This is a genomic window from Embleya sp. NPDC055664 (genome assembly GCF_053618075.1).
Map to the genome: position 1 here is coordinate 95,059 of NZ_JBSHGZ010000027.1, position 51,493 is coordinate 146,551.

The 51,493-nt window shown below is 70.5% G+C and carries 50 protein-coding genes and 1 pseudogene; 27 read left to right on the forward strand and 24 right to left on the reverse strand.

Translation table 11 applies throughout. From position 1 onward, the window contains the following. Nucleotides 1-151: 151 nt before the first annotated feature. The 4 genes from ACWGR4_RS33465 to ACWGR4_RS33480 are packed head-to-tail and all read left to right on the forward strand — an operon-like array spanning nt 152 to nt 3,811. The gene (locus tag ACWGR4_RS33465) at nt 152-748 is read left to right on the forward strand and encodes a MauE/DoxX family redox-associated membrane protein (protein ID WP_452134289.1); all 597 of its coding nucleotides are present in this window, start codon (nt 152-154) and stop codon (nt 746-748) included. 14 nt (nt 749-762) lie between these two features. Then, nucleotides 763-1,305 carry a TlpA family protein disulfide reductase gene (locus ACWGR4_RS33470; protein WP_452133726.1) on the forward strand — a complete coding sequence of 181 codons (543 nt, stop codon included), beginning with the start codon at nt 763-765 and terminating at the stop codon, nt 1,303-1,305. Further along, the gene (locus ACWGR4_RS33475) at nt 1,302-3,215 is read left to right on the forward strand and encodes an ABC transporter ATP-binding protein (RefSeq protein ID WP_452133727.1); all 1,914 of its coding nucleotides are present in this window, start codon (nt 1,302-1,304) and stop codon (nt 3,213-3,215) included. The genes ACWGR4_RS33470 and ACWGR4_RS33475 overlap by 4 nt, the downstream gene beginning before the upstream one ends. Further along, the gene (locus tag ACWGR4_RS33480) at nt 3,215-3,811 is read left to right on the forward strand and encodes a S26 family signal peptidase (RefSeq protein WP_452133736.1); all 597 of its coding nucleotides are present in this window, start codon (nt 3,215-3,217) and stop codon (nt 3,809-3,811) included. The genes ACWGR4_RS33475 and ACWGR4_RS33480 overlap by 1 nt, the downstream gene beginning before the upstream one ends. Before the next feature lie 439 nt (nt 3,812-4,250). On the opposite strand, the gene ACWGR4_RS33485 is transcribed toward ACWGR4_RS33480, so the two are convergent. Together ACWGR4_RS33485 and ACWGR4_RS33490 are read right to left on the reverse strand one after the other, a co-directional pair. Then, the gene (locus tag ACWGR4_RS33485) at nt 4,251-4,736 is read right to left on the reverse strand and encodes a carboxymuconolactone decarboxylase family protein (protein WP_452133728.1); all 486 of its coding nucleotides are present in this window, start codon (nt 4,734-4,736) and stop codon (nt 4,251-4,253) included. A gap of 81 nt (nt 4,737-4,817) precedes the next feature. Beyond that, the gene (locus tag ACWGR4_RS33490; protein ID WP_452133729.1) at nt 4,818-5,300 is read right to left on the reverse strand and encodes a carboxymuconolactone decarboxylase family protein; all 483 of its coding nucleotides are present in this window, start codon (nt 5,298-5,300) and stop codon (nt 4,818-4,820) included. A 169-nt stretch (nt 5,301-5,469) separates the two neighbouring features. Between ACWGR4_RS33490 and ACWGR4_RS33495 the strand changes: the two genes are divergently transcribed. Both ACWGR4_RS33495 and ACWGR4_RS33500 read left to right on the forward strand, forming a co-directional pair. After that, nucleotides 5,470-6,408 carry an RNA polymerase sigma-70 factor gene (locus tag ACWGR4_RS33495; RefSeq protein WP_452133730.1) on the forward strand — a complete coding sequence of 313 codons (939 nt, stop codon included), beginning with the start codon at nt 5,470-5,472 and terminating at the stop codon, nt 6,406-6,408. Between the two features lie 210 nt (nt 6,409-6,618). Further along, the gene (locus tag ACWGR4_RS33500) at nt 6,619-7,095 is read left to right on the forward strand and encodes a hypothetical protein (protein WP_452133731.1); all 477 of its coding nucleotides are present in this window, start codon (nt 6,619-6,621) and stop codon (nt 7,093-7,095) included. A 246-nt stretch (nt 7,096-7,341) separates the two neighbouring features. On the opposite strand, the gene ACWGR4_RS33505 is transcribed toward ACWGR4_RS33500, so the two are convergent. Both ACWGR4_RS33505 and ACWGR4_RS33510 read right to left on the reverse strand, forming a co-directional pair. Continuing rightward, nucleotides 7,342-7,488, reverse strand: coding sequence for a hypothetical protein (locus ACWGR4_RS33505; protein ID WP_452133732.1), 147 nt, complete (start codon nt 7,486-7,488; stop codon nt 7,342-7,344). A 281-nt stretch (nt 7,489-7,769) separates the two neighbouring features. Continuing rightward, on the reverse strand, nt 7,770-8,372 hold the full coding sequence (locus tag ACWGR4_RS33510) for a GOLPH3/VPS74 family protein (protein WP_380004734.1): 603 nt from the start codon (nt 8,370-8,372) through the stop codon (nt 7,770-7,772). 96 nt (nt 8,373-8,468) lie between these two features. On the opposite strand from ACWGR4_RS33510, the gene ACWGR4_RS33515 reads away from it, so the two are divergent. The 4 genes from ACWGR4_RS33515 to ACWGR4_RS33530 all read left to right on the forward strand — a co-directional run bounded on the left by ACWGR4_RS33515 (nt 8,469) and on the right by ACWGR4_RS33530 (nt 12,134). Continuing rightward, nucleotides 8,469-8,762 (forward strand): hypothetical protein, encoded by a 294-nt coding sequence (locus tag ACWGR4_RS33515; RefSeq protein ID WP_452133733.1) that lies wholly within the window; start codon nt 8,469-8,471, stop codon nt 8,760-8,762. A gap of 624 nt (nt 8,763-9,386) precedes the next feature. Continuing rightward, a complete protein-coding gene (locus tag ACWGR4_RS33520; RefSeq protein ID WP_452133734.1) occupies nt 9,387-10,469 on the forward strand; it encodes an MBL fold metallo-hydrolase in 1,083 nt (360 codons plus the stop codon). Between the two features lie 49 nt (nt 10,470-10,518). Continuing rightward, entirely contained in the window at nt 10,519-11,316 is a 798-nt protein-coding gene (locus ACWGR4_RS33525) for an alpha/beta hydrolase (RefSeq protein WP_452133735.1), read from the forward strand. A gap of 29 nt (nt 11,317-11,345) precedes the next feature. Continuing rightward, nucleotides 11,346-12,134, forward strand: a complete 789-nt coding sequence (locus ACWGR4_RS33530) for an SDR family NAD(P)-dependent oxidoreductase (RefSeq protein ID WP_380004741.1) — start codon at nt 11,346-11,348, stop codon at nt 12,132-12,134. A gap of 157 nt (nt 12,135-12,291) precedes the next feature. Here the strand turns inward: ACWGR4_RS33530 and ACWGR4_RS33535 are convergent, their stop codons facing one another. Then, complete coding sequence (locus tag ACWGR4_RS33535) at nt 12,292-12,624, reverse strand: hypothetical protein (RefSeq protein ID WP_452131335.1); 333 nt, start codon at nt 12,622-12,624, stop codon at nt 12,292-12,294. Further along, nucleotides 12,624-12,920, reverse strand: a complete 297-nt coding sequence (locus ACWGR4_RS33540) for a hypothetical protein (RefSeq protein WP_452131336.1) — start codon at nt 12,918-12,920, stop codon at nt 12,624-12,626. The genes ACWGR4_RS33535 and ACWGR4_RS33540 overlap by 1 nt, the downstream gene beginning before the upstream one ends. Nucleotides 12,921-13,917: 997 nt before the next feature. On the opposite strand from ACWGR4_RS33540, the gene ACWGR4_RS33545 reads away from it, so the two are divergent. Further along, entirely contained in the window at nt 13,918-15,138 is a 1,221-nt protein-coding gene (locus ACWGR4_RS33545; RefSeq protein WP_452131337.1) for a hypothetical protein, read from the forward strand. 473 nt (nt 15,139-15,611) lie between these two features. On the opposite strand, the gene ACWGR4_RS33550 is transcribed toward ACWGR4_RS33545, so the two are convergent. Further along, the gene (locus tag ACWGR4_RS33550; RefSeq protein WP_452131338.1) at nt 15,612-16,706 is read right to left on the reverse strand and encodes a hypothetical protein; all 1,095 of its coding nucleotides are present in this window, start codon (nt 16,704-16,706) and stop codon (nt 15,612-15,614) included. Nucleotides 16,707-18,767: 2,061 nt separating this feature from the next. Here ACWGR4_RS33550 and ACWGR4_RS33555 point away from each other — a divergent pair. Next, on the forward strand, nt 18,768-19,610 hold the full coding sequence (locus tag ACWGR4_RS33555; protein WP_452131339.1) for a hypothetical protein: 843 nt from the start codon (nt 18,768-18,770) through the stop codon (nt 19,608-19,610). 60 nt (nt 19,611-19,670) lie between these two features. Here ACWGR4_RS33555 and ACWGR4_RS33560 read toward each other — a convergent pair whose 3' ends face one another. After that, a complete protein-coding gene (locus ACWGR4_RS33560; protein WP_452131340.1) occupies nt 19,671-20,030 on the reverse strand; it encodes a hypothetical protein in 360 nt (119 codons plus the stop codon). A gap of 60 nt (nt 20,031-20,090) precedes the next feature. Here ACWGR4_RS33560 and ACWGR4_RS33565 point away from each other — a divergent pair, with 60 nt between their 5' ends. Together ACWGR4_RS33565 and ACWGR4_RS33570 are read left to right on the forward strand one after the other, a co-directional pair. Next, the gene (locus ACWGR4_RS33565; RefSeq protein WP_452131341.1) at nt 20,091-20,657 is read left to right on the forward strand and encodes a hypothetical protein; all 567 of its coding nucleotides are present in this window, start codon (nt 20,091-20,093) and stop codon (nt 20,655-20,657) included. 61 nt (nt 20,658-20,718) lie between these two features. Beyond that, the gene (locus tag ACWGR4_RS33570) at nt 20,719-21,441 is read left to right on the forward strand and encodes a GNAT family N-acetyltransferase (RefSeq protein WP_452131342.1); all 723 of its coding nucleotides are present in this window, start codon (nt 20,719-20,721) and stop codon (nt 21,439-21,441) included. On the opposite strand, the gene ACWGR4_RS33575 is transcribed toward ACWGR4_RS33570, so the two are convergent. Continuing rightward, on the reverse strand, nt 21,422-21,787 hold the full coding sequence (locus ACWGR4_RS33575; RefSeq protein ID WP_452131343.1) for a hypothetical protein: 366 nt from the start codon (nt 21,785-21,787) through the stop codon (nt 21,422-21,424). The genes ACWGR4_RS33570 and ACWGR4_RS33575 overlap by 20 nt on opposite strands. 161 nt (nt 21,788-21,948) lie before the next feature. On the opposite strand from ACWGR4_RS33575, the gene ACWGR4_RS33580 reads away from it, so the two are divergent. Next, entirely contained in the window at nt 21,949-22,149 is a 201-nt protein-coding gene (locus tag ACWGR4_RS33580) for a hypothetical protein (protein ID WP_380004769.1), read from the forward strand. Nucleotides 22,150-22,305: 156 nt separating this feature from the next. Here the strand turns inward: ACWGR4_RS33580 and ACWGR4_RS33585 are convergent, their stop codons facing one another. Then, nucleotides 22,306-22,482 carry a hypothetical protein gene (locus ACWGR4_RS33585; RefSeq protein WP_452131344.1) on the reverse strand — a complete coding sequence of 59 codons (177 nt, stop codon included), beginning with the start codon at nt 22,480-22,482 and terminating at the stop codon, nt 22,306-22,308. Nucleotides 22,483-23,687: 1,205 nt separating this feature from the next. Here ACWGR4_RS33585 and ACWGR4_RS33590 point away from each other — a divergent pair. Next, a complete protein-coding gene (locus ACWGR4_RS33590; RefSeq protein ID WP_452131345.1) occupies nt 23,688-24,467 on the forward strand; it encodes a DUF6585 family protein in 780 nt (259 codons plus the stop codon). Between the two features lie 273 nt (nt 24,468-24,740). On the opposite strand, the gene ACWGR4_RS33595 is transcribed toward ACWGR4_RS33590, so the two are convergent. The 3 genes from ACWGR4_RS33595 to ACWGR4_RS33605 form a co-directional block, all read right to left on the reverse strand. Beyond that, on the reverse strand, nt 24,741-25,364 hold the full coding sequence (locus ACWGR4_RS33595) for a hypothetical protein (RefSeq protein ID WP_452131346.1): 624 nt from the start codon (nt 25,362-25,364) through the stop codon (nt 24,741-24,743). An 877-nt stretch (nt 25,365-26,241) separates the two neighbouring features. Next, nucleotides 26,242-26,685, reverse strand: coding sequence for a nuclear transport factor 2 family protein (locus ACWGR4_RS33600; protein WP_452131347.1), 444 nt, complete (start codon nt 26,683-26,685; stop codon nt 26,242-26,244). A gap of 242 nt (nt 26,686-26,927) precedes the next feature. Beyond that, entirely contained in the window at nt 26,928-27,962 is a 1,035-nt protein-coding gene (locus ACWGR4_RS33605) for an NUDIX hydrolase (RefSeq protein ID WP_452131348.1), read from the reverse strand. A 333-nt stretch (nt 27,963-28,295) separates the two neighbouring features. On the opposite strand from ACWGR4_RS33605, the gene ACWGR4_RS33610 reads away from it, so the two are divergent. The 4 genes from ACWGR4_RS33610 (at nt 28,296) to ACWGR4_RS33625 (ending at nt 32,317) form a co-directional block, all read left to right on the forward strand. Further along, nucleotides 28,296-29,534 carry an alpha/beta hydrolase gene (locus ACWGR4_RS33610; protein ID WP_452131349.1) on the forward strand — a complete coding sequence of 413 codons (1,239 nt, stop codon included), beginning with the start codon at nt 28,296-28,298 and terminating at the stop codon, nt 29,532-29,534. Nucleotides 29,535-30,154: 620 nt separating this feature from the next. After that, complete coding sequence (locus tag ACWGR4_RS33615; protein ID WP_380005020.1) at nt 30,155-30,673, forward strand: TetR-like C-terminal domain-containing protein; 519 nt, start codon at nt 30,155-30,157, stop codon at nt 30,671-30,673. Nucleotides 30,674-31,274: 601 nt separating this feature from the next. Next, complete coding sequence (locus ACWGR4_RS33620) at nt 31,275-31,673, forward strand: nuclear transport factor 2 family protein (RefSeq protein WP_452131350.1); 399 nt, start codon at nt 31,275-31,277, stop codon at nt 31,671-31,673. A gap of 470 nt (nt 31,674-32,143) precedes the next feature. Beyond that, a complete protein-coding gene (locus tag ACWGR4_RS33625) occupies nt 32,144-32,317 on the forward strand; it encodes a hypothetical protein (RefSeq protein WP_452131351.1) in 174 nt (57 codons plus the stop codon). Nucleotides 32,318-32,561: 244 nt separating this feature from the next. Here ACWGR4_RS33625 and ACWGR4_RS33630 read toward each other — a convergent pair whose 3' ends face one another. From ACWGR4_RS33630 to ACWGR4_RS33645, 4 genes are all read right to left on the reverse strand, one after another. Next, nucleotides 32,562-32,963, reverse strand: coding sequence for an ATP-binding protein (locus tag ACWGR4_RS33630; protein WP_380004781.1), 402 nt, complete (start codon nt 32,961-32,963; stop codon nt 32,562-32,564). 500 nt (nt 32,964-33,463) lie between these two features. Further along, nucleotides 33,464-35,107 carry a GMC oxidoreductase gene (locus ACWGR4_RS33635; RefSeq protein WP_452131352.1) on the reverse strand — a complete coding sequence of 548 codons (1,644 nt, stop codon included), beginning with the start codon at nt 35,105-35,107 and terminating at the stop codon, nt 33,464-33,466. Nucleotides 35,108-35,637: 530 nt separating this feature from the next. Beyond that, entirely contained in the window at nt 35,638-36,342 is a 705-nt protein-coding gene (locus ACWGR4_RS33640) for a response regulator (RefSeq protein WP_452131353.1), read from the reverse strand. After that, entirely contained in the window at nt 36,339-37,613 is a 1,275-nt protein-coding gene (locus ACWGR4_RS33645; protein WP_452131354.1) for a sensor histidine kinase, read from the reverse strand. Before ACWGR4_RS33645 ends, ACWGR4_RS33640 begins: the two co-directional genes overlap by 4 nt. 132 nt (nt 37,614-37,745) lie before the next feature. Between ACWGR4_RS33645 and ACWGR4_RS33650 the strand changes: the two genes are divergently transcribed. Further along, the gene (locus tag ACWGR4_RS33650; RefSeq protein WP_380004787.1) at nt 37,746-38,312 is read left to right on the forward strand and encodes a class I SAM-dependent methyltransferase; all 567 of its coding nucleotides are present in this window, start codon (nt 37,746-37,748) and stop codon (nt 38,310-38,312) included. 405 nt (nt 38,313-38,717) lie between these two features. Here the strand turns inward: ACWGR4_RS33650 and ACWGR4_RS33655 are convergent, their stop codons facing one another. The 7 genes from ACWGR4_RS33655 to ACWGR4_RS33685 all read right to left on the reverse strand — a co-directional run bounded on the left by ACWGR4_RS33655 (nt 38,718) and on the right by ACWGR4_RS33685 (nt 44,598). Beyond that, entirely contained in the window at nt 38,718-39,020 is a 303-nt protein-coding gene (locus ACWGR4_RS33655) for a 4a-hydroxytetrahydrobiopterin dehydratase (RefSeq protein ID WP_452131355.1), read from the reverse strand. 76 nt (nt 39,021-39,096) lie between these two features. Then, nucleotides 39,097-39,984, reverse strand: coding sequence for a phenylalanine 4-monooxygenase (locus tag ACWGR4_RS33660; protein ID WP_452131356.1), 888 nt, complete (start codon nt 39,982-39,984; stop codon nt 39,097-39,099). A gap of 328 nt (nt 39,985-40,312) precedes the next feature. Next, nucleotides 40,313-40,507 (reverse strand): hypothetical protein, encoded by a 195-nt coding sequence (locus ACWGR4_RS33665; protein WP_452131357.1) that lies wholly within the window; start codon nt 40,505-40,507, stop codon nt 40,313-40,315. Nucleotides 40,508-40,710: 203 nt separating this feature from the next. Next, nucleotides 40,711-41,979, reverse strand: coding sequence for a helix-turn-helix domain-containing protein (locus tag ACWGR4_RS33670; RefSeq protein ID WP_452131358.1), 1,269 nt, complete (start codon nt 41,977-41,979; stop codon nt 40,711-40,713). A gap of 359 nt (nt 41,980-42,338) precedes the next feature. Then, a complete protein-coding gene (gene hisC, locus ACWGR4_RS33675) occupies nt 42,339-43,439 on the reverse strand; it encodes a histidinol-phosphate transaminase (protein WP_380004798.1) in 1,101 nt (366 codons plus the stop codon). Between the two features lie 230 nt (nt 43,440-43,669). Further along, entirely contained in the window at nt 43,670-44,008 is a 339-nt protein-coding gene (locus ACWGR4_RS33680; protein WP_452131364.1) for a peptidoglycan-binding domain-containing protein, read from the reverse strand. 350 nt (nt 44,009-44,358) lie between these two features. Beyond that, nucleotides 44,359-44,598 (reverse strand): hypothetical protein, encoded by a 240-nt coding sequence (locus tag ACWGR4_RS33685; RefSeq protein WP_452131359.1) that lies wholly within the window; start codon nt 44,596-44,598, stop codon nt 44,359-44,361. 300 nt (nt 44,599-44,898) lie between these two features. Between ACWGR4_RS33685 and ACWGR4_RS33690 the strand changes: the two genes are divergently transcribed. From ACWGR4_RS33690 to ACWGR4_RS33715, 6 genes and pseudogenes are all read left to right on the forward strand, one after another. Continuing rightward, the gene (locus tag ACWGR4_RS33690; RefSeq protein WP_452131360.1) at nt 44,899-45,552 is read left to right on the forward strand and encodes a hypothetical protein; all 654 of its coding nucleotides are present in this window, start codon (nt 44,899-44,901) and stop codon (nt 45,550-45,552) included. A 577-nt stretch (nt 45,553-46,129) separates the two neighbouring features. Beyond that, a complete protein-coding gene (locus ACWGR4_RS33695) occupies nt 46,130-47,185 on the forward strand; it encodes an AraC-like ligand-binding domain-containing protein (protein ID WP_452131361.1) in 1,056 nt (351 codons plus the stop codon). Between the two features lie 347 nt (nt 47,186-47,532). After that, a complete protein-coding gene (locus ACWGR4_RS33700) occupies nt 47,533-47,979 on the forward strand; it encodes a hypothetical protein (RefSeq protein WP_380004819.1) in 447 nt (148 codons plus the stop codon). Nucleotides 47,980-48,083: 104 nt separating this feature from the next. Further along, on the forward strand, nt 48,084-49,061 hold the full coding sequence (locus tag ACWGR4_RS33705; RefSeq protein WP_452131362.1) for a hypothetical protein: 978 nt from the start codon (nt 48,084-48,086) through the stop codon (nt 49,059-49,061). A 19-nt stretch (nt 49,062-49,080) separates the two neighbouring features. After that, nucleotides 49,081-49,422, forward strand: a pseudogene (locus tag ACWGR4_RS33710) (NF041680 family putative transposase); the annotation flags it as partial. Nucleotides 49,423-49,567: 145 nt separating this feature from the next. Further along, a complete protein-coding gene (locus tag ACWGR4_RS33715; RefSeq protein WP_452131363.1) occupies nt 49,568-51,403 on the forward strand; it encodes a C40 family peptidase in 1,836 nt (611 codons plus the stop codon). Nucleotides 51,404-51,493: the final 90 nt, after the last annotated feature.

Below are 51,493 nucleotides of genomic sequence, written 5' to 3' on the forward strand. Positions count from 1 at the left end.
GGCGGCGCTCTCGGCCCCGGGGGTTCGGCAAACTGATTGGGCCGGGCGTCCGCCCCGCCGCCACCCCGCGGGGGGGGGGGGTTTGCCCCCCCCCACGGCTTCGTCCCGATACCCCGTGTGTCCGTCCGGAGGCGGTTCGATGGTCTACCTGGTGGTGGGAGCTCGTGCACTGCTGGGGGTGGTGTTCCTGGTGTCGCTCGCCGGCAAAATCAGCGGACGCGCCGCGTTCGTCGCCTTCGTCGCCTCCGTCCGGTCCCTGGGAGTGCTGTCCGCCCGCCTCGCCGACCCGGTGGCCCGAACGGTGGTCGCCGGCGAAGCGGCCGTGTGTGTTCTGTTGGTCCTCCCTTCGCGCAACGCCTCGACCGGCGGCTTCCTGGTCGCCGGTGCCCTGCTGGCGGCCTTCACCGCGGGCATCGCGGCGGCGCTGCGCCGGGGAAACACCGCCCCTTGCCGTTGCTTCGGCGCCGGCACCTCGCCACTGGGCACCGCGCACATCGTGCGCAACGTCGTGCTCTGCGCCGTCGCGGGCGCCGCGGTGCCCGCCGTACCGTCCGTACCGGCAGGCCGGCCCGGCGGCGTGGCGGTCGCCGTGTTCGCCGGGCTGTGCGCCGGGGTCGTGGTCACCCGACTCGACCATCTTCTCGACCTCTTCCGTCCGTTGCCCGCCTCCGCACGGGCCGCCGCGACCGCGCGCCGCGGATCGCCGGCCCGACCGGGACGCGCGGTCGATCCGCGCGATCACTCATGAGCCAAGGAGCCGTCATGCCCGTCCTGATCGCCGTGGTGACCCTCGTCGGCGCCCTGTGCGCGCTGAACCTGGTCTTCACCCTCGGAGTCGTCAAACGCCTGCGCGAACACACGGAAATCCTCGCTACCGTGCAGGGAGACCCGGTCCGCCTCGAAGTGGGCGCGGAGGTCGGAGAGTTCGACACCTCGACCACAGCCGGGAAGCCGTTGATCCGCGACCTGCTGCCGGGGCCGATCCTGTTCGGGTTCTTCTCCCCGACCTGCGAGCCCTGTCGGGACAAACTCCCTCGCTTCGTCGAGTACGCGCGCCGCGAACCCGGCGGTCGCTCCTCGGTGATCGCGACCGTGGTCGGCGACGCGGAGGCGGCGGCGAGGTTCGCGGCCGAACTGGGTCCGGTGGCGCAGGTGGTCGTCGAGGACTCCGGCGGCGCGTTGGGCACCGCGCTCGGGATCCGGGCCTTCCCGAGCGTGCTGCGGGCCGAACGCGACGCCGCCGGGCGGCTCGTCGTCGTGGACGACGACGTTGAGCTCGTCCGGCTGACCAGCCTGACCGGGTGACCGGGACCCCGTTCCGCTCTCCCGAACCGGGACGGGCGGGCAAGCCCATCACGAGGAAGCCGAGGGCCTCCCGCCTGGCGGGTGCCGCGCGCCTGCCTCGCCACGCGGCGGCGGCACTCGCGCTGGCGGCCCGGGCGGCACCGGCCGTCTTCGCCGGCCATGTGCTGCTGACGCTCGCGATGGGCGCGCTCCCGGTGGCGGCGGCCTGGCTGACCAAGCTCGCCTTGGACGGTCTGACCGACGGCGCCACCTCGAAGGCCGCGCTCGTCGGCCTGGCGGCCGGACTCGCGGGCGTCGGGGTGACGATCGCGGTGACCACGCACACGAACCAATACCTGCGCGCGCAACTGGAGCGCGCGGTGGGCCAGGCGACGCAGGATCGGTTGTTCACCGCGGTCAACGCGTTCGTGGGCCTGGGCCGGTTCGAGAGCCCCGCCTTCCTCGACCGGCTGCGGTTGGCGCAGCAGGCGAGCGCCGTCGGCCCCGGCCAGGTACTCAGCGGAATGCTGGGACTGGCCCAGGCCGCACTCACCGTCACCGGGTTCCTGGGTTCCCTATTCGTGCTCAGTGCGACCATGACCGGGTTGGTGCTGGTGGCCGGGGTGCCTGCGCTGGTCGCCGAACTGATCCTGTCCCGCCGGCGGGCCCGCCTGCAATGGGACCTCGGGCCCACGGAACGACGGGAGATCTTCTACAGCCAACTGTTGTCGACCGTCGAAGCCGCCAAGGAGGTGCGGCTGTTCGGCATCGGTACCCTCCTGCGGGGTCGGATGCTCGCCGACCGCCGCACCGCCGACGCGGCCCGGGCGAAGCTGGAGCGACGGGACACGGTTGTCCAGTCCGGGTTGGCGTTGCTCGCCGCGGTGGTGTCCGGCGGCGGGGTGATGTGGGCCGTCGTTGCGGCGCAGTCCGGTCGGCTCTCGGTGGGCGACATCGCGATCTTCATCGCGGCGGTGTCGGGTGTCCAGGCCGCACTGGCCACGGTCGCGGGCTGTGTCGCGGGTTCGCACGAGGCGCTGATGTTGTTCGAGCACTACCTGGACGTGGTCCACTGCGAGCCGGACCTCCCGGTCGCCACGCCCGCTGTCGCACTCCCCGAACTGCGCGAAGGCATCGAGTTCCGGGACGTGTGGTTCCGCTACTCGGACGAACACCCGTGGGTGCTGCGTGGGGTCAGCTTCCGGCTGCGGCACGGAACGGAACTGGCGCTCGTGGGCCTGAACGGTTCGGGCAAGTCCTCCCTGGTCAAGCTGCTGTGCCGGTTCTACGACCCGACCCGCGGTGCGATCCTCTGGGACGGCGTCGACCTGCGCGACGTCGACCCGGTCCGGCTGCGCGACCGGATCGGGGCGGCGTTCCAGGACTACATGGCGTACGACATGACCGCGGCCGAGAACGTCGGACTGGGCGATGTGGCCGGCTTCGACGACGTCGATCGTATCCGCAGGGCGGCGCGGCGCGCAGGCATCCACGACCGACTGTCGACGCTGCCCGGGGGATACGACACGCTTCTGTCCCGCCGATTCGCCGGTACGTCCACGGACGGCGACCCGGCCGCCGGCGTCGTGCTCTCCGGCGGCCAGTGGCAACGGCTGGCGCTGGCCCGCGCGTTCATGCGCGACGAGCGGGACCTGATGATCCTCGACGAGCCGGCCTCCGGGCTCGACGCCGAGGCCGAGGCGGAGATCCACGAGGCATTGCGCACCCACCGGCGCGGCCGGACCAGCCTGCTGATCTCGCACCGGCTCGGTTCGGTCCGGGATGCCGCGACGATCGTGGTGCTGGCGGCGGGACGGGTCGTCGAACGCGGCGACCACGCGACCCTGTTGGCGGCGGACGGCGAGTACGCGCGCCTGTTCGCGCTTCAGGCGTCCGGCTACGCGCCGATCGAAGAGGCGGGCCGGCGGTGATGCGCCTTCGGTATCGGCTCGCGGCGTGCGGCGGCGTGCTCGGGCTGGCGGCCGTGGCCGCGGTGCGGTATGCGGTGGTCCGGGTCACCGTGCGCGGCGACAGCATGGCGCCGGTGTACCGGGACGGCGCCCGCGTACTCGTCCACCGCGGCGGACGGGTCGCGGTGGGGCGGGTGGTGGTGCTGGAGCGCCCCGTGCCGGGCGTGCTCTGGCCGCTGCCTCCGGTGACCCGTACCGCGTCCGCCCGCACGGTGGGGGCGCGGCGGTGGATCATCAAGCGCGTGGCGGCGGTCCCGGGTGACCCGGCCCCGTTCGACCGCGTCCCCATGCTGGATCACACGCCGGGCTGTCGAGTTCCGGCCGGCCGGCTCGTGCTTCTCGGTGACAACCCACTGAACAGCTACGACTCCCGCCAGGCGGGCTACTTCCCGATGGAACGTGTGCTGGGCACGGTGGTCGCGCAGCGATCGCTCACGGCCCCGCGGACCGGGTGGCGAGGCGGACGAGGAGGGCCGACCGATGCGGCGGACGGAGGGGCGCCGTCCGCCGGAGGGTCGGACGGCCACGGCGCGGACGAGCCGGTCGACATCCCCTGAGAACGACCGGGCCGCCCTGCCCACTTCGCGGATCCCAGGGCAGCCCTCAAGTCCCTCGGGAGGGTCTTCATCGCTCGCCGGGTAGGTCGGACGTCCGAGGGCCCCGGGCCGACGGCGCGATGTACCGCGTGAAATCCGGCGAGGCCGCCATTCCGTACCCGGCACGGAGGCCGACGCGGCCACGGCCTCCGTCGACGGTCGCCGCCCGGGCGAGCAGGCATGCCCTGGTGGCCGTTTCGCACCCGCGTAGCCCCGGCCCACCGACGCCGGGGACGACGGCTCGACGTCGGATTCCTCGTGTCCTGGCCGGTCGAGCGACGTTTCGAGCCGGCGCCCCGCATCCGGCGGTGGACGGAGGGCCTGCGCTTGTTCGGGGCCACGGCCCGCCCAGCGCCGGCGGCAGCGACGTGCGGGCGCCGGGCGGCAGTGGACGCGCCGGTCAGTTGGCCATGTCGGCGAACTGACCGGGCCGGTAGGAACCTCCGGGGTTGCGGATGATCACGTTGAGCCGGTTGTTGGCGTTGATCATGGCGATCAGGGAGACGAGTGCGGCGATCTGGTCGTCGGTGTAGTGCTCGCGTACGCGGCTCCAGGTCTCGTCCGACACGCCGGGGTGGGCGTCGGCGATCCGGGTGCCCTGCTCGGTCAGTTCCAGCGCCGCGCGTTCGGCGTCGGTGAAGACCGTGGACTCGCGCCAGGCGGCGACCAGGTTGACGCGGACCGCACTCTCTCCGGCGGCCGCGGCGTCCTTGGTGTGGTAGTCGACGCAGAAGCCGCAGCCGTTGATCTGGCTGGCGCGCAGCATCACCAGGTCCTGGGTGGTCCGGGGAAGCGGCGAGTCGACGATCGCCAGGGCGACGTTGTAGATCCGCTTGGCGATCTTGGCGCCGAGGTCGTTGGCCATCAGGTCGAATCGGGGTTCCATCGTTGTGTCCTCACTTGTGGGTTCGGGTCTCGCGCGGGGCCTGCGCGCGAGGTATTGCGGATCGGGGACGCCGACCGTCGGCTAACCGAGGCCGACGGGCTCGTAGTCTCCGCCGGGCCGGCGGACGATGACCGACATGCGGTTGGTCGCGTTCATGAGGGCGACGAGCATCACCAGATCGGCCGATTGATCGTCGTCGTAGTGCTCGCGTACTCGGTTCCAGACCTCGTCGTCGACGCCGCCGGCCGCGTCGGCGATCCGGGTGCCCTGCTCGGTCAGTTCCAGCGCCGCGCGTTCGGCGTCGGTGAAAACCGTGGACTCGCGCCAGGCGGCAACCAGGTTGACGCGGACCGCGCTCTCTCCGGCGGCCGCGGCGTTCTTGGTCCACACGTCGGTCGCGTAGGCGTCAGCGTTGATCTGGCTGGCGCGCAGCAGCACCAGCGTCCGGGTCGGGGCGGGCAGGCTCGAATCCTGCAGGATCGTCCTGCTCGCCGCACCGAAGTGGGCGGCGGCCCTGGCCGCGGTCGCGGTCGGGTTCCCGAACAGATTCAGTCGAGCGGTCATGGTGTGCTCCTTGCACGTCGTCGGGCGAAGTCGTACAGGAGATGCCGGCCACCCGCGCCGCGTGACGCCGCGGCGATGTGGCGTACGTCACCGAGATCGGATGTCACGCCGAGGGCACGACCGGCATCTCGTGCGTGGCACCACGAAGAGGAACGGACAGGAGCCGGTGATGAGCGAGCGCAGTGACCGAACCGAAGAGACCACCCGGCCGGGCGCCGAAGGGGACAGCGTGGATCGCGCCACCGAGATTTTCGTCGCCCACCGCAACCTCCTTTTCACGGTGGCCTACGAGATGCTCGGCTCGGCTGCCGATGCCGAGGACGTCCTGCAGGAGACCTGGATGCGGTGGGTGGACGTCGACCCGGGGATCGTGCGGGAACCCCGCGCGTATCTGGTCCGGATCGCCACCCGCCAGGCGCTGGGCCGGCTGCGTTCGCTGCGCCGGCGCAGGGAGACCTACGTCGGCCCCTGGCTGCCGGAGCCGCTGCTGACCGCTCCCGACGTCGCCGAGGACATCGAACTGGCCGAGGGCGTCTCGATGGCGATGCTGCTGGTGCTGGAGACGCTGACGCCGACCGAGCGCGCGGTGTTCGTGCTGCGGGAGGTGTTCGACCTGGACTACGACGAGATCGCCGAGGCTGTCGGCAAGAACCGGGTCACCGTCCGGCAGATCGCCCACCGGGCACGGAACCACGTCGCCGCGCGCCGACCGCGCGCGGCCGTTTCCCCAGCCGAGAACCGCGTGGCCCTGCTCGCCTTCCAACAGGCCGTCGAAACGGGAAATCTGCAGAGTTTGCTCGACCTGCTCGCCCCCGACGTCGTCTTCCTGAGCGACGGCGGCGGGGTCGTTCCGGCCGCGCTGTCACCCGTCGTGGGTGTCGACCCGGTCTCCGAGCTGCTCACGGTGGGGCTGGGAAGGATCGCAGGCTCCGCGTCGGCGCAGTCGGTCCAGGTCAACGGCCACCCGGCGCTGATCATCCGGACCGGCGAGGCGATGGACGGTGTCGTGACCGTGCGGACCGAGGACGGCCTGATCACCGGCCTGTACTTCGTGCGAAACCCCGAAAAGCTGTCGCGCGTCGGGCGGGAGACCACCCTGCGCCGCTGAACACAGTCGTGCTCGCCGGACTCGCCGGACTCGGCGGAACGACCGGTGGATCGTCACCCTCACCGGCATCGGCCCGAAGCGTCCCACCCCCGTGGAGGAAGACTTCCTGCCCTTCGCCCGATCACTGACCGCTCCGACCATCGCCCACGCCCTCCGAGGCGCCGAACCCCTCACCCCCGTGAGATGCACCAATGCCACCACCAATCGGCTGTGATCGCGCTCCTGCGTCGGCTCGACGACGCGGATCACCTGACGGGCCCGCGAGAGTACGACGAGGGGAGGATCTCGGTCATGCTCGACCGGCTGGTGTCCCGGTTGGAGGGCGAGTTCGCGACCCGTTGCCCGGCGGAGCGCTACGGACGGAACACCGTCGAGTACGCCTGTGTCGTCGTCCCGGGCGAGGCGACGGTGTGTGGTGAGCGAATCGTCGTGTCCGTGAGCAACTTCGGCTCGCTTGCCATGGTGGCGGCGGAGAACCCCGGCGCGTATCTGGGGACGGACGACGCGCGCGAGGAAGGCGCGCTGGACGTCGGGGACCTCTCCACCGTGGAACGCGCCCTGAGCGACATCGGGTATGTGGTGGTGTCGGAAAAACTGCTGCACACCCGCTACGACGGACCCGCGCCGTTGCGGACGGACGAGCGGCGGCCGGCCACCTGGTGGGATCGCTACTTCGGTCATCCATAGACCCGAAAGTTCCGGGCGGTGGTACGGGGACACCGCAGACCGACCCACCCCCTCCGTGACAGGCTCGCCGAACACCGCCCACCGAAACCGCAGGGCCGCGCGTCGGATCCATCGGTCTGTCGGCCTCCCTCGGTGTCGGAGTCCGTCGGGCTGCGGTGTTCGCCGGGCGCCCACCGTCTTCTCGCACGGGCGGCCCCGACACTCGCGCCGACATCGCCGAGGGCACGGCCGCCCAGGGACGAGGACTCAGTCGGTGGTGTCCCAGGATTTCAGGACCGTCGCGACGCTCGCCGCGGTGGAGGAGGCGCGGGTCAACTCGTCGGCGAGCGCGATGACACCGGCCTGGGTGAGGTCGGCCGACGCCCCGCACGCCGAGAGGTAACCGTGGGCCACCCGTGACGGCCACCCCCGGGTTCGAGTGCTCCAGCCGGCGCATGCGGCCCGGACTGTGCGCGAGCGCCGCGACCCTGGCGTAGGGGCCGTGGTAGACGTCCCGTCCGGCGATCACCGCCCGATGCCGCTCCACCGCCGCGACCTGCAGGGCGTAGTCGTCCGGGGCAGGATCGTCGCGTCCGGCGCGGCGGGCTGACCTCGAGGATGCACGCCGGACGACGCTCACGCTCACCCACGCGAAGCCTCTGACGCGCGAACCGATCGGCTGACCGGTTGTCGGCTTAGAAGCCCCGCCAGATGTTGTCGAACGCCGCCTGCTCGATGCCGCGGCGCTGGCGCACCGCCTCCAGCTCCACGGTCGCGTCGTCGACCGCGGCGAGTACGGTCACCACCGCGGGGTCGGCTGACTGTCCGTTTCCGGGGGCCTCGTGGCGGATCCCGGCGGCGGCGCCGAGGGTGGCGAGGACGGGCTCGTCCGCCGCCCAGCGCGCGGCGGCCGCGCTGCGTTCCGGGGAGTCGGCCAGTTCCGGCGCCCCGCCATGCCCGAAGAGCATCCGTTTCCCCTCCGGAGCCAGCAGCCCTTCGTCGGTGATGGCCGCCGCGTACGTGGCGGCCAGGTCGCGTCCGCGGCGCCACAGCCACTCCTCAACCGATTCGTACGGCGCCTCGCGTACCAGTGCCTCGTCGGCCTGGTCGAGGAGCGGGTCGGACAAGATGCTCCTCGGCCCGGGCCTGATGCGGTCCTCGTCCAGCTTGATCGCCTCGGCGGCCAGGAGGTCGATCAGCTCGGCCCCGGCCAGCGCGAGCGACAACCCGCCACGCTCGACAGGGCGGCTGGGCTGCACGTCCAATGCCGTGATCAGCAGGTCCCTGGCGGTCGACATGGCGCACTCCCCATCCGGGCTCGGGGCCCGAGGCGAACCCCTCATTTTGTCCTGCCACGAGCCTAGGGTCCCGCCTGCCCTGCCACACCTCGGCGCATGGCGCCCGGCCTGGAGATGGAGGTAGACGGCCGAGCCGGTGGCTGCGGCGCCCGCGCCGGTGAGGATTGCCTGGGGGATGCCGGCACCGGATCGGTGGGCGAGCAGGCCGGCGGCGACGTCGATCTCGCCGTCGGAGGCCACGACGGTGGGGGCCTCGCCGGGCCTCAGCCAGAAATCCTCGGCGTAGGGCTCGAGGAAGACACGGACGTCGTGGCCGCTCTCGTTACGTATCGGCGGAGTTCGCTGCGGGAGGCGCGGATGCGGCTGCTCATCGAACTCGGCATGAGGTAGTGAGGTGGATGCGACCGCGGGGCTCTCCCCGGAAGCGGTCGCCGCTCCGTTGATCAAACTGAGGTGCTCTATTTCTTCCGGACCCTGAACACCGTCAAGCGCCACGCGGTCGCCGGTCCGACAACCCCGCTGTTCCCGTCACGCACCTCCTGCACGAGATCAGGGAACCGGGCTATACCGGCAGTGCCAACCTGCTGGTCCGCCATCTCAATCACGGCCGCGCCGAAGGCACCCGCTCCGTGACACCGCCCGCCTCCGGAGGATCGACCACAAGCGCGTGCCCGCGCTCGGCGGTCCTTCGCGTCCTGCGGGGCAGGCATGGTCGCGGGCCCGTACTGCACCGGCCCCGACGGTAAAAGCGATGTAGACGCTTGCCGTTGGGGTTGGCGGCGGCCTGGCCGATGACCGCGCCGTCGTAGGAGTGTCCGACCAGGACGAACTGTGCGTCCGCGCGCAGCCGCCCTGTCGGCTCCCGCCCGGGGGAAAAACCCCAGCCCTGCGGCGGCCCCGTCGGGCAACGGGACTGGGGTCTTTCCACGGTGCGAGCGCGGCCGGCCGGGTGGTGTCCTGGGCCCGATCCACCCGACCGACCCCTGTGCCGGACCGATCCCGAAAGGCCAGACCATGACCGCGAAACCCGGGTCGCCCCTGGCGGACCGACGGACCTTCCTGCGCGCGGCGACCGCCGCGGGGGCGATCCCCGCCACGGCTCTCGCCACCGGCGCGCTCGCGGGCACGGCGCAGGCCGCGTCCGGGCCCGACCTCCCCGACTTCGCACCGGTGCCGGCCGCCGCGCAGGGTCCGGCGCTGAACGGCGCGGGCTACTTCATCGGCCGTATCGACGGACACCTGTACTGGGTCACGGACGGCAACTACCAGGCCATGTTCCTCAGCACGCGGGAAGGCGTCGTCCTGGTCGACGCGCCGCCGACCATCGGCCACAACCTGCTGCGGGCGATCGCCGAGGTCACCCGGGCCAACGGCCGTCCGGCCAAGGTCACCCACCTGGTCTACTCGCACTCCCACGCCGACCACGCCGGAGCCTCGTCGATCCTCGGCAAGGACGTGGTCCGCATCGGGCACAGCGACTGCCGGCGCTTCCTACTCCGCGCGAACGACCCCAACCGCCCCGCCCCGACCATCACGTTCGAGGACCGCTACCCGCTCCAGGTGGGCGGCGAGCGCCTGGAACTGGCCTACCACGGCCCGAACCACTCACCGGACAACATCTTCATCCACGCCCCGGACCACCGGACGCTGATGGTGGTCGACGTCCTGTATCCGGGCTGGGTGCCGTTCAAGCAGCTCGCCGTCTCCCAGGACATCCCGGCCTGGCTGCGCGCGCAGCACATCGCGATGGCCTACCCGTGGCGGACGCTGGTCGGCGGCCACCTCGGCCGGCTCGGGCAACGCGCCGACGGAGAACTCCAACTGGCCTACATGGCCGACCTGGAAGCCTCCACACGGGCGGCGATGAGCCTGGACCCGGCCCCGTACTTCGCGAAGTACGGCCCGGCCGGCAACTCCTGGGCGGTCTTCAAGACCTACCTGGACGCGGTCGCGGCGGCCGCCGCCGCGCCGGTCGTCGCGAAGTACACCGGAGTCCTGGCCGCCGCGGACGTATTCACGCTGGACAACGCCGGCACCTTGGTCGAGTCCTTCCGGATCGACGCGGGCATACTCGGCCCGTTCGGCACCCACCCGTGACCCGGCCGTCCGCCCCGCCCCTCCCACACCCGAAAACGGAGAACCCGCGATGCTGACCCCCACACCGGTCCTGTTCATCCACGGCCTGTGGCTGCACGCCTCGTCCTGGGACCCCTGGACCGAGTTGTTCCGCGCCGAGGGCTACGCGCCGGCCGCGCCCGGCTGGCCCGGCGACCCCGACACCGTGGCCGAGGCGCGCGCGAACCCGGAGAGCATCGCCGACCACGGCATCGACGACGTCGTCGAGCACTACGCCGGCATCATCCGCGGACTGGACCGGCCGCCGATCCTGGTCGGCCACTCCTTCGGCGGCATGATCGCCCAGAAACTCCTCGGGCAGGACTTGGCCGCCGCGGCCGTCGCCATCGACGCCGCCCAGATCAAGGGAGTCCTGCCGCTGCCGCTGTCGGCGCTACGGTCCACCCTGCCGGTGTTCAAGAACCCGGCGAACCGTCACCGCGCGGTGTCCCTCACCGCCGCACAGTTCCGCTTCGCGTTCGGCAACGCCGTGTCCGCGCAGGAATCCGACGCGTTGTTCGAGCGCTGGGCCATTCCGGCGCCCGGCAAGCCCCTGTACGAAGCCGCAGCCGCCAACTTCAACCCCCACTCGCCGGCCAAGGTAGCCACCGGCAACGCCCACCGCGGACCCCTGCTGCTGATGACCGGCGGCAAGGACCACACCGTCCCGGAGTCCGTCACCCGCGCGACGCTCAAGCAGTATCGGCACTCGGAAGCCGTCACCGACATCACCGACTTCCCCGACAAGGGCCACTCCCTGACCATCGACAGCGGCTGGCGCGAAGTCGCCGACACGGCGTTGGCCTGGCTACGCTCGCACTCCCTGTAACCGGGCGTCCCCCGTCGAAGGAGCACGACATGGAACTCGGAATCGCCGGCAGGACGGCGGTCGTGACCGGAGCCGGCCGCGGCATCGGGCTGGCCATCACCCGCGCCTTGGTCGACGAAGGCGCTCGGGTGGTGGCCGGATCCCGCGAAGTCACCGCCGAACTCGGGGAGCTCACCGCCGACGGCCGGGTCGTCGCAGTGGCGGTCGACCTCGCCGAACCCACGGGACCGGCCGAACTGATCGCCGCAGCCACCGCCACGTTCGGCGGACTGGACATCCTGGTCAACAACGTCGGCGCGGTCCGGCCGCGCACCGGGGGCTTCCTCACCGTGACCGACGACGACTGGGACGCGACGCTGAGCGTCAACTTCCTGGCGGCGGTCCGCACGACGCGAGCGGCCCTGCCGATCCTCCTCGACCGGGGCGCCGGAAGCATCGTCACCGTCAGCTCCGTCAACGCCTTCCTGCCCGACCCGCTGGTCATCGACTACGGCGCGGCCAAGGCGGCACTGTCCAACTTCTGCAAAGCGCTGTCGAAGGAGATCGGCCCGCGCGGTATCCGCGTGAACACCGTCAGCCCCGGCCCTGTCGCCACCGCGCTGTGGATCGGCCGGTCCGGCGTCGCGGCCACGGTGGCCCGGGCAGCGGGCGGCACCGCCGACGACGTGGCCAGGCAGGCCGCTGCCGACGCCGCCACCGGCCGCTTCACCCGGCCGGAGGAAGTCGCCGACCTGGTCGTGTACTTGGCCGGTGACCGTGCCGCGAACATCACCGGGTCCGACTTCACCATCGACGGCGGTCTCGTCACCACTTTGTGACGCATCCGTATCACTATCTACGAGGAACACCCCGCCGAGCTCACCGGCATCCTGCCGGCCTTCCTGAACTGCGGCCGGTGACCTCACGGACGTTCCGGGTCCTGCGGCGGCATCTCCCGGCCCGCCACAGTGCCGGGAGATGCCGCGCCCGGGCCCCTCATGCGTCCGTGGCCCCGCCGACCGCCGGCTCCGCGACCCGGCGCTCCTGCGGGGTCAGGCCGAGCCCGCCCTGGGCATCCCGCTTCCTGGCGTGCTCACCGGTGGCCACCAGTTCAACGCGGGCACGCTCGGCGAACCCCGCCGCACCCATCCCCGCGAACATCTCGTACGCCGTGCGCAGTTCGGCACGCGCCGCGCCGCGCCGCCTGCACCGACGCAGCCACTCGCCGTACAGCAGACGCGACCGCGCCAGTTCGGTCGCCACCCTCGTCCGGCCGAGCAACTCCACGGATTCGAGGTACAGCGCCTCGGCGTGGTCGTCGTCGGCCATCAGCGCGCGGCAGCGGGCCGGCAGGCCCAGCGCCCAGGGGGTGCCCGCCGCCGCCGCCGTTCGCGGTCGTCTCGATGCTCGGACAGGGCGGACGCCCACAGCAGGCGCGTCGCCGCCAAGGCGTTCCGGCCGTTCGACGCTTCGTGCGTCCCGGACTGCTCGAGTTCGTCGGCAAGCTGCGGATCCGCGCCGGTCGCCGCCGCGACCCGGTGCGTCCACGCCGCAGCCGTACCGACCAGGGCCGCGGCACTCACGTGCAGCGTGCGGCGACGCTCGGGGCCTATCGCGTCGTACACGGCATCGCGCTGCAGGGCGTGGACCAGCTCGACGGGGCTCTGCGGTTCGGCCGGCCACCACTGCGCGAGTCCGACCGCCGGCGCGGGGCCGAGTGCGCGGGCCGGATCCTCCGAGTGCGGCGAGTCGGGCGGCTGTCGCGAGCGGAACCCGCGTGCCCAGCACCGCCATCGCCTCCAGCAGTTCCACGGATTCGCGAGGGAGGCGGTCGACCTGGGCGCGGATCCCGACCTGGAGCGAGCGGGGCACCGGCCACCGCTCGAACGCCTCGTCGCGGAGCGTGTCGACGGGAACCTCGGCCAACACCGTGCGGAGGTAGAGGGGGTGCCCGCGGGTGTAGGCGTGCAGCCGCCGGACCAGGGCCGGAGCCAACCGCGCCTCGATCAACCCACGTGCGAGCTGGGCCACATCGCCGTCGTCGAGCCCGTCCAACGCGATCCGGACAGCGCGGTCCGAGGACCGCACCAGCCGGTCCGGCACACCGGCTGAGCCCTCCGCGTCGGGGCGGGTGGCCAGGACCGTCAGGACCCGGTCCGCCCACAGCCGGCGACCGCGGCCGAGGGCCGGGCGGTCGCGGCGCGACGGCCCGATCGGGTGCGCCGCGCGGCCGGTGCGCGCCGGGGGTGGATCCCGCGCCGGGTCGACCCGTACGACGCGCCGGACGACGGGCCCGAGTTCGACGTGGGGCCGACGCTGGACGCGTACGGGACACCGATCCCCGCAGCTGAGCCATTCGTCCCGGAACCGGCCCCCCGACCGAGCCGTCTGACTTCGACCACCGGCACCGTCCCGTTCGTCACTGACATTTGGTCGTGGCGAGAAGTGCTGTCACTTTCGCGGCGGTCGACAGGGCCCGTGGTGCCGGTGGTAGCGCTGTTGTCGAAGGCAGAGACAACGTCAGTGGGAACGGCGAGGTTCTGCCAGTGCTTCGGCGGAGTTGGTGTCAGCGGGTCGGGTCGGGCTGGACAGGTCGAGGCGTGGTCTGCTTGCGTTGCGTGTGTGATCCCTTCGGGTGCGGTCCTCCTGCTCGGGCAGCTGTCACCGGCCGTCGCGGCGGACGTCCTGTCCCGGCTCGCCCCGGACGCCATGGATACGCTGCTCGGCGGGTCACCGCTCACGGCCCCGTTCGTCGCCCGCGTCGTCGCGCACGGGACGCACCGGCAACACCTGCGGATCGTCGCCTGTCCCTCGGTCGGCACGGACGTCCGCGAGCGGCTCCTCGACCAAGGCGATCCCGAAGTCACGGCCGCCGTCTACCGGTCCCCTTCCACAACGCGCGGCCTCCAGCGCCGCGTACGGACGATGCTGCCTCCCGCAAGCCTGCTCCCCGGCCCGCAGGAGCGCGCCGGTTGGCAGGCCGGGCACATCGAGTACCGGCTCTACCCGTTGGTCGAGTCCGACGACCGGGGGACGGTCGTGGCCGCGCTGACGTACCTGGCGCCCTACACCCGGTCGCCGGGCGCGCTCGCGGCGATCCTCCGCGGCTACCAGCAGTTGCTGCGGCTGTCCGGCCCGGATGCGGTACGCGATATCGTCGGCATCCTCACCGACGTGCGACGGCGGCCGCCGCGCGAGAACGTCCCGCTCGAAGTGCGCTCGGCGTTCGAGAATCCCACCGATCCGGGGTGCCTCGCCCACGCGCTCGCCCGGCTGGGCAGCACCGAGTACCTGGCGGACCAACTGGCGAACGCGAACCTCTCCAATGCGGGCGCGCACTCACTCCTGATCGCTCCCCGCGACGACGAACTCGACTGGGACGTCCTGTCCGAGAGGCTTCCTCTGTCGGCCCGACGGAACTTCGCGTTCCTCCTCGCCCGGGAACCCGGGTGTCCACCGCGGTTGCTCCCCGTGGATTGGCGCGACCGGAAGCTGACCTCCGGCCGTGCCGAGCCCGCGGACCCCGCCGACCGGGCAGGGCCGGACGAACTGCTGCGCACCTCCTCGGCGTCCGCACCACGCGTGCTCGACGCGCTCAGAGCCGGCCGCCTGCCGGCCGCAGACTACGTCGCCCACGGTGCCCCCGCCGCGTACGCCCTGGCCGTGCTGCTGACCGGCGGACCGGTCCTGTGCGCGGAAGCGTCCGCCGCACTCACCGAGCCGACCGCCCGGCACCTCGGCGAACACACCGACGCGTGGGTCGCCGCAGTGAACCTGCTGCCGGACTTCCCCGGTACGACGCACGAACTCCTCGAAACCGCAGCCGCCATGACCTCCCCATGAAGCCCATCGACGGCGTCGACCGCCCCCTCCACGGATACGGCGGTCGTCCCGACGTCCGTGGTGATCTTGCGCGCACCACTCCAGGCGTTCGGAGGAACCACTCTGCCCCTCCACCTCGTTCGAAGGAAACCCTGTGTCGATCCCACCCACGCGCATGCCCACACCGACGATTTTCGACTCCCGCGACGCGCGCCCGGCCCCGAACGCGCGATTTTCCCAACGGAACCGAGCATCCGTCCCAGGTTCTGCAAACCCACAGGCCACAGGCCAGACCACGTCGAGCAAGAGAGCGAAACCCAGGCCACACGTTCGGGATCCAAAATCTCGGTTTCTGCAAACCCGATGGTCAACACATGATGGATCGACAAGACCTTTCAAAACAGCCGGGACGGAGCAACCGAAACGGGCGACGGAACGCTCCTCCAGAGGCCGCACGAGTGGCTACGACCCGCTCGTCCCGAGACTCCGCAGACTCAGGGGATCGGTCCGGTGAGGTGGTGGGCCAGGTCCGGGACCAAGGGAGGGAGTACGGCGGCGGCGCCGGTGATGCGGAACTCGGTGATCGTGGCGGGACATCCGTCGCCGACGAGCCGTGCCACCGCGGCGAGACGGTGGTTGCCGTCCAGGACGAGGATACGATCGGGGGCGACGGCCCAGGTCGCGAGCGTGAGGTGGATGGGGCCGCTGATGGCCCGGGCGGAATACCAGTCCTCGACCGCGGTGATGCGGGCATCGCGTCCGGGCGCCACGAGTGTCCGGTCCTGGGCCGCCTGCTCGTGCCGGATCGGGTGGGCGCCGGGATCGTCGTGGTCGACCTCTCCCCGCGACGGGAACGCCGGGTCGTGGTACCAGGGCGAGCGGTAGGAAGCCAGGGCGGCCAGGTCGCGAGGCTCGATCACCGTCTGCACGCGCTCGATCCGTACCCCTCCGCCGGGTGCGCCGACGAGGCGGGCGAATCGATCCCAGTCGAGCCGGACACGGATCCGATCCCGACCGCGCGTGTAGTGATGGCGAAACACCTCGAAGGGCACCCGGGTACCCGTGAAGGCGGCCAGGCGGCGGGTCACGGGGTCGATCGTGGCGGTCCGGTGCGCGCGCACTATCGCGGATCGCCGCGCGGCCACCCGCGCGGCTTCGGCCAGACGCGATACGACGTCGTGGAAGCGGTCCCATTCGTCCGCGGTCCACGTGGCGTGGAGGTCCAGCGATGTGGCGAGGCGGCGCTCGATCTCGTCGAGGACGGCGCCGACGGTTTCCAGGTACTCCGTTTGCATAGTGCTCCGGGCCAGCGGCAACAGGGCCATGCCCGCCCGGGCGTCGTAGCAGACGCGCACGATCTCGCCCGAGGACGAGCGGCTGCGCAGATGCGGGATCCGCGCGGACAACACGGCGACCTTCTCGACGAGTTCGAGGTCGGCCAGTGCTTCCTGGATCAGGCTCTGGCGGCGGGCGAGCAGAATGCCGACGGTGACGGTGACCAGGGCGCCGAGCACCACGCTCGACGCCCAGTCCGCGAGACTCCATGCCTGACCGCGCCAGGCGAGGACCGCGTCGAGCGCCACCGCCACGACAGGAACGATTGCGAGCGGCCAGTAACCGCTCACGAAAGAACGCACGTTCGCCACCCATCCCCCTCGGCACCCACTCCGCGCACGTGCGTCAAGAATGGCAAGCGAACCTGCCCCGGGGAACCCGTTCGCCTTCCCGGCCCCGCTCGGGACCACGTCACCTCGACAGGACCGGCCCGTACAGGCCCGGTGTGTGGTCGGCGACCACCTGCTCCACGGCAGCCTGATCCCACGGCCCCAAGCCTGCGGCATCGAACCGGGACGCCGCACCCGAATACGCGTCCCATGCCCTGGCGGGCCGCCCGCGCCGCCTCCGTCCTGGCCGTTGAAGGCGGTGTTCGACCCGGCGCGCGGGCTCGCTGCCCGCGACCGCGAGGCGACGGCGCGGAACGCCGATCTCGGCACGCCATCGGCGGTGCCGGGCCGGCGAACCGGTCAGTGTTCGCCAAGCAGCGACGCGACCACGGGGCCGGAGCTGCCCGCTGATCCGGCCGACGACACTGGCGACACACAGGAGCCGGGCGGGCCGTCTTCGGCCTGACCGCCACCGTCGAGCCCGCGCCGGCCGGCCGGCGGGTGACCCGCGGTCCGGCCTGCCACTGCAGCGGTGGCGCGACGACCGACCGGCCGCGCCACCAACAGCACCCGCGCACTACCTCCTGGATCGTGAACGCGACCACTGGCGACGCCTGCACGCCAACGGGCGCGTCGCCGTCCCCTCCGAGACACTCGCCCACACGGCAGACACCGCCGCGCTGACCGGCGCGTTGGCGTACGACGCCGGACACACGCGCGCTCGTCGCGATCGGCGCGTGCACCGGCGACACCGCCGACCGCGCCGTCCCATACCCGCCCGTGGTGAACCCTCCAGCCGGCGCACCCCGTTCCTCGATACCTGTGGCGGGGACGGCGAAGACGGCACGTGTGTCCGGCGGCGCCGGCGGCGGGGCAGGGTGCCCCGCCACGGAGGCGGGCACTCGGGCGAGGCCGCGGTCGGTGACCACCTGGGAGGGCTGGGGGACTTCGTCGGCGCGCCCGTTTGCGTCCCTCCCCTGCCCGGCGCCGAACCGCGGGGCCCGGCGGAATGCGACCGGACCGCGTCCGGGCCCGGAAGTCGAGATCGGTGGCGTCCACGACCGGGCACCATAGCGCCCGACCCCGACACCGGACCGACACCACGCCCGCGATCAGCGACGAGGGCATGTCCAACGAGATCGTGCCGGGGTCGGTGACGCCCTTCTGCTCGGCCGCCGCCTCGAAGAGGACGCCCGCCGGGGGGGTGCATGTCGTTGTGCGCGTGCCCGATGATCTGCGGCTCGATGAACGAGTACGCCGGTAGCCGTCCGGTCCGGGCGTCCTCGAAGAACCGGGCCGTCGACAGGAAGCGGGTGGCGAACTTCGGGCGAAGCCGCGCGGCGTGGATCACCCCGGTCAGCGCCGCGTGGCACGGCGGGTCGCAGTACACCCGCCGGCTCGGTCCGGCCGCGTCGAGGCGGTCGAACAGTTCGAGGAACACGCCGACCTCGAAGCCGAAGTCGCATGTTCGACCCATGTGGAAGCGAACACATTGGCGATGCAAGGAGTGCATTCGGCGGAAGCGGAACCGGAGTCCGATGTGTGCGGTCCGCTCCCCCACGTGTGCGCGTCGACCGCCCGGGACTTCTCCCCCGGTGCTGGGGCCTCTGGGAAGCCGAGTCCCGAGGGGCGCTCGCGTTCACATCGAACGCGAAGACCACATGGTCCGACAACGGGTACCGAGAGCCCGCTCGGATGCACGACATCCTCAGCACCATGGCGCGCGCGGCGGCATCGTGGAAGGACGTCGACCAGCAGCTCGGGCGGCGACTGGAGGACTGGCTGCTCACCGACTCCGGACTGACGATGGCACCGACCGATTCGTCCCTCGAAAAGAAGGCTCGGTCGATTTCGGTCGAATTTGCTCCAATCTCGCCCGTTCCGATCCGGTCGGCCCGATCCGGTCGCCGGCCCGCGCCGGCCGCGCTTTCCGGGGCCGTCGGTTGCGTGGTACACCTCGGTGCACGCCACGCAGAAAGACCGCCCATGCGCCTGTACCGCCTGCACCGCCTGCTCCCCGCGACCGTCGTCGCCATCGTGACCTGCTGCGCGTGGATCGTCGGGACACCGGTGGCCTCGGCCGAACCGGAACGGGTGTGCGCGTTCCCCCCGACCTCCGAAGTCGTCGGGCTTCCGGACGAGTTCACCGCCGGCGGCGAGGCCCGGACCTTCAAGGTGTCGATCACCAACGACACGCCGCGCGAACTCCCCTTCGTGCACTATGTCGAGGTCACGGACTGGGCCTCCGGCAAGGAGCCGGCCCGCCACGCGACGCTGGAATACCGCAGTCCGGAGACCGGGGACTGGCTCCCGATGCCCTTGGTATCCGAAGGCTTCGAGGTCCTGATCCCGAAACCGGACGACATTCCTCCCGGCCCCGGCACGCGGTCCACCCCATGGCACCTGGCGAGCGGCGCGACGCTCACCATCGACGTACGCCTGGCGTTCGACGCGGAGGCGAAGTTCCCGCCGGGTGGCGTCCTGGTGGTTTACTGGGCGCATATCGTCGCCGGCGAGTGGACCTGGCAAACGAGGACCCCGCCCTGCGACCTGACGGTCGTCCCCGTCGACGGATCGACGCCGAACCCGGAAACCGACACCGGCCCCGATCCGTCGGCGGCCACCGGTCCGGGCGCGGCGCCGCGCACCCCGTCCTCGGCACCGCCCGCCGGATCCGCCCGACCGTCCGGGGCCTCACCCTCCCCGGGCAGCACGGCCGACGGCGGAGGCGACACCGCGAAGATCGCCGCCAGGGTCGGCATCGCGGCCCTGGCCATCGGCGCCATCGCAGCGGTCGTGGTCCTACGCCGACGCCGCGCCTCGCGCTGACCCCCACCGCACCAGCGCACCACCGCCGGCGAGCCCGAGCCCGACGGCAACGACCGCCTCCTACCCCTCCACCAGCGTCAACGCCGACAGCGGCTGCCCCGCCCAGATCCGGCGGGACGCCTCCTCCGGATGGCGGTCCACCGTCGGCCGGGCGGCGAAGATCCACGTCCGGCGCCGCTCCGACTCGTACGCCGGCCATTCCGGGTCGCCGTGTGTGGCGAACGCCGTCCGGGCGGCGCGCATGTGGGCGGACAGCGCCGCCGCCCCCTCCTCGGTCGGGCCCGCGCCGAACAGCGCGGCGGGTAGGCCCCGATCCAAGTTGCCGACTACGAGCGGGACGTCGAGGCCGATGGTGAGCTTCTTGGCGATGTCCGGGACGGGGACGCCCTTGTCCTTCAGAGCCTGGGCGAACGTCAGCATGTCCTCGTCGATGACCTTTGGCCGGCCGCCGTGGTTGCCTTGCGACGAGGTCCTGCGTCTGTGCGAGCCAGCTCCCGCTACGGCCAGGCACAGGCGTACTACTACGGGGCCCAGGGCGACGGTTCGGCCTGGTTTGTCGCCGAGGACGGCGTCGCCGTGCGCCGGTACTGCGAGACCGGCGAGGGCGACGACGAGCTGCTGACTCTCGGCGAACCCCTGCCGCTGGAACGCCTCCGCCGCGAGGAACCGGGACTCGCGCCCTACTGGGACGCGGCCGAAGAAGAGCAAGACGCCGAGAACGAATGGAAGTCGGCCGCCTTCGACCTGGCACCGCGAATCGCCGCCGCCCACGGCGTCAGCCCGCTCACCATCGGACCCGACACACTCATGCGTGGTGTGGGCGTCCTGGCACTGACCCCGTACGCCACCAGCCGCACCCTGCCGGCGGGCACCTACCGATTCCGACCGCGGACATCGAGGAGACTGCTGCCCGCCGTGCAGCTCACAACCATGTGTCGGCGCCGCGCCGCCGGCTCGGAACGGCCGGTACACCTGCGGTCAGGTCCGGGTCGAGAGAGACTGGCCTCGGGGAGCGATGGGGCGTTTTGCATGGTTTCGGTGTCTTGATAGAGGTCGTCCGCTTTATTTTGTGGGACCGTCGGATACTCGGGCCGGCAGGATCGGGGCCGTGTCGATGGATCCCTTGCTGGCCAGAGCCCGTGGGCTGTGGGAGGAACTCGCGTCGGTGCCCGTGTCGTTCGCGTCGACGGGAGGGGTGCGCGTGGTGGTGTCACCCGAGTCGAGGATGTGCCCCTCGGGTTGGGTGGGCGTGGTGGTGCTGGGCAATTCGGCGATCGTGACCGCGCCCGGCGAGGACACCGCCAAGACGGTGCGCGACGCGCTGGCGAAGCTTCCGGTGGGTGCCCTCGCCGACGCTCATTCGGTGCGCGGGGTGCTGCCGGTGGCCCGAGTCCTCGGCCCCGCAGCGCTGGCATACGCGTCCGACAACGGGTTCCGGCCTGTGGCGGACCGCGGGCCGACGGTCGAACGGGTGCCGGCAGAGCATCCTGATCTGCGGGAGCTGGAGAACCTGGCGGGTGCAGACGACTCGGACGAGGCCGGGCTGAACGAGATCACCTCACCCGCGTTCGTGATCCGTGAGAGGGGCCGGGTCGTCGCCGCCGCCGGATACCGGTCCTGGCCGAGCCGGACCGCCCACGTCAGCGTACTGACCGCCCCTGCGTGGCAGGGGCGGGGCCTTGCCCGCGCGACGGGTTCCGGGGCGGTGGCGCACGCGTTGGCGGCCGGATTGCTTCCGCAGTGGCGGGCCCGGGTGCCGGCCTCCCGGCGTGTCGCGCTCGCGCTGGGTTTCCGCGAGTTGGGCGCCCAGCTCAGCGTGGAGCTCGCATAGCGGACCGGCACTCGGCGGGCCCTCCTTGATTCACGGCGACGATCGGCAGGAGCATCGCCGTTGCCGGAGCGCCGATGTGGCGGGGTGTCATCCCAGCAGGCGTGGGAACGTCGACCAGCCGTTCCGGCAGCTGGTCGAGCGCGGCCCGGCCATCGTCGACGGCGGCGCGTTCCTCGTCGCTGAGCGGGACACTCGCCGGCATGCGCTGGAGATTGTCCTTCGCCTCCAGGAGTCGGCCCTTGCCGGAGGCCTTGGGCGTATAGAAGTCGCAGCGGGCGCAGGCAAACCCGGTCCGCGAACCCGATCGACGTTCGAACATCCTCGGCTGGAGCACACGACGGCGCATCGTGCGAGGGCAGACCTTGACCTGTCACGGTCGCGAGGGGCGAACCGATACTCGGCTGTGCCGAATGCGCCGGCGGTTCGACACCATTCCGTCGGCCGCCGACTCCCGACCGCGCCGACGTGGCACGACCGAAGTCGGCGATTTCCGACAGAGGTTGCCGCATGTTCCGTTCCGCTCACCGTTCCCGCGCCCGCTGGGCGACCTCCGTGGGCGCGGTGGTGATCGCAGTCGGTGCGATGACCACCGTCGCGGCCTCGCCTGCCATGGCCACGTACCCGCCGAAGGCGAAGTGTCCCAACGAGCGGGTTCCCGAACCCGGCCACGAGGGCGTCCCGAACCCCGGCGGCGCCATCTGCCTCTGACCTGAGCGTTGTTGTGCACCCGTCACCATTCGGATGCCCGCGTGCATCGCAAAGCGCGTGCGCGGAATGCGGCCGAATGGCAACTGGACACGGCTTCCGCACGGATCGGCCGATGGGCAGGGGTACGCGCCTACGGCGGCCACCGTGCCGTATCGCCTACGGCCACGATCCCCGGCGGGTCCTGAAGAGCGCCGGGTCGCCGGGGCCGCGTGTCCTGAGGGCGATCGCCTTCGCGTTGTTCTTCTCCAGGGTGGGCGTTGCTCCCCACAGGAACGCGGTGCCGTCGGGGAAGAGCCGACGGAAGGTGGCCGTGTCGGGTCCGATCCGGGGCAACGGCCTCGTGAACTCGGGACGGTTCCCGCCTTCGTACCGCCGTTGCGCCGCCGATCGTTCGTGGACGACCGTGCGTCCGAAGGCGAGGGTGGGCGTCGGGGGATTCTGGTCCTAGGGTGGGCCGATGCGGCCGACTCCGCGCTGAAGCCGGGGCGGCCCGCGGCGGTCGCCGCCGCCGAACCGACGCCGTGTAGGGCCATCGGACCTGGCCCGTCGAGCAGTGCCGGGTCTGTCCGGGCTGGGGTGAGAAGCCGCAGTACGCCGACTGCGTGGGCTGTTCGTCCCGGCGGCATCCGCATTCCGAGCAGGCGGCCTGGCGACGCTGCGGGTAGGACAGACACGTGAACATCGACGGACTGTGCCGGCTGTGCTGCAGGTCATCCGGCTCTGCGATTCCGGCTGGAGCGCCGAGCCCGCCCCCCGGGCAACCGCCCCGGCTCGCGCTGGTCCTGCCCGGTGTTCGTCCGCCCACGCACATCCGATCGACCGCCCGCAGAAGGGCTCGCCGCGCGACGCGAGTCGCCCTCGGTCATGGTTGGAGCGCCGGCGCATCGCGGCGGCCGAGCCGAGGGTTAATCCGCAGGCCTGCCCGTCGGCCGGCCGAGGGCGGCTGTCGCTGTTTTCCTCGTGTCGTCCGCGCATCCGAGCGGCCCCGGAACCGGGGCCGGGTGGAGCATTCACGAACTGGCGTGTGCCGAGCGGTCGTTGTCCCCGCGACGGACGGCGGGGTCCGGGTCGATTCGCGTGCCGGCCGTCGATCGGAGATCCGAGGGGCCGACAACCGGGCGAGCGTGCGCCCGACCCGTCAGGGTTCTCCGCCCACCCACGCCATACGGGAAGCAATCCGGCCGAAGCGCGGTGACGTTCCCGCCCGGGGGCCCGCCTTCCCCGGGGAATCGGGGTCGCCGGCGATGGCACTGCCGGCGGCATCGAGGCTCCGTTCCGTCGCCGTGGCGGCACACGCGCGACCGTCGCCGAATGGATCCGGACGAGACGTCTTCGGGACGCGGACCGGACGGCCGCTTCGTTGCTCGCCGGCGACCCGATTCGCTTCTACTTCGAGGGAGTTGGCCATCGGTCGGGATGTCGATGCCGCAGGTCGCCCTCTCCTTTCCGCACGGGTGTGTCTCCCTCTACAGTGGCCTCCACCGTCTGCCTTTGGGGGGACCGTGTCGGCTCGCGTCACCGCTCCTGTTCCGCCTGCCATGCGCACGGTCGCGCAGGACTTCGAACTCGGCTCGCACCGGGGGTTGGTATGGACCGCGCCCGGGAGATTTCTGGTGGCCTACCTGGTGACGCTGCCGGCTTGCGTCGGGCTGTTTCTGCTTGTGTTGGGTGCTTCGATCACGGTGAAGGAACAGCGTGAGCAGGGTGGTTGGTACTACGGACTGCCGGCGCTCATCGTGGCGGTCGGCGCGTTCGCCCTGGCCTGGCACGTCTTCGTTCTGCTGAGCGGACGGCAGACGCGGGTCTGGGTGGGTCATTTCCAACATGGCATCGTGCGGGAGGTCGCCGGACGGGTGCCGGAGCCCTACTCCTGGGACGAGATCGTCGGTATCCATCGGTTCACCACCAAGGAGAAGAAGTGGGTGACCTCCTTCACCGCCCACGCACTCCACGTGGTTTCCGAAGAGGGCACCGAGATCGTGGTGAACCATGCGTTCGAGGGCGGCGTCACCCGATTCGTCGCCGAGGTGGATCAGGCGTTCACCCGTACCCGGCTGCCACGTGATCGCAGCCGGCTCACGGCGGGGGAACGGATCGACTTCCTGGCGGTCCGCCTCGATTCCGCCGGCATCGGTCACGACAGGGGTCGGCTCGGGTGGCACGAGGTCGACCGGATCGCGGTGTCGAACGGCCGGCTGCGCATCCATCGGCGCGGTGCCCGACAGCCGTGGGTCGACATCCCGATGCAGTTCGTCCGGAACGCATCGGTCCTCATGGCCCTGGCCGCGGGGATGGGAGGGGAAACAACCGGGTCCTGAGGCGGATGCGACCTCGACCGCCGACCTCGCGACGACGCCACTCCATCGGCACGTTCAACGCACGAAATCCGCTTGCATCTGACCGACTTCCCATATCGCGCATCTCGCCGACTTCCCCGATCGCCGGAGCTTCACGGTGTGACACACATGCGTAGACCCTGGGCGACGCTTCGGTGTCGTTTCCGTGCACTTCGGGCGGGTTGCCGACGCTTGGGCGTACGTCGCGTCCGATGGGTGGTCCGTTGCCGTTCCGTCGTCGTTGCCCGCCGTCGGTCACAGGCGGGCGGTGGCCTTGGGGACGAGTCGGGGCAACAGGTCGGCCTCCCAGCCGCGTTGGGGGTAGCCGTCCGGCGTGGACAGGTGGCCCAGAGGGGTGATCCGGACGATGAACTCGTCCTTGCGGAACTGCACACCTTCCTGCGCGCTGTAGCCGGCATCCGCGCCTGCCGACGGCGGCAGCTCCCGGTAGTCGGCGGGCCGGCGCGGGCCGGAGGCGGTGAAGTCCCAGTCGTGGGTCATCTCGGCGCCGGTGGCGATCGACACGATGTCCACGGTCAGGCTGATCGTGCTGTACGCGTCGATCACCCGAGGTGTGTCCAGGGTGAGCTTGCAGGTCGTACTGCGCAGCGCGGGCCCCTTGCTCTTGAGGAATCCGCGGGCGTCGGCGGTGCCGACGACTTCGACGCCGCGCACTTCGGGAAAGACCTCCCGGACGTCGGCGGCGGTGACGATGTCGCATGCGTCCGGCCACGTGGTCGGGTCGTCGGGTCGAGCCGTGAACCTGCCGTCCTTCGCGGGCGCGGGCGGCGCCGAGGGCCGGACGTCGGCGGTGCGCACCGGCTTCGCGCTCTCCGACGGCATCCGGCCCGTGGTGTCGATCGACGGGAAAGGCGACATCGGCTGTTGCTCCGCGGCCGCGGGCGGTCCCGCTCCGGCGGGATCCTGGAACGCTTTGCGATCGTGTCCGCCGCCCCCGTCCGCGCCGTTGATCAACAAGGCGGCGACCACGGTCGATACGATGCCCGCCGCGACCAGTGCGACCCATCCGACCGGACCACCCGCAAACACGCCGGAACGCTCCCGCGCACCGACCTCCCCCGGCCCGACCGGAGGCGGACAGGGCGGAAACGCCGGGGTGGGCGAAGCCGCGGGAGGCGGCGGGGCGGATACGGGTCGAGGCGTGCCGGGTAGGTCACGCTGCGCTTCGGACACACTGAACTCCAGGAAATCACGCACTCGTTCGGCGCCGGACGTCGTTCGCCACCCTGTACGCGAACGGTCCCGACCACGGCACGCTAGGCGCCCGGCCCCACACTCGGCATCCAACGAGCGCAGGAGAACCGGGTAAACCCTGGCGGTATGCGAGCACGGTCGGTCGGCATGTGCGGGGTTCGGGGACGATCCCGCCACCTCCGGCCTGATGGGCGAACTCGCCACCCCGCGAGGACTCCGACTACGCGCACGTGACCGACGAGATGCCGGCCACCGTCGGTGTCACCATGTTCGGCGCCGGCACCGTCTCCACCTCCGGCTTTCTCACCATGGCCTTGGTCCACCTCCTCACCCACCGCGCCACCTGGGACCTGCTGCGCGAGCGCCGCGACCTGGTCGAAGCGGGCGTGGAGGAACTGCTGCGGGTCAACCTGTCGTCGCCCGCGTTACCACCCGCGACGACCGGGAACCGCACGACACCCGGCCCCAGGCACGGGAACGCGCTCCCGCGCGGAAATCGGGTGTCACCGAACCGCAAGGCCGGTCGTGTTGGAGCCGAGCTTCAGGAAGAGGGGTCTGCCCGGCCGTTCTCCCAGACGACCTCCAACGCGACGCGCGCGAACCGCCAGCCGTCGTCGGTGTGTTCGCACACGCAGTGATACACCGCGCCCACGTCCCAGTGCCCCCGGGGATCGGCGCCGTGGCGGTGGACCGCGAGCAGGTTGGCTCGCAGCCGGACACCGTCGTCCCCCGTCTCGAAGATGTGATTGCCGGTCATGTGGTGGGTGCGGTCGAAGCGCCCCAGATCCCGACGCACGAACTCCGCCACGTCGGGGGCGCGGACCTCGCCCGACGGCAACGACAACACACCCTCGGCAGTGAAGCAGCGGGCGTAACCCTCGAAATCCTTCGTATCCAGGCAATAATCGAACCACGTCAACAGATCGACGAGTGCCTGCCGCTCGCGCGGGGCGAGCGGGTGAAAACGTTCGACCAAGAGACTCACCTGACCGTGTGGGATCGTCCGAGCACCCAGCGTAGCGAATCGCCGTCGCTTTCCACGCCGCCCGAACACGGCCGAGGCCCGTGTCCCGGATACCCCCGCGCCCACCGAAGCGGTGGCCCCCGGTCGGTTCCGGATCAGGTTTCACAGGCCCGCGGTCGTGCGTGTCGGCAGCACGGGGAGCGCTCCGCGGTCGGGGCGCGATATCGAGTCCGATCGAGCCCGCGACCCGGCACGGGACCGGATCAGCCACGCGCCCGTCCCGGCCGGGTCGATAGCCCGTCGCGCGAGACCTCGACGACGGACCTGTCCCCCGCGACGGGTACGCCGAGGATCTCGTGTGCGCGGCGTTGTGCCGTGTGCGCCTCACGCAGTCCGTCGTGGCCCCAGCCCAGGAGGTCGACGGCGGTCGCCGGGTCGACCAGGAGTCGACGCCATTCCCGTCCGGTCGCCCGGTCCGGCCGCGCCGGGCCCAGGCGGGCGAGGCGGGCCGCGTAGCGGACGCGGGCGACGGGGGCACCGCCGTGGATCAGGGCGTCGTGGTCGTGGAGGTATCCGAGGTAGGTGTGCGCTCCCGGTGCGGCGTCGGCTTCCTCGTACGCCTCGCGGGTGAGTGTCGCCCACGCGTCGACGTCCCCGTCCTCGGTGCCGCCGCCGGGCAGCGCGAGCATGCCCCGGTCCGCGGCCAGGAGCACGCGCCCGTCGTCGGCGAACAGCCACCCCGAAGACTGGGCGACGGGCAGCGCGTCGGGCACGGGCTCGCCGGGGTGCCAGACCCAGGGCCGGCCCATGCGCGGGGCGGCCTCCAGGCCCAGTTCGCGGCGCAGCGGTTCGTTGTCGTGGTCGGCGGCGCGGAGTCGGGTCAGGCGTTGGTCGGTGTGTCGGTCGTCGTGGACGGTGTCGTGGGGTTGTTGGAGGTGGAGGGCGTAGGGGGTGCCGGTGCGGATGGCGTGCAGGGCGGCTCGGGTGTAGGCGACGAGGTCGTGGGGTGGGTTGTCGGGGTCGGTCCAGACGAGTTCGTCGTGTTTGTGGGGTTCGGCGTTGTACACGGTGTCGGGGGTGGTGGGGTGGCGTGCGCCGGGCCATCCCTCGGCGGTGAAGAACCAGCCGATGCGCAACGGCCCCCGGGGTGGCCGGTGTTGCAGGACGAGGTCGCAGCGGAGCATGGTCGGGTGCAGCACGACGCCCGTCTCCTCACGGGTTTCGCGAACGGCGGCGGTGACGACGTCCTCGCCGGGTTCGACCTTGGTGGCGGGCGCGGGTGACGGCGATGTACGCAAGGCGGGTCTCGGTGTCGGGAATGTGGCCCGGGTGGGTCTGGCCGTCGGCAGTGGCGCTCCACGGTGGGCAGGGTCGCGGGTGCGGCGGTGCGGGCGGCGGTGATGGCCGCGCCGGGGTGGCCTGCGGCGTTCTCGGCGGAGATGCGGTGCAGCGCGACGGTGGCGGGTCCGAAGCCGCCGCCATGGTCGCGGTGGTCGGGAACCGCGGCGGACTACTAATACGAGAGAACTAGCGTTAGTGTAGGTGCCGGGCCGGAAGTGCGTGCCACGCCGTACCCCGAAACTTCGCGAACGCACGCGTCTCGAGCGAGGTTGGGCCCTTCGACGCCCGGGATGGTGGTGTTCACACCTGGCACACCGACGCACGACAAGACGCACGCGGGGCTCACGGGCGTGGACGGTGCGGCCTCATCCGGTGATTCTTCGCGGCTCCCGAGTTCTTCCGAGGGCTCGTCCACGGCTACGACATGCGGCACGCGCCGTGGCTGGATCGATGCTCGGAGCACGCGGATATCCCGGCCCGGGGCGCGTACTGCCACCGACTCCGGGCGCCGTCCGACAATCGCACGTTTGATCACGGCCACAAACTGTCGAAAGGAAGCGCGGATGCGCCAGGACATCGAGTTCGACTCCGACGGCACGACGCTTCGGGGCTGGCTCTACATTCCCGACTCCGGAGCGGCTCCGCACCCCGCGGTCGTGGTAACGCACGGATTGGGCGCGGTAAAGGAGCAGTACACCGACAACATCGCCGAGCATCTGGCGAGCGCCGGCATCGCGGTGATTCTGTACGACCACCCGTCTTTCGGGGCCAGCGACGGACTGCCGCGCCAGGAGGCGGACCCGGCCGCGCAGATACAGGGATACCGAAACGCCATCACCTTCCTGCAGTCCCGGTCCGAGATCGACTCGGACCGGATCGGTGTGTTCGGTTCCAGCTTCGCCGGTGGCCATGTCCTGGTCGTCGGTGCCATCGACCGTCGGGTGAAGTGCGTGTACGCGCAGGTCCCGGTCATCAGCGGTGGCACGACCCTGTCCCGATTCGTCAACTCCGAGGCCATGCGCGAGATTCGGCGCATGTTCGACCAGGACCGCCTGGCACGCTTCCAAGGCGCGGAGCCCGGTGTCATCCCGCTGATCACCGAGGATCCGACCGCGATGGCCGCGATGGCGGACCGCGAAACCTGCGCGTGGTACCAGTCCATCGAACCCGAACGCCTCGCCACGTGGCGCAACGAGATCACCCTGCGCTCGATCGAACTGCTGTCGGGATACGAACCGGGGGACTATATCCGGCGCATCTCGCCCACGCCGCTGCTCATGGTCGTCGCACAGCACGACATTCTCACGCACAGCGACCTCGCGTTCGCGGCGTACGAACGCGCGTTGCACCCCAAGCGGCTCGCCATCCTGCCCGGTGGCCATTTCGTGGTCTACAACGAGCAGTTCGCGGAGTCGCTGAGACTCATGACGTCGTTCTTCGAGGAACACCTCGCGGCCGGACCGGCATCTGTTCCCGCGCAACGGATGGCCGAGAGCGGCAGTCACCCCCGGCAGGTTCACACCGCCTGACGCCGGCGCCTCGGAGGAACCACGAAGGCCACACCTTGGAAGGGGCCCACCCGAGAGCGAACGTTTTCTCATGCCGCAGGAAGGGCCGGAAGCCGTACGTGGCGACCGGTATCGGACCTCTTCCGACCTCGGTGTCCGGGTAGCCGGGACCGGGCGCCGCCCCGATCCCGCGTTCGGCCGACGCGCGAAGTCGGCCGGACGCGCGGGCCCTGCCGAAGTCGCCCGCAGTCGGGTCGCCGTGCCCCACCACTGCCGCGGACGCGTCGCGCCACGAGGCGGAGAGCAGACGTGCGATCCCCGTTTCGCCCGCGCGATCCGCCCTTTCGTCATACCCCGGGCCATCGACCATCCGGCCCGCCGACGATGGACCGCTTTCCGAGCGGCTAGGGTCACACGACCGAGTGGCCGGCGGCCTCGGGGGTGGCCACCGTCGAACGCGGGTATCCCGCCCGTGTTCTGCCGGCGAGACCGTTCGACCGTTGTGGGGTCCAGTGTCAGCGAATGAGTCGACGCGCACGCCCGGATCCGTGCGCCCCGGTGGACGCACGGCGCGTACCCGTGCCGAGGTATTGAGCGCCGTTTTGGCGGAACTCGGTGAGCCCGACCAAGGCGGACTCACCATGGAGAACGTGGCTCGTCGCTCCGGTGTGCACGTGGCCACCATCTATCGGCGTTGGCGCACGGTCGAGGGCTTGATCGTGGATCTCCTGACGTGGATCAGTTTCAACGAGATCCCCTTCCCCGACACCGGATCACTGGAAGGAGACCTTCGGGCACTGTCGCGGTCGATCGTGGCCCTGTACCGGGACGACATCCGTTTCCGCACCATGATCGAGACCATCGTCGCCGGTGCCACCAGGGACTCGGCGGCGGAGCGTGCCTTGCACGACTTCTTCGCCGAGCGCAACGCCGGCGCCGCCGTGATCGTAGAGCGTGCGATCGCACGCGGCGAGTTGCCCCCCGAAACCGACGGCATCGAACTCATCGCCGCGCTGGGGGCGCCGGTCTACTACCGGATGCTCGTCGTACGCCGATCACTCGACACCGCGCTCGCCGACCGCGCCGCGGCCGCCGCCCACGCCGCCGCCCTCGCCGGCGTCTTCGCAAGCACCGACCAGACCGGCGCCACGCGCCCCTAGGCCAGGGCGTCACCCGCACGGAGGCGGGCGGCACGGTGAGGGTTGCGTGACGGATGCCCAGAACTTCGTCCGGGTTCGCGGCGGCGGGGACGACCGGCTCGACAACCGTGTGCACGACGGCGTCCATCGCCTGGAGCCCGTCCAGGCTCCTCGACGTCCTCGTGCCACGGCACGTGTTGTCCGCGCACGTGCCGTGCCCGTCGACGACCGGGCGCGGCAGGCTGCCGGATCCGCACGGCAGGGAGAACGGCACGCCCGACACCGGCCCGGGCGCGATGTGTTCGGTCCGGGTGCGGGGCAGGCGTCGGGTGACGGCCGAGGTGATGTGGACACGCGATCCCGACCCACGTGCGGCGCGATGCGTGGGGCGCCGGGCGCGCGGGCGGTGTCGGTGAGGTGCGGGTCGATCTTCGACGGTCGCCCCGCGTCCGGTGGGGCCGACGCGGTGGGCTCACAGCGCGGCGTTCCAGCGGGAGCCGGTACTCCCCTCCCGATCGAGCGGTACATGTCGGGTGTGGGCTCGATTGTTTTGGACTAATCGATACAATAAGGTGTTCGAATACGTGCTCGCATGCGTGTGTTCGAAGAGAGAGATGTGGTCATGAGCGAAACTCGGGACGTCGTCGAGGAGTACTTCCGCCGGATCGGTGCCGGTGAGCACGAGCGGCTGCCGGAGATGTTCGCGGACGACGTCGACTGGGACGTCTACGGCGCCGAGGAGGTGCCCTGGATCGGTCGGCGGACCACCCGCGCGGATGTCGCCGCGTTCTTCCCGATCCTGACCCGCAACCTGAAGCCCGTGGACTTCGCCCTGCACCGGATCCTCGTGGACGGCGAACACGCCGTCGTCATAGGTCACATGCGGCAGACCGTGGTGCACAACGGCAACCTGTTCGACTCGCCGATCGTATTCCATTTCACCGTCGAGAACGGGTTGATCACCCGCTGCCGCACCTACGAGGACAGCCTGAACCTCGCCCGCGCGTACGGCGTCGTCTGAACCGATGGAACACGGCCCGGGGTGGGCGAACGGATCCGGAACCGGCCCACCAGACACGGCACAGGCCCGCATCAGCCCCTGGCGGGCCGGGAGTGTCGGGTACCGGGTACGGCGCCGTGCCGTCCCAGCCGGACCTCCACAACGCGCTGTCCACCCGACACCGTGGTGCCTCCGGAGGGGCAGGCGGGCGAGTTCGTCCAGTTGTTCGTGCGCGTGGGCGAAGTCGTCGAGGCGTACGTGGAGTTCGGCGAGGTACTCGTGTGCCTCGGCTCGGCCGGCGGGTGTCGCGGCGGGGTCGGCGCGGAATATGGCACCGGCGCGCGGCGCCGCACCGCCGGGACGTCGTCGGATGCCTGGTCAGCTTGTCCGTGCGGCGAACCGGAAACCAGGGGCCGCGAGTCCGCCCTGAACTCGATCACCGAGGCACCGACCTGGACCTCCTCGAACCGCCGGCGACCGCCATGCCGACGATGGAACACGAGCTCCTCGAATACGCCCTCTACGCCCTCGGCGCCACCCACGATCCGCAGGCCCGGGCGCTGATCGAGCCGTTCCTCCACCACCTCGACCCACGGGTGCGCCAAAATGCTCTGCTCGCAGCAGCCGAGACCACAGCGTCCGAAGGCCCCATCCGCAACTCTTGACTATTGCTCGTCGGCGTGAAGCGGGTGACACAGCAGAGCCGTGGTCGCGAGGCCCGGCACCGGCGCTCTCGCAACAAGCGTCCCGGATCGCCGTCGGACCCACGAGCAGCCGGCTCGTCACCGCGCGGTCGTCCTGGTACACGCATGTCCGTCGGCGGGTTCGGGGTGCCGAACTCCACCACGGGCGCCGCGCTTCCCGCACACACATGCTTCCCCCCGGAAACCTTCGGCCGAGGCACGGGATTCAGCGCCGGATGTGGGCGTACACATGTTTACCCGAGGACTTCTCCTCGATGGTCCACCCGTCGGTGAGTCTGTCGAGGAGCAGCAGGCCGTAGCCACCGTGCGCGTTCGGGGGCCGCTGGAGCACGAGCAGGTGGCCGGCCCGGTCGCCGACTCCGATGAGAACTCCGTCGGCTGTGGGGGTAAGCGTCAGTTGTGCCTCGGCGGATGTGTGACGCAGGACGTTTCCCACCAACTCGGACACGACCTGGACCACGTCGTCGACCCGTTCGTCGGGCCACGCCCACGCGGCGAGGGCCTCGCGAACCAGGGCCCGGGCGACGGCCAGGGTGCCGGGGGCTTTGGGCAGGGTCCAGTCGCGCGCACGGGTGTTGGGCGCGGCGTGTCGCGGATGGTCGGCCATGTCTGTCTCCGGGACGGGGGGTGCCGGATGGAGAGGGCGGCGCGGGCGACGTGCACTCCTACTCGGCGCAGGATCTCCTGCGGCCGGCAGGCCACCGGCCCGCTTGCCCGGTCCCCACACGACCTTCGGGTCGAATGACGGGACCCATCTCTGCCCCTTCTCTTGTGCCTCACACCCACCACCGCTCGCCACATGCACCGGCCGCGGGGACGCTCCTACTGTCACCTTCAACTGACGGCGCGGAACCGCCGGGTCGGACTCACATGTCTCATCGCTGTCGCCTATCGGGGCTGCCGTCCGACGACTGCGACCCCACGATCCTGCTCGCTCGTACTTCGGATGAATGGTGATCACGCGCACATGATGCCGCGTGGCGGGGTGCGCCGCGATGTCGACGGCGCGGCGTGCGGTCCGGGGCCGGCCGGAGGGTCCGGACGGCCCCGGGATCGCGCTCGCACCGGGGGTGGTGAGGCTCACCGGGGCGCGCGGTCAGGGTGGTGTCACAGGTCGGTGGCGATGATCTTCTCGATGTTGCGTTCGGCGAGGGCGGTGATGGTGACGAACGGGTTGACGCTGGTGTTGCCGGGGATCAGCGCGCCGTCGATCACATACAGGCCGGAATATCCGTACAGGCGGCCGTAGTTGTCGGTGGCCTTGGTCAACACCGCGCCGCCGAGCGGGTGATACGTGAGGTGGTCGCCCCAGATCTTGTAGGTGCCGAAGAGGTCGGTCCGGTAGATCGTCCCCTCCTTCGCGTTGATCTTGTCGAAGATGGTCTTGGCCATGTCGATGGACGGTTGTTTCCAGGAGGCCTGCCAGTTCAACTCGACCTTGCCCGTGGCGGCGTTCCAGGAGAACCGGGCGCGGTTCGGGTTCTTGGTGATCGACAGGTAGAACGACGCGTAGGTCTCGATGCCGGTGGGCAACGGGGCGACTTCGGCGAACGCGCCGCCGGCGTTCCAGTTGTCGATGCCGCCGGTGGGGATGGACGACTGGAGGGAACCGGTGGGATCCCACAGGTGGTTGGCCCGGCCGCACATCACGTTGCCGTTGTCGCCCCAGCCCTGGCCGATCTCGCCGTTCAGCGCGGGCAGTGCTCCGGTGGCCTTGAGCCGGACCAGCAGTTTGCTGGTGCCGACGCTGCCCGCGGCGAAGAAGACCTTGGCAGCGGTGACGGTCTTGGTGAGGGTGGTGGCACCGCCGGTGTCGGTCTGGTCGATCACCACGGTGTAGCCGCCGCCGGCTGCCGGCGTGACCGAAGTGACCTTGTGCAGCGAGGAGATGGTGACCCGACCGGTGTCCTTGATCCGGGCGAGGTAGGTCTTCTGCAGGGACTTCTTGCCGTAGTTGTTGCCGTAGAGGATCTCACCGGCCAGCGCGGACTTGGGCACGGCTCCGGCGGCCTCCTGCTTCATGTAGTCCCAGTCGTACACGGTGGGCACGAATACGAACGGGAAGCCGGAGCGCTGGGCGTGCTTGCGGCCGACCCGGGCGTACTGGTAGCAGGCGGTGGTGTCGAACCAGGCCGGGTCGATGGTGTTTACGCCCAGACCGGCGTTGGCGCGCGGGTAGTAGGTGTCGTACATCTCGTCGACGTTCACCGAGGGCAGGATGGCGCCGAAGTTCTCCCGCTTGGGGGTCACCGCCATGCCGCCGTTCACGAGCGAGCCGCCGCCGACGCCTCGGCCCTGGTAGACGGTGATGCCCGCGAACTCCTCGGCGTCCAGGATGCCGGTGTACTTGGGGATGTCCCGGTCGATGGGGTAGCCGAGGAAGTTGCTCAGCGGTTGCTTGGTCTTGGTGCGGAGCCAGAAGGAACGGGCGTCGGGGGAGGTGGTGTTGGCGAAGATCCTGCCGTCCGGGCCGGGGGTGTCCCAGGACATGCCCATCTCGATCATGTGCACGTCGACGCCCGCCTGGGCCAGACGCAGTGCGGCGACACAGCCGCCGTATCCGGTGCCGATCACCAGGGCCGGGACGTTTGCCCCGGAGGGAATCGAGGCGGCGGAGGCAGCCGCCGTCGGCCGGGCCGCGCCGGCGCGACCGGCGAGGGCCGCGACGCCGAGGATGGAACCGGTTCCAGTAATGAAAGCGCGGCGCGAGAAACCCTGGGAACTGTTTCTGTGCATGGCGGAATCGCTCATGTGACGTTCCTCACTCTGGGGGGAGTGAGAACAAGTTCTAGGCGTGATCGCGTGACAAGTCACGGCATACTCATGAGTAACATGTGGGCGATCCCGGGTACTTGCCCACGGGTCGCGCAGCGTCGTTCGGTGGTCACGCAAGCGGCTGTGCGGGCGGCCCCGGAGACGGTTGTTCGGACGCTCGGCGTCACGCGGGCGGGACAGCACGGCCCTCGCCCGGGGCAGACGCCGTCGCCCGACACGTCGCCGAACGCCACCCGGCCGCCCCGACGCACCACCGGCTGCTGACGCCGCCGCTCGCTTGGGCTCATGACACGTTCGTTACCGGCAGGTCGCCGGTGGTGCCGTCCGAGGACGCGGCCAGGGAATCCACTGGCCTGTCGGCTGAGATTCCCAGCGTCTCGAGACTCGGGCGCCTCGACCCGCCGTAGGTGGGTGCCCACGGCCGATATCGGCTTCCTTCATCAGGGAAGCCAGGTATTGCTCTGCCCCACGGCGATGCGGGCAGTCGGCGCTGTGCCCATCGCTGGTCAGTCCCCGGCCCGTATCAGCCCGCTCTCGTAGGCGAAGATCACTGCGTGGATGCGGTCGCGGAGGCCGAGTTTGGTCAGGATGCGGCCGAGGTGGGTTTTGACGGTCGTCTCTCCCACGAAGAGGCGGTCGGCGATCTCGCCGTTGGCCAGTCCCCGGGCGATCAGGGCGAGCACTTCCCGTTCCCGGTCGGTGAGTGCGGCCAGGAGTTCGCGCTGGGCGGGCGCGGACGCGGGGGCGTGCCGGACGAAGCGTTCGACCAGGCGCCGGGTGAGTGAGGGCGCCACCATGACCTCGCCCCGCAGCACCGCGCGAACGGTGACCAGGATCTCCTCGGCGGGGGCGTCCTTGACGAGGAAGCCGTTCGCGCCGGCGCGCAGAGCAGCGTAGGCGTACTCGTCGAGGTCGAAGGTGGTGACGACGAGGATCCGAGGTCCATGGGGCTGTGCGCAGAGGTGTTCGGTTGCGGCGAGCCCGTCCATGCCGGGCATGCGTACGTCCATCAGGACGAGGTCCGGCTCCAGGGCGGCCACGCTCGTGATTGCCGCGTGGCCGTCGGGGGCCTCGCCCACCACGGTGAGGTCGGGCTGGCTGTCGATGACCATGCGCAGGCCCATCCGGATCAACTCCTGGTCGTCGCAGATCAGCACTCGGGACAATGCCGGAGCGGGAGCCGGGGACGGGATCGGGGTCGGGTCGATCATGGGTTCGCCGTCACGGACTCGGGCTCGGTGGGGCGCAGGGTGGCGGTGACCCGGTAGCCGCCGTCGGGTGTGGGTCCGGCGTCGACGCTCCCGCCGTACAGGGCGGTGCGTTCGCGCATGCCGGTGAGCCCGTGACCGGAGAGGAGCAGCGGGGTGGGGTGCTTCGGGGCTGCTTCCCTTCCGGCTCCGGCCGAGTTCTCCACCCGGACGCGGACCAGCCGCTCGGGCCCCTCGGTACCGGTGTCGACCCGTACGTGGATCGTGGCGTCCGGCGGTGCGTGCTTGACGACGTTGGTGAGTGCCTCCTGCACAATGCGGTACGTCTGCGCGGTGAGATCCGCCGGAAGACCGCCACCCTCTCCACGAAGATCCAGCCGGGCGCGCGCGCCGCTTGTGTTGAGGCGCCCGACCAGCCGCCGCAGATCCGCCGAAAGGGACTCACCGGCCCCACCGTGATCCGGCCCGGGGCCTGGGCCGCCGGCCGGAGTGTCCGTGTCGGAGGTGCGCAGTACCTCCAGCAGCCGGCGCAGTTCGTCCAGTGCCTCGCGGCCGGTCGCGCTGATGACACCGAGGGTACGGTCGACGACCGTGGGGTCGGCGTGCCGCATCATCCTGCCGCCCTCCGCGCTCAGCACCATCACGCTCACACTGTGCGCGAGGACATCGTGGATCTCGCGGGCAATGCGCGCCCGTTCCTCGGCGACGGCGACCCGGGCCAGCGCGAGGCGCTCCGACTCGGCGAGCTCGGCCCGCCGCTCGAACTCGGCGATATAGGCGCGCCGGGCACGGACGTACTCGCCGAACATCCAGGCCCCGGCCAGCAGGAGCCCCACCGCGAGCGGGGTGAGCCAGGCCCCCCGGGTGCCCGGGCCCCCGTAGTCCCGCTGCCAGGCCGGAATCCACAGCACGACACAGCCGGCGGCGCAGAGCACCGTCGCCGCGGCGACCCGGCGCAGGCCGCGTACCGTCAGGGTGGCCAGGACCGCGGCCAAGGCGACGGCGCCGCGTCCCGGTTCCTGTCCCCACACGTGTCCGAGGTACTGCGCCCAGAACGCGGCTGTCACCAGGGCCGCGACGAGGACCGGCCGGCGGCGGCGCCAGAGCAGGGGCAGCACCAGGGCGACGTAGACGCCCGCCTGTACCCAGACCGGTTGCCAGCCCGGCTGCCGGCGGATCACCGGGGGCACGGCCACCAGCACGAGCAACAGGACGTCCGCGAGCCACGAATGTTCGCGCCGCAGGCGGGGCAGGGTCTCGATCAGCCGTTGCACCGCCTCACGCTACGGTCGGGGCCCGCTCACCGGCATCATCCTGGCGGGCGTCCCGGGGTCCTCCCGCAGTCGTACGGACACCGGCCGGGGATACGACGTGCGGCTACCCGGGGCGCTTCCAGCATGGCCGCCATGTCGATCACCACCGAGTTCCTCAGGCGTCCTCTCATGACCGGTGCCGTGGCGGCCAGTTCACGGCGGCTGGCGTACGCGATGACCGAGGGCATCGGCCTGGAGCGGGCCCGGCTCGTCGCCGAGCTCGGTCCCGGGACCGGGGTGTTCACCGACGCGATCCTCGCCCGACTTGCCCCCGACGCACGGCTCGTCGCGGTCGAGCTCAACCCGGTGCTCGCCGTCCGGTTGTCGGCCACCCGGCGCGACAGCCGGCTGACCGTGGTCCAGGGTTCGGCCGCCGGGCTGGCCGCCGCGGTGGGCGAACCGGTCGACGCGGTGGTCTCCGGGCTGCCGTGGACGGTCATGTCGCAGGACCGGCGCGGGCACATCCTGGATGCCGTGACCGAAGTCCTCGCGCCCGGCGGCCGGTTCACCACCTTCGCCTATGTGCACACGATCCGGACTCCGCCGGCCCGTCACTTCACCGCCGAACTGGCCCGTCGTTTCGACCGGTTGGAGCGCTCGAAGGCGGTGTGGGCGAACCTCCCGCCCGCTGTCGTGCACAGGGCCACCCGGAGGCCATGACCGCGAGCAGGCCCGCGAGAGCGAGGCCCGAGACCGGGAACCAGCGCGAGGGGGCGAGATCATTCGCGGGGACGGTACGGAGGTTGCCGGTCCAACGCGCCGGCCGGGTTCCCTGGCAGTTCGTGCACCCGAGACGAGGAGAGCCCAACCGACGAGAAGAAGGAAACCGCCATCGCCTTCCGGGCCGGAGCGCTTCGATCAGGTGCGGGCCCGGTTCGGCTACCGCACGCGAGAATTGGCCCGCCGGCTCCTCGGTCGTCCTCGCGCGGGTAGCCGGCACGCCCATTCCCTCGGCGATCATGGTGAAGTCGAGGTCGGGGCGGGTGGCTGCGCGGCACCGCCCCGGCGCTGTGCCGCACGGCACGGCAAGGGAAGCCGACGACCCTGCCGGGGCCGTCGTGGGCGTCAGTGCGAGCCGTGTTGCCGCGCCAGGAGCGAGATCTCGCGGGCGAGAGCGACGTCGCGAACCGTGACGCTGTTGTCCGCGTCATGGGTCTGCAGGGCCAGGGACACCTTGTCGTAGAGAAGGGTGATCACGGCGTGGTGGTTCGCGGCGTCCTCGGCCTTTGCCACGGCCTCGAGGAACGGTGTCACCGAAGGCCGCGGCAGTCGAAAGGTGCGCGTCAGCCGGCTGTGCTCGTACGTCCAGTCGGGCAAGCCGGCCACGGCCTCTGCGAGTTCGGCTTCGGTCAGGGGGTGTGGCGGCACTCTTCTCTCTCCGGATCGTCGTGTCGTGTCCCGCTGTGTGAAGCGAGGACCGCTGGGGTTGCCTACACGACGGCGATCACCCGACGGGTACGGCGAGGCGCGCGGTGGTGTCGTCGTCACAGGTGGCCCAGAAGGTGCCGACGACGTCCTCCAGGTGCTCCATCGACTCGGCGAGGAACAGAGTGTCCTGGTACTGGGTGATGTCGTAGGTCGTGGTGCCCATGGCCGCGAGGTCCAGGGGACGGATGGTCATGCCGCGGAATTCGCGGGTCTCGCCGAACGACGACAGGATGCCCGCGCCGTAGGCCTTGGTTTCGCCGGCCTCGGTCATGACGCCGAACTCGAGGGTGAACCAGAAGACCTTGGACACGAACTCCAGTGCCTCGTGCGTCTCGACGCGTCGCGCGGCCTGCCCGGCGAGCCGGTAGAGGGCGGCGAACCGGTCGCTTGCGAGTGCGTTGGCGTGGCCGATCACTTCGTGGATGACGTCCGGTTCCGGGGTGTAGAGCGGCACGCTGTGGTGGCGCACGTACTGCGTGGAATGGAAGTACGAATCCGCCAGCGATCCGTAGAACTCGCGAAGTTCGACCAGTCCCGCGGCCGGGAGGTAGCGGAATCCGGTGAGCGGCTCCAGGGCGTCGCTGACTTCCTGGAGCTGGGGGATCCGGTCGGCGGGAAGCCCTAGGCGTTCGGTGCCGTGCAGGTACTCGGCTGTTGCGAACTGACGGTGAGCGCGGCCTAGTTCTTCGGATACGACACGCCAGACCTCGTGTTCTTCGTCGGTGTAGGCCACGTCGGCGATCGGTGCACCGACGGTGTGTCCCAGGGCCTGCTCGGCGATGCGGTTACGGCGCTGCCGGTAGGCGGGGTCGGCGAAGCCGGGGTGCCCGTGGGCGAGTTCGACTTCGACGCCGCCGTCAGCGCGCACGGTGACCGGCGCGAGATACTGGGCTTCTTCAAACATCGCGGCCTCCGGGTGGATGTACTGGGGGTTCCGACAGCGCCTGGCCGCGGTGCAGCGGCACGTGTTGTTCCGTTTTTGCCGGGCATCGAGCCGCGCCGCGGCACCGTGGAGTCGCAGGAGGGCCGCGAGCGGGCGGTGTCCGCCGCGCGGACGCGTCCTTGGCGCCCGTGTGGTGGAATCCATCCTTCCCCGGACCGGCAGGCAGGGGCATCAGCCGAGCGTTGCGAATCGCGCGCGGGAAATTCGACATCTGTCGCGGTCTGCCGCCATGCGGTGAGCCGGGTTCGACCCGGGGGACGGCATACCTCGCCCACCGGGCCTCCTGGGTCTACTGGACGGCGAAGGCGGGGCCGATGGCGAGGCGTTGCACGCGGGTGTTGCCCGCGATGACCTGCAAGGCCTTGGCTTCGTGCATGTCGATGTGTTCGTGGTGCGCGACCTGGGCTGCAAGATGTTTGTCGGCGACGCCGCGCGCGATCAGGTGGTGGGCATCGGTCGTGGGGAGCCGGCGCTCCACGGGCACGGTGTCCTCCCAGGCAAGGCGGTCGGGGTGAGACGAGCGGTGTAGGGATCGGTGGCGCATGCGCGCCGGGCGCGGTTTCGGTCACGCCGGTGCTGTGACCCTCGCCCGCGAGACACCCGCTTTGGCGTGCATCTTCGTGGGACGCCGTCGTCGGCGCTACCGCCGGTGTCGGCTGCGGTGGCCGGCAACGTGTGCCTCGGGGCTCATGACGTGTCCGCGCCACGGTGTCGGGGCGAGGGATGCAACACCCCCGCCAATGCGCGGATTTTGACCGCGAGATGCAGGGCGAGTCGGTCGTCTCCGTTTTGGAGGGAGCATCCGGTCACCGACTCGATCCTGCGCAGGCGGTGGTAGAGGGTGGCCCGGTGTACGCAGAGCGTTTCCGCGGTCCGTCGCACGTCCCCCGCGTTGTCGAGGTACGCCTCCAAGGTCTCGGCAAGCACCTGCCGGCTGTCCTCAGCGTCCAGTGCCCGCATCACCGGTAGCCGGGCCAGCGATTCAAGGTCTTCGGGTGGGATGCGCAGCAACACTTCGTAGGGCCCGAGTTCCTCGCAACGGATGAAGCCGTCGCGCTCGGGCAGGACCGCGGCGGCGCGGGCGGCCAGCTGTGCGCGTTCGAACCCGTCGGCGATCGCGTCCACGCGATCCACCACGGGGCCGACGCCCACCGCCACGCCCGCAGCCTGCCCGGTCAGCGCTGCGAACCGGGCAGCGGCTGTGCGTGCAAACGCCGCCGCCCGCCCGGGAGGCGGCCCGCCCGGAGCGACCAGCACCCCCCAGGCGCAGCCTTCGTCGGCCACCGAGAGGAGGCGTTCACCGGGGACCGCGCGCAGTGCGTCGACCACGGCCGCCGCCAACGCGACGTCGCAGTCGGCGCCGGCGGTGGTCTTCCCGGATCCCGCCCGGTCACGCGTGACGACGGCGTGGACGACAACGACCTGGAACCCCATACCGGGTGCACCGAGGACCGTGTCGGCGCTCAGTTCGGCCACGGCTCGGCGATGGGCCGCCGAAGACCCGCCGACCAGGGCCCGCAGGGCATCCTCATGGCGAGGGCGCGCCACTGCCGGCCCGTGCGCGTCCTCGTACAACGCGATACCGGCGCGTTTGGCGGCGTCGACTGCCATGTCGGCCTCCGGCTCGGACAACCCCTCCCCCGCGTCGATGAGCCACAGGTACCCGAGCAGTTCACCGCGGCAGCGGATCGGCGCGCACCACCGCGGCAGGCACCCTGGAATGTCCAGGGCCACACGGCCCGGCCGGGTCCACGAGGCCACTCCTGCGGACACGATCCGCTCGACGACGTCCGTACGCACCTCGCGGTTCATGACGGTCGCGATCCGGACCGCGTCCTCGTCGCCGAAGTGCCGGCTCGCCGCCAGCAGCCGGAAGGACGAGTCGTCGATGACGACGGACCGGCGCAGGCGGTCGGCGAGGTTGTCGACCAGGGACTGGAGGACGTCGTTGGTCATGGAACCTCCCGAAAGCATGAGCAGGCGTGCGGACGCTCCTGCGGCAGCGACAACGGTCGATCCGTCGGAGCCCGCCGAGAGCCGCTACGGCCGGAGCCGGATCCATGAACTGTAGAACACTTCAACAATTGAAACGTCGCTCCTCACGCCCGGCCTCGCCGGCCGTTCCGGCGCACGTCACGCGGGTAGGTCCCTGCCCGAGCTCTGGCTGCCGCACAGCATTTCGGTCGTGTCGAACCCGTGGCCGCTGGGGCGCCCGCCCGGTGGCCGCCGACGCAGTTCAACGTTTCGTCGACCTACTACGAGCGCACAGACCGGGTTGGTCTCCCTGCGGTGACTTCGGCGCGGCGGTCGATCGCTCAGAAGCCCTCGACGGCCAGGCGTGCGGTCACCTCCAGGAAGAGGTCATTGGCTTCCTTCTCGCCGATAGTGACGCGCGCGCCTTCGTCGCCGTAGGGGCGGACCGCCACACCCTCCGCAGTGCACGCGGCGGCGAAGGCCTGCGTGTGCGCTCCGAGGCGGAGCCAGACGAAGTTCGCCTGACTGTCCGGCACGGTCCAGCCCTGGGCACGCAACGCCTCGGTGACCCGGGCGCGTTCGTCGACCAGGGCGGCAACGCGTTCGAGCAATGCGGGCTCGGAGCGCAGTGAGGCGACCGCCGCGTCCTGGGCAATCCGGCTGACACCGAACGGCACGGCGACCTTGCGCAGCGCCTCGGCGACCGGCTCATGCGCGACGGCATGGCCCACCCGCAACCCGGCCAGGCCGTACGCCTTGGAAAACGTGCGCAGCACCACCACGTTCGGCCGGTCTCGGTACAGTTCGACGCCGTCGGGGATCGCCGGGTCCTGCACGAATTCCCTGTACGCCTCGTCCAGCACGACCAGCACCGAGGACGGCACCCGGTCGAGGAATTTCTCGAGTTCGGCCCGGCGGACCGCCGCGCCGGTCGGATTGTTCGGGTTGCAGACGAAGATGAGTCGGGTCCGGTCGGTGACCGCGTCGGCCATCGCGTCCAGGTCGTGGCACTCGTTCGGGAGCAGCGGGACGGTGACCGGCGTGGCACCGGCGATCCTGGTGATGATCGGGTACGCCTCGAAGGACCGCCAGGCGAAGATCACCTCGTCTCCGGGGCCCGAGGTCACCTGCACCAGCGACTGGGCCACGCCGACCGAACCGGTCCCGGTGGCCAGATGCGACTGCGGAACACCGAGCCGGTCGGCGAGTTCCGCAGTCAGCGCGGAACTCGCCATGTCCGGATACCGGTTGAGGTGCTCCGCTGCCGCGACGGCACGCTCCAGAACGCCGGGCAGGGGCGGGTACGGGTTCTCGTTGGATGAAAGCTTGTACGACGGTTTCCCCGACTCGACCCGAGCCGGCCTGCCGGGCGTGTAGGCGGGAAGCGCCGCAAGCGCGTCCTTGAGCCGAGGGCCGCCTGTGTCCGCGTTTTCGAGCGCCACGTGCGTTCTCCTGAAGGTGGTGGGTGGTCGGCGAGCCGAAGCGTCGGCCTGGAAATCGGGGCGAAACGAGCCGGCGGACAACCAACTGCCGAGTGGTGCGGCAAGTCGGTCATGACGACTCCCGGATGTGGAAGAGGGGATCACAGGCGGCAGGGACCCAAGCCGAGGGCCTGAGCGTCATGGAGAGTGACAAATTGAGCAAGTGTTTCTTTTTAAACTGTACAAATCGCCTAGTACTTCTGCGATTTCAGTCGCCGATTTGTGCAGTCTGAACAGTCGGATGGGTGACAGGGGCCCGCCCCGACGGTCAGGTTCTTGCCCGAGGTCCCGCCGAGCGTGGCGGTGACCTCGCCGACCCGCACCGAGTCGGGCAACACCACCGCGTCCCCGGGATCGAAGCGGCCGGTCTGCTTGTGGCCCACGTCCTTCTGCCACTTCCCCACCGCCGCGGCGGTCGTGTCGGTGAACTTGTCGTCCACGGTGAACCCGCCGTAGCCCAGCGCCTGGAGGTTCTCTCCAACTCGCGCACGTCCACGCCCTTTTCCACGCCGACGTACAACGCCCGCCAGAACGGCGTCTCGCCGTTGAACAGGGGCACCTTGGTCCCGTCCCGGCCGTACACCCGATCACCGCGCGACAACGTGTCGCCCACCGCGGGCGGTGTCCGGGGGCGAACCGCCTTGCCCGCCGGTCCGACCGGAGCCGCTGCCCGGGCCCTGTGACGGTCCCGGGGTCGTGCCGGTCTGCGGTTTGTTCCCGCCCGCGCCGCTCCCGTTGCTTCCGCTCGGTGGACGGATTTGGTGCGGGAGGTATCCGTGGGGTCCGTGTGTTCCGCGGACGGCACCGTCATCGGGTACCGCACCGTGGGCACGGGCCCGGCACTGTTGATCGTGCCCGGCGCGCCGGCCGTCGCCGCCGACTACGACGCTCTGGCGGCCGCGCTCGCCGAGCGGTTCACGGTACACACGGTGGAGCGGCGCGGACGCTGTACGAGCCGGGCGTCTGCGTCGACGGCTCGGTCCTGTTCGGCTGGGCCGACGAGTGCCGCCGCCACCTGGATGCGGGCCACCCCGCCGAGGCGTTCCTCGCGTTCGTCCAGGGCATCGGCCCGCCGACCGAACGTCGGTATTCCGAACTCAGCGAAGCCCTCACCCGCCACGCCGGCACCCGATGGGTCGCGCCCGCCGGGACCATCTGGTCGCGGCGCCGGCCCGATGGAACCCGAAAACCGGCTTCCCAGGCACCAACCCCCCGCGCTCGCAAAGACGCGAACCGCCGATGGCCCAACGAATCCATTCCGCCGCCGCGTCGACGAGAACCAGCCTCCGTCTGCGTGGATGCGACCAAGGTCTCGTGCCGCCGGGGCGCTGACGGCTTCGCCCGGTACTCTCCGGCATCACCAGGATGCCTCCTGCCCGACGGCCCCACCATCTCCCCTTCATCGATCGGTAGCGATTCCTTGACGAACGAAGACACAGCCGCCGCCCCACGGCGGACGTACTCGTGGTCGTCCGCCACGGCGAACACCCTCGGCGGACCGCTCCTGGTCTGTGACGCAGACGCCTTCCCGCACTGGAGCGGCGCGGTGCACGGACCCGACTACGAACTCGACCCCGCCTGCGACTACGCCCGAGCCATGTCCGCGGTCGACGACAGGGACGCCGCCATCGTCACTTTCGGTGCCCGGCATGAACACTCGGGGCTCGTATGGGACTTGGAGGGCGAGGGGACGGCCGAGATCGCCACCGCCGCCGACGGTTTCCTCCTCGTACGCTCGTGGATCCCTCCGGGCCGGACCCAGGGGCCCCGCCGGCGCGCGGCCACCGCGGCCGCGACGCGGGAGACGGCCGCGGGCGACCTCCGCATCCGCGGCGACCGGGTCGTGGTCGTCTGGGCGGCAGCGGCGGCTCGGGACAACGACATCGGCCCGTGGCCGCCGACCGTGCTCTCGGCCCGACCCGGCTGGTACGCGGTGACCTGCGGATGGCACGAAGGGGCTCGCGGACGGTACATGTCCGAGGCGGAGATCCACACCCCGTCGCCACCGTCTGCCGAGGAGGACTGGTCCTGCTTCTGGATCCGCCTCATTTTCTCCGGGATCCCGAAAACCTGACCCTCCAGGACGACTCACCACACCCCCGGGCCCGGGAAAACCCGAGTGCCCATGACGGGGCGCCCCTTGCCGCGTTTTCGGCCCCGCCCGCTGCCGAAGCGCCGCGCCGCCGGGCTGTGACGAAGACGGACGTGTCGGGCTCGCTGGGCCATGCCACGCACGTCCGGTGCTCTGTGGGATCGCCTTTTCCCGAGCGACATCACCATCGCGCACTCGGCATTCGTCACGAAGGCGAGCGGCCGTCCGGACGAACCGATCGACCACGTCTCGAGCCGCCGTCGATCCGCGACCGAAGCGCCTCCGGCGTCACCGCGGGCGGGAGGGGTTTTCCGCGGGGCGGGTGGCGCCGCCGCCGGGGGCGTGTGCGCAAGGCGGCTGTTCGGGTCGGATGACCCCGCAGGCATATCCGGACAAATATCCGTAGAACGCGACGCCGACTCTGTCCGGAACACGTCCCGAACAGGCCGCGCCGTGTCTCGGGGGTCCTCGTCGGGTCAGCCTTGCCACATCGATCCCTGTCCCTGGGCCCGGGCGGTGTGCACGAACGCCCCCACCCGAACGAGGAGGAAGCACAGGTATGCCCGAACCATGTCCATCCGCCGTACCGACGCCGGGTGATGCCGTAACGCCGGGCACCGCCGCCCCCCGTGGTGAACCGCATCCACCGCACTGTGCGGCGCCGGCCGAGATCGCCGAGCTGTGGCACCTGCCGGACCTGCGGCCCGGCCGGCCGACTCGGCCGGGGGCGTGCCTGCGGGTCCTGCACCTCGGCGACGTGCGGGTCTGGGTCCTGGTCTGTCCGCGGACCGGCTTCGCCCGTACCGCGCGGCTCATTCACCGACGCGACCCGCAGGCCTTCCACATGCTGCACATGCGCAGAGGGTCCACCAGCCTGGCCATCGGCCGACGGGAAACCCGGGTCGAAGCCGGGCAGTTGGTCATGGTGGACAGTTCCAGCCCCTACCGTGGACGGTTCGACGACCCCGCCGGGGTGCACTCCTTCGTCGTCATCCAGTGTCCGCGCGCCCTGCTGCGCCTGCCACCGCGCATCGTGCAACGCGTCCATGCCGTCCCGGTGTCCCTGCGGACGGGGACTGGCGGCGTGTTGGCGCGCTGGCTGACCGATATCACCGCCCGTGCCGACGAGTTCACCCCGACCGACGGCCCCCTCCTTGCCGAGATCACCACGAACCTGCTCGCCTCGGTACTCGGCGGGGCGGCCGACACCATGGCGGACCGGGACCCCCCGGGCAGTCGCCAGGCATTACGAACGCAGATCCGGCAGTTCATCCGGTGTCACCTCACCGATCCCTCCCTCACCCCCGACAACATCGCCGCCGCACACCGTCTGTCGCGGCGCACGCTCTACTCCCTCTTCGAAGAGGACGGCCGGACCATGGCCGCCTGGATCCGGCACGAGCGGCTGGAACGATGTCGACGCGACCTGATCGATCCCCGGCTGGCGGGACGGGCGATCCACACCATCGCCGCCCACTGGTGCTTCCCGGACAAGGCGCACTTCAGCCGGACGTTCCGGTCCGCGTACGGGGTCTCGCCCCACGACTTCCGTCGACGGGCGACGCTGCACGAATCGACAACCGACGTGCACGCGGGGACAACGACGGCCGCCTAGCCGGCCGGCACTGTCGTGTACGGGGACGGTTCACGGTGAGCGACCGGGAACCCGAACCCCGCCGTCCTCCGGTCGTGGCCGCGTCGCCTTGCGTGCAGGGCGGTCGTGTCCAGCCGCCGGGACTGCCGTCGAGCCAAGCCTCGACGAATCCGAGCACCTCGAACCGCATTCCCACCCTGGTTCCCCTCCGCTGTCGGAATCGCTGCGGCAACCGCGCGGTGCACCTGTGATCAGCCTATTCAAGAAGTACTCGAGGACTGCTCACAACGTCTTCGCCACAGTCGTCCGTGCAACGGAAACCGTCGCACGACGACCGAAATCGGATACCTCGAAGGAAAGGAAGCAATATGGGCAACAAGCTCCTGACAGCAGCGCTGGTGGCCGGCCTGTCGGCCACCGCCATGATCGTCGCGCCCTCTGCGGGTGCGGCGGACTCGCCGACGTGGTGCGGCAGTTGGCTGGCGAACCCGGCCAAGGCCACGAACGTCTCGCCGGTCTCGGGTACGCAGACAAACGTGGGTGGATCCACCTACATCCGCGTCAACCAGGGCACTTACAACGGCAAGTGGTTCGCCTGGGCCAAGATGTACAACGAGGGCGCCGACGTGGTCGCGTTGATCTGGGTGAACCAGGCGGACAAGGCGATCTACCAGTGCGGTTCCCGGGACGGGTCGAGTGGCTGGAGCGGCGACTCGTACACCGCGGGTGTCGATGACGCGCACGCGTACAAGGTCCAGGCCAAGTATCGGCACAGCCAAGTAGTGGTCTACGGCCCTGCCGTCGTGTGGCGCTGAGGATCCATCCGGGCACACGCGGTCGACGCGATTCCCGTGTCGCCCGTCCGTACGGGGGCGGGCGGGTGACACGGTACGGAGCGGTTGTGGACGTGGAGGAACACATGCGACTTCCCCGAGTGACGGTCGTGCGGGCCGTCGCGTTGTCGATGCTCGTGGTTTCGGCTGCCGACGGTTGTGCGTCGCACGACGGGCGTCCGGACCCGCGGCCGCCGGTGGCCGCGACGGTGGCCCAGGCTCCGGGAGCGGCGGGTGAACTGGGGCTGCCGCTGGACGCCTACGAGCCGACGGCGCAGGAGTACCAGATGATCCAACTGGCGACGAGGCGATCGTTGCGCGCCTGCATGAAGTCCTTCGGCCTGGAGCTCGACGCGCCCGATGTCGGGCCGGTGAAGTACCCGCAGAACGCCACGATCCTGAGCTGGCTCGGCTCGCACGAAGTGGAGCGGTACGGGTACGCGGGGCCACCGGGGTTCGCCGACGAGATGGCGGCGGTGGCCATGCGAGGTACGCGGCCGATTGTGATCGGCCCAGAGCTCGTGCCGATCTTCGAAGGCAGTGTCCGGGAGTTCGCCGGCAAGGTGGTTCCGTCCGGAGGATGCGACGCGCAAACACGCCGCGCCCTCGACGCCGGAGCCGTGCCCGTGCGCAACGACGATCTCGGACCGGACTCGACACCCGAGCGAGGCATCCGAATCCTGGCCCAACAGGCGGGCGAGCAAGCCCGGGCCGACGCGCGATTTCGCCCGGTGGTCAAGGCGTGGAGCACCTGCATGAAGCGCGCCGGTCATCGATACGCAAACCCCGATCAGGCCCAAGGCGACCGGCGTTGGACGGGCACCGAAGCTGCGGGTGACGGCTCCGCCGCGGTTCCGGTGTCCGCGGCCGAGATCGCTACCGCCGTGGCCGACCGCCGGTGTCGGGAGGAGGTGAACTTTTCGGGGATCCTGAGGATGCTTGTGTCCGAGCGTGAGAGCGAGCTGATCCGAACCAAGGGCGACGTCGTGCGCGCCGTCTCGACCCTGTTGCGCACCAGGGTCTCGAACGCCGCCGCGATCCTGCGCACGTCCCCGCCGACGTGAGCGAACCGAGCGACCGTTCCTCGCTCGGTCGCTCGCCGACGACCTGCGACGTCCCTGGGAGAACCGGCCGAACCGGATCGGCTGACCCCGGCCCGAGTCCGCCGAGGGTTCAGGGACCTCCGCTCGAAGACCGCACCTCCGTGCCGGTGCACCCAAACCCTCGACCCTCGGTCCGGGGCGACCGCCAGGCTCGAGGAATTGCAGACGGGCACCCCGCCACGACGTCGGGCGCATCATCAGGACCGGCGAGTCCTACACCCGACCCAGCCACCACCGCGCGACACCAACATTTACTACAACAAGTGGTACTGGGTCGAGGACAACCGGGGCACACGCGCCTGGATCTACCGCGCCAACGTGACCCCCGGCAGTTGCGTTTGAATCGGCCGACAAAATGCCGTCGGCCCGCCCGGCGCAGGCGGGCCGAGACCGTTGTATCAACTCACTGATAGCTAATGGGTGATACCCGAATCGCATATTTCCGGCCGCCGAGCCGAGGAGATTCCATGCTTCGACATGACAGACACGCATTGTTCAGATGGGCAACGGTCTTCGCCCTGCTGCTCAGCCTGGCGGTGGTCGGCGGAGCACAGAGGGCCGGCGCGGCGCCCGCCGCCGTCAATCTCAATTCTTCATCGTGTGCGACCTATATCAGCCAAGGCGCAAACAACGGCTGTGTCACGGAGTTGCAACGCCTACTCAGGAGCCACGGGCACAACATTTCCGCGGACGGGATATTCGGCTCCGGCACATACGCCGCCGTCCGTCGCTTCCAATCCCAGGCGGGCCTTGCCGTCGACGGCATCGTCGGGCCGAGCACCAAGAACGCGCTGTACAACAGCAACACCGGGGGCGCTGTCAGCAATCCGCGCAACTTGTGGTCGGGCGAATGCCCCAAATATATCCAACCAGGACAAACCGGTGGATGCGTTACCGAGTTGCAGAATCTGCTGAACGAGCATGGGGCTCGACTGGTGATCGACGGCGCTTTCGGAGCCGCGACACACAGCGCCGTCACCGCATTCCAGTCCCGCTCGGGTTTGCCCGCGGACGGCGTGGTCGGACCGGACACGAAGGACGCTCTCTATAACGGGAGCAAGGGCTCCGCCAACGGACCCGACTTGCGCTCCTCCTCGTGCCCGACCTACATGTCGCTGGGTCAGGTCGATGGGTGCGTCGCCACGCTGCAAAGCCTGTTGACCGGGCACGGATACAGCGTCGCCATCGACCGCGCATTCGGCTCCCAAACACTCGCCGCGGTCACGTCATTCCAGACGCGGGCCGGACTGACGGCGGACGGCGTCGTCGGACCGGACACCAAACTGGCCCTCTATCGCGGTGTTGCCGACGCGCCGGATGCTCCCTCACCGATCAACCTCTATACGGCGCGATGCCCTGAGTTCATGCAACTCGGTGAAGCCGACGGCTGCGTCACGGAGTTGCAGAGTCTGCTCAACTCGCACGGTCAGCGCTTGGTGCTCGACGGCATCTTCGGGCCGGCAACCGAGTACGCGGTACGCTGCTTTCAGGAAGCAATCGGCCTGACGGTCGACGGGATCGTCGGTTCGGAGACCAAAGCCGCGCTCTACGGCGATGACACCCAAACGACGTGTGTCGTTCCACCCGACGAGCCGACGAACCGATCAGCGGCCCTTGCAACGGCACAGACCGGAACCGAAACCAACCGGCGGAACGCCGTCTCGGTCGTCGAATCGAACGCGGCATGCGCCACCGGCCCGAACGTCGCCCCCCGGGTCGCGAAAATCGTTCGGTGGCTGTTCGGCACGACAACCTCACAGGATCAGTCGGCCGGGAAGGATTACTACTACCGAAACCTCATGCGCAAGGCGAACGTCAACCTGTACAACGCCAAGCCAAACAATGCACCCGATCCGTCCGACATACCCTACGTGTGGGGTGGCGGTCACCGGGCCAAGGCAGGACCTTCCAGGGGGACCTGTTGGGGCTACTCGGGTGGCAACCCGTGCCGCGCCGAGACCACTACGGGACTTGACTGCTCCGGACTCGTTCGATGGATCTACAAGCTCGCCACCGGGAAGGACGTCTTCGGCTCGGGCAACACCGACAGCCAGATCAAAAAGGGCAGCAAGGTGACCGCCGCCGACGCCGTGCCGGGTGATCTCATCTTCTGGGGATCGAGCGAGAGCAGCACGCACCACGTCGCGATCTACATGGGCACCATGGACGTCGACTCTCGCGACGGTGGAAAAGGCAAGGGTCGCGCCATCATCGAGGAGTGGTACACCGGTTCCTTCGCCGAAATGCACCTGCTCGGCGAACGCGGGAAGACCGCGCTCGGCTACTACCACTACGCGTTCTAGGCCGCGTATCCAGTCGTGATCAATGAGTGGTGTGGGTGAGGGCGTTGAGCCAGATCATCGCGGCGCGAAGATGGAGGGCGGCGAGGTAGC

Bases quoted from the DNA above. Each gene is read 5' to 3' on its own strand.
- ACWGR4_RS33660 (WP_452131356.1), bottom strand. From the start codon at position 39,984: ATGTTTGAAGAAGCCCAGTATCTCGCGCCGGTCACCGTGCGCGCTGAC.
- ACWGR4_RS33615 (WP_380005020.1), top strand. From the start codon at position 30,155: ATGGAGAACGTGGCTCGTCGCTCCGGTGTGCACGTGGCCACCATCTAT.
- ACWGR4_RS33510 (WP_380004734.1), bottom strand. From the start codon at position 8,372: ATGTCGACCGCCAGGGACCTGCTGATCACGGCATTGGACGTGCAGCCC.
- ACWGR4_RS33515 (WP_452133733.1), top strand. From the start codon at position 8,469: ATGGCGCCCGGCCTGGAGATGGAGGTAGACGGCCGAGCCGGTGGCTGC.
- ACWGR4_RS33560 (WP_452131340.1), bottom strand. From the start codon at position 20,030: ATGCTGACGTTCGCCCAGGCTCTGAAGGACAAGGGCGTCCCCGTCCCG.
- ACWGR4_RS33490 (WP_452133729.1), bottom strand. From the start codon at position 5,300: ATGACCGCTCGACTGAATCTGTTCGGGAACCCGACCGCGACCGCGGCC.
- ACWGR4_RS33580 (WP_380004769.1), top strand. From the start codon at position 21,949: ATGTTCCGTTCCGCTCACCGTTCCCGCGCCCGCTGGGCGACCTCCGTG.
- ACWGR4_RS33495 (WP_452133730.1), top strand. From the start codon at position 5,470: ATGAGCGAGCGCAGTGACCGAACCGAAGAGACCACCCGGCCGGGCGCC.
- ACWGR4_RS33640 (WP_452131353.1), bottom strand. From the start codon at position 36,342: ATGATCGACCCGACCCCGATCCCGTCCCCGGCTCCCGCTCCGGCATTG.
- ACWGR4_RS33635 (WP_452131352.1), bottom strand. From the start codon at position 35,107: ATGAGCGATTCCGCCATGCACAGAAACAGTTCCCAGGGTTTCTCGCGC.
- ACWGR4_RS33485 (WP_452133728.1), bottom strand. From the start codon at position 4,736: ATGGAACCCCGATTCGACCTGATGGCCAACGACCTCGGCGCCAAGATC.
- ACWGR4_RS33520 (WP_452133734.1), top strand. From the start codon at position 9,387: ATGACCGCGAAACCCGGGTCGCCCCTGGCGGACCGACGGACCTTCCTG.
- ACWGR4_RS33630 (WP_380004781.1), bottom strand. From the start codon at position 32,963: ATGGCCGACCATCCGCGACACGCCGCGCCCAACACCCGTGCGCGCGAC.
- ACWGR4_RS33525 (WP_452133735.1), top strand. From the start codon at position 10,519: ATGCTGACCCCCACACCGGTCCTGTTCATCCACGGCCTGTGGCTGCAC.
- ACWGR4_RS33700 (WP_380004819.1), top strand. From the start codon at position 47,533: ATGGGCAACAAGCTCCTGACAGCAGCGCTGGTGGCCGGCCTGTCGGCC.
- ACWGR4_RS33695 (WP_452131361.1), top strand. From the start codon at position 46,130: ATGCCCGAACCATGTCCATCCGCCGTACCGACGCCGGGTGATGCCGTA.
- ACWGR4_RS33555 (WP_452131339.1), top strand. From the start codon at position 18,768: ATGCGCCTGTACCGCCTGCACCGCCTGCTCCCCGCGACCGTCGTCGCC.
- ACWGR4_RS33535 (WP_452131335.1), bottom strand. From the start codon at position 12,624: ATGGCCGACGACGACCACGCCGAGGCGCTGTACCTCGAATCCGTGGAG.
- ACWGR4_RS33610 (WP_452131349.1), top strand. From the start codon at position 28,296: ATGGTGGTGTTCACACCTGGCACACCGACGCACGACAAGACGCACGCG.
- ACWGR4_RS33625 (WP_452131351.1), top strand. From the start codon at position 32,144: ATGGAACACGAGCTCCTCGAATACGCCCTCTACGCCCTCGGCGCCACC.
- ACWGR4_RS33530 (WP_380004741.1), top strand. From the start codon at position 11,346: ATGGAACTCGGAATCGCCGGCAGGACGGCGGTCGTGACCGGAGCCGGC.
- ACWGR4_RS33705 (WP_452131362.1), top strand. From the start codon at position 48,084: ATGCGACTTCCCCGAGTGACGGTCGTGCGGGCCGTCGCGTTGTCGATG.
- ACWGR4_RS33480 (WP_452133736.1), top strand. From the start codon at position 3,215: ATGCGCCTTCGGTATCGGCTCGCGGCGTGCGGCGGCGTGCTCGGGCTG.
- ACWGR4_RS33620 (WP_452131350.1), top strand. From the start codon at position 31,275: ATGAGCGAAACTCGGGACGTCGTCGAGGAGTACTTCCGCCGGATCGGT.
- ACWGR4_RS33595 (WP_452131346.1), bottom strand. From the start codon at position 25,364: ATGTCGCCTTTCCCGTCGATCGACACCACGGGCCGGATGCCGTCGGAG.
- ACWGR4_RS33470 (WP_452133726.1), top strand. From the start codon at position 763: ATGCCCGTCCTGATCGCCGTGGTGACCCTCGTCGGCGCCCTGTGCGCG.
- ACWGR4_RS33575 (WP_452131343.1), bottom strand. From the start codon at position 21,787: ATGCGCCGTCGTGTGCTCCAGCCGAGGATGTTCGAACGTCGATCGGGT.
- ACWGR4_RS33670 (WP_452131358.1), bottom strand. From the start codon at position 41,979: ATGACCAACGACGTCCTCCAGTCCCTGGTCGACAACCTCGCCGACCGC.
- ACWGR4_RS33590 (WP_452131345.1), top strand. From the start codon at position 23,688: ATGCGCACGGTCGCGCAGGACTTCGAACTCGGCTCGCACCGGGGGTTG.
- ACWGR4_RS33650 (WP_380004787.1), top strand. From the start codon at position 37,746: ATGTCGATCACCACCGAGTTCCTCAGGCGTCCTCTCATGACCGGTGCC.
- ACWGR4_RS33715 (WP_452131363.1), top strand. From the start codon at position 49,568: ATGCTTCGACATGACAGACACGCATTGTTCAGATGGGCAACGGTCTTC.